The organism is Chryseobacterium metallicongregator (assembly GCF_031324065.1).
In the GTDB taxonomy this organism is placed as follows: domain Bacteria; phylum Bacteroidota; class Bacteroidia; order Flavobacteriales; family Weeksellaceae; genus Chryseobacterium; species Chryseobacterium metallicongregator.
Map to the genome: position 1 here is coordinate 519045 of NZ_JAVIXS010000001.1, position 57671 is coordinate 576715.

The 57671-nt window shown below is 34.5% G+C and carries 58 protein-coding genes and 1 tRNA gene (2 of these 59 cut by a window edge); 22 read left to right on the top strand and 37 right to left on the bottom strand.

The window, feature by feature from the left end; all coding sequences use genetic code 11:
- The 9 genes from REB14_RS02305 to REB14_RS02345 form a co-directional block, all read right to left on the bottom strand.
- Nucleotides 1-449, bottom strand: the beginning of a protein-coding gene (locus REB14_RS02305) for a type IV secretory system conjugative DNA transfer family protein (protein ID WP_425248759.1). The gene continues 1240 nt to the left of window position 1, outside the view; the window shows 449 of its 1689 coding nt (coding positions 1-449); the start codon lies at nt 447-449; its stop codon lies off the left edge, out of view.
- 369 nt (nt 450-818) lie between these two features.
- Nucleotides 819-1505, bottom strand: a complete 687-nt coding sequence (locus REB14_RS02310) for a hypothetical protein (RefSeq protein WP_309521386.1) — start codon at nt 1503-1505, stop codon at nt 819-821.
- A 41-nt stretch (nt 1506-1546) separates the two neighbouring features.
- Nucleotides 1547-1786 (bottom strand): hypothetical protein, encoded by a 240-nt coding sequence (locus REB14_RS02315; RefSeq protein ID WP_309521387.1) that lies wholly within the window; start codon nt 1784-1786, stop codon nt 1547-1549.
- A 223-nt stretch (nt 1787-2009) separates the two neighbouring features.
- Nucleotides 2010-2309: a hypothetical protein gene (locus tag REB14_RS02320; RefSeq protein ID WP_309521388.1), complete on the bottom strand. Its 300-nt coding sequence runs from the start codon at nt 2307-2309 to the stop codon at nt 2010-2012.
- 182 nt (nt 2310-2491) lie between these two features.
- On the bottom strand, nt 2492-2830 hold the full coding sequence (locus tag REB14_RS02325; RefSeq protein ID WP_309521389.1) for a hypothetical protein: 339 nt from the start codon (nt 2828-2830) through the stop codon (nt 2492-2494).
- A 171-nt stretch (nt 2831-3001) separates the two neighbouring features.
- Entirely contained in the window at nt 3002-4003 is a 1002-nt protein-coding gene (locus REB14_RS02330) for a hypothetical protein (RefSeq protein WP_309521390.1), read from the bottom strand.
- Between the two features lie 567 nt (nt 4004-4570).
- Complete coding sequence (locus tag REB14_RS02335; protein WP_309521391.1) at nt 4571-5929, bottom strand: T9SS type A sorting domain-containing protein; 1359 nt, start codon at nt 5927-5929, stop codon at nt 4571-4573.
- Between the two features lie 492 nt (nt 5930-6421).
- Nucleotides 6422-7990 (bottom strand): T9SS type A sorting domain-containing protein, encoded by a 1569-nt coding sequence (locus REB14_RS02340; RefSeq protein WP_309521392.1) that lies wholly within the window; start codon nt 7988-7990, stop codon nt 6422-6424.
- A gap of 282 nt (nt 7991-8272) precedes the next feature.
- Complete coding sequence (locus REB14_RS02345; protein WP_158521366.1) at nt 8273-8539, bottom strand: T9SS type A sorting domain-containing protein; 267 nt, start codon at nt 8537-8539, stop codon at nt 8273-8275.
- Between the two features lies 1 nt (nt 8540).
- On the opposite strand from REB14_RS02345, the gene REB14_RS02350 reads away from it, so the two are divergent.
- Both REB14_RS02350 and REB14_RS02355 read left to right on the top strand, forming a co-directional pair.
- The gene (locus REB14_RS02350) at nt 8541-8729 is read left to right on the top strand and encodes a response regulator (RefSeq protein ID WP_238594260.1); all 189 of its coding nucleotides are present in this window, start codon (nt 8541-8543) and stop codon (nt 8727-8729) included.
- Nucleotides 8730-9072: 343 nt separating this feature from the next.
- Entirely contained in the window at nt 9073-9171 is a 99-nt protein-coding gene (locus REB14_RS02355; protein WP_238594428.1) for a hypothetical protein, read from the top strand.
- 49 nt (nt 9172-9220) lie between these two features.
- On the opposite strand, the gene REB14_RS02360 is transcribed toward REB14_RS02355, so the two are convergent.
- The 13 genes from REB14_RS02360 to REB14_RS02420 all read right to left on the bottom strand — a co-directional run bounded on the left by REB14_RS02360 (nt 9221) and on the right by REB14_RS02420 (nt 22971).
- Nucleotides 9221-9658: an HvfX family Cu-binding RiPP maturation protein gene (locus tag REB14_RS02360; RefSeq protein ID WP_309521393.1), complete on the bottom strand. Its 438-nt coding sequence runs from the start codon at nt 9656-9658 to the stop codon at nt 9221-9223.
- A gap of 60 nt (nt 9659-9718) precedes the next feature.
- The gene (locus tag REB14_RS02365; protein WP_079242102.1) at nt 9719-10462 is read right to left on the bottom strand and encodes an HvfC/BufC N-terminal domain-containing protein; all 744 of its coding nucleotides are present in this window, start codon (nt 10460-10462) and stop codon (nt 9719-9721) included.
- The gene (locus REB14_RS02370) at nt 10452-11288 is read right to left on the bottom strand and encodes an HvfB family MNIO-type RiPP peptide maturase (protein WP_309521394.1); all 837 of its coding nucleotides are present in this window, start codon (nt 11286-11288) and stop codon (nt 10452-10454) included. The genes REB14_RS02365 and REB14_RS02370 overlap by 11 nt, the downstream gene beginning before the upstream one ends.
- A gap of 79 nt (nt 11289-11367) precedes the next feature.
- Complete coding sequence (locus tag REB14_RS02375) at nt 11368-11682, bottom strand: HvfA family oxazolone/thioamide-modified RiPP metallophore (RefSeq protein WP_309521395.1); 315 nt, start codon at nt 11680-11682, stop codon at nt 11368-11370.
- Between the two features lie 975 nt (nt 11683-12657).
- Nucleotides 12658-13377: a carbonic anhydrase family protein gene (locus REB14_RS02380; protein ID WP_309521396.1), complete on the bottom strand. Its 720-nt coding sequence runs from the start codon at nt 13375-13377 to the stop codon at nt 12658-12660.
- Between the two features lie 55 nt (nt 13378-13432).
- On the bottom strand, nt 13433-14068 hold the full coding sequence (locus REB14_RS02385; protein ID WP_309521397.1) for a peroxiredoxin: 636 nt from the start codon (nt 14066-14068) through the stop codon (nt 13433-13435).
- A gap of 48 nt (nt 14069-14116) precedes the next feature.
- A complete protein-coding gene (locus REB14_RS02390; RefSeq protein ID WP_309521398.1) occupies nt 14117-15124 on the bottom strand; it encodes a T9SS type A sorting domain-containing protein in 1008 nt (335 codons plus the stop codon).
- Between the two features lie 216 nt (nt 15125-15340).
- Nucleotides 15341-15580, bottom strand: coding sequence for a hypothetical protein (locus REB14_RS02395; protein ID WP_079242108.1), 240 nt, complete (start codon nt 15578-15580; stop codon nt 15341-15343).
- Between the two features lie 19 nt (nt 15581-15599).
- Nucleotides 15600-16229 carry a hypothetical protein gene (locus REB14_RS02400; protein ID WP_079242109.1) on the bottom strand — a complete coding sequence of 210 codons (630 nt, stop codon included), beginning with the start codon at nt 16227-16229 and terminating at the stop codon, nt 15600-15602.
- A gap of 1339 nt (nt 16230-17568) precedes the next feature.
- Nucleotides 17569-17640, bottom strand: a tRNA-Arg gene (locus REB14_RS02405).
- 73 nt (nt 17641-17713) lie between these two features.
- Nucleotides 17714-19477, bottom strand: a complete 1764-nt coding sequence (locus REB14_RS02410; RefSeq protein WP_309521399.1) for a TonB-dependent receptor — start codon at nt 19475-19477, stop codon at nt 17714-17716.
- A gap of 35 nt (nt 19478-19512) precedes the next feature.
- Nucleotides 19513-20004, bottom strand: a complete 492-nt coding sequence (locus tag REB14_RS02415) for a hypothetical protein (RefSeq protein WP_079242112.1) — start codon at nt 20002-20004, stop codon at nt 19513-19515.
- A 3-nt stretch (nt 20005-20007) separates the two neighbouring features.
- Nucleotides 20008-22971, bottom strand: coding sequence for a tetratricopeptide repeat protein (locus REB14_RS02420; protein ID WP_309521400.1), 2964 nt, complete (start codon nt 22969-22971; stop codon nt 20008-20010).
- 256 nt (nt 22972-23227) lie between these two features.
- Between REB14_RS02420 and REB14_RS02425 the strand changes: the two genes are divergently transcribed.
- The 3 genes from REB14_RS02425 (at nt 23228) to REB14_RS02435 (ending at nt 27748) form a co-directional block, all read left to right on the top strand.
- Nucleotides 23228-25468 carry a CocE/NonD family hydrolase gene (locus REB14_RS02425; RefSeq protein ID WP_309521401.1) on the top strand — a complete coding sequence of 747 codons (2241 nt, stop codon included), beginning with the start codon at nt 23228-23230 and terminating at the stop codon, nt 25466-25468.
- 104 nt (nt 25469-25572) lie between these two features.
- The gene (locus tag REB14_RS02430; RefSeq protein WP_079242115.1) at nt 25573-27255 is read left to right on the top strand and encodes an APC family permease; all 1683 of its coding nucleotides are present in this window, start codon (nt 25573-25575) and stop codon (nt 27253-27255) included.
- 154 nt (nt 27256-27409) lie between these two features.
- Nucleotides 27410-27748 (top strand): Mpo1-like protein, encoded by a 339-nt coding sequence (locus REB14_RS02435; protein ID WP_309521402.1) that lies wholly within the window; start codon nt 27410-27412, stop codon nt 27746-27748.
- Nucleotides 27749-28052: 304 nt separating this feature from the next.
- Here REB14_RS02435 and REB14_RS02440 read toward each other — a convergent pair whose 3' ends face one another.
- From REB14_RS02440 to REB14_RS02450, 3 genes are all read right to left on the bottom strand, one after another.
- On the bottom strand, nt 28053-28517 hold the full coding sequence (locus tag REB14_RS02440) for a hypothetical protein (protein WP_309521403.1): 465 nt from the start codon (nt 28515-28517) through the stop codon (nt 28053-28055).
- A 25-nt stretch (nt 28518-28542) separates the two neighbouring features.
- Nucleotides 28543-29001 carry a lipocalin-like domain-containing protein gene (locus REB14_RS02445; protein WP_079242118.1) on the bottom strand — a complete coding sequence of 153 codons (459 nt, stop codon included), beginning with the start codon at nt 28999-29001 and terminating at the stop codon, nt 28543-28545.
- A 115-nt stretch (nt 29002-29116) separates the two neighbouring features.
- Nucleotides 29117-31138: a hypothetical protein gene (locus REB14_RS02450; protein WP_309521404.1), complete on the bottom strand. Its 2022-nt coding sequence runs from the start codon at nt 31136-31138 to the stop codon at nt 29117-29119.
- Between the two features lie 136 nt (nt 31139-31274).
- Here REB14_RS02450 and REB14_RS02455 point away from each other — a divergent pair, with 136 nt between their 5' ends.
- Nucleotides 31275-31889 (top strand): DUF4377 domain-containing protein, encoded by a 615-nt coding sequence (locus REB14_RS02455; RefSeq protein WP_079243943.1) that lies wholly within the window; start codon nt 31275-31277, stop codon nt 31887-31889.
- 126 nt (nt 31890-32015) lie between these two features.
- Here REB14_RS02455 and REB14_RS02460 read toward each other — a convergent pair whose 3' ends face one another.
- Complete coding sequence (locus tag REB14_RS02460) at nt 32016-32954, bottom strand: SPFH domain-containing protein (RefSeq protein ID WP_079242120.1); 939 nt, start codon at nt 32952-32954, stop codon at nt 32016-32018.
- Between the two features lie 196 nt (nt 32955-33150).
- Here REB14_RS02460 and REB14_RS02465 point away from each other — a divergent pair, with 196 nt between their 5' ends.
- The 6 genes from REB14_RS02465 (at nt 33151) to REB14_RS02490 (ending at nt 36907) form a co-directional block, all read left to right on the top strand.
- Nucleotides 33151-33723 (top strand): Crp/Fnr family transcriptional regulator, encoded by a 573-nt coding sequence (locus REB14_RS02465; RefSeq protein WP_309521405.1) that lies wholly within the window; start codon nt 33151-33153, stop codon nt 33721-33723.
- Nucleotides 33724-33831: 108 nt separating this feature from the next.
- On the top strand, nt 33832-34365 hold the full coding sequence (locus REB14_RS02470) for a YceI family protein (RefSeq protein WP_309521406.1): 534 nt from the start codon (nt 33832-33834) through the stop codon (nt 34363-34365).
- Between the two features lie 27 nt (nt 34366-34392).
- Nucleotides 34393-34611, top strand: a complete 219-nt coding sequence (locus REB14_RS02475; RefSeq protein ID WP_079242123.1) for a tautomerase family protein — start codon at nt 34393-34395, stop codon at nt 34609-34611.
- Nucleotides 34612-34619: 8 nt separating this feature from the next.
- Nucleotides 34620-35354, top strand: a complete 735-nt coding sequence (locus REB14_RS02480; protein ID WP_079242124.1) for an SDR family NAD(P)-dependent oxidoreductase — start codon at nt 34620-34622, stop codon at nt 35352-35354.
- Nucleotides 35351-35803 (top strand): nuclear transport factor 2 family protein, encoded by a 453-nt coding sequence (locus tag REB14_RS02485; RefSeq protein ID WP_079242125.1) that lies wholly within the window; start codon nt 35351-35353, stop codon nt 35801-35803. The genes REB14_RS02480 and REB14_RS02485 overlap by 4 nt, the downstream gene beginning before the upstream one ends.
- A 30-nt stretch (nt 35804-35833) precedes the next feature.
- Entirely contained in the window at nt 35834-36907 is a 1074-nt protein-coding gene (locus REB14_RS02490; RefSeq protein ID WP_309521407.1) for an NAD(P)H-dependent flavin oxidoreductase, read from the top strand.
- A gap of 7 nt (nt 36908-36914) precedes the next feature.
- Here REB14_RS02490 and REB14_RS02495 read toward each other — a convergent pair whose 3' ends face one another.
- Complete coding sequence (locus tag REB14_RS02495) at nt 36915-38270, bottom strand: deoxyguanosinetriphosphate triphosphohydrolase (RefSeq protein ID WP_105682751.1); 1356 nt, start codon at nt 38268-38270, stop codon at nt 36915-36917.
- A 198-nt stretch (nt 38271-38468) separates the two neighbouring features.
- Here REB14_RS02495 and REB14_RS02500 point away from each other — a divergent pair, with 198 nt between their 5' ends.
- Both REB14_RS02500 and REB14_RS02505 read left to right on the top strand, forming a co-directional pair.
- Nucleotides 38469-39098 (top strand): class I SAM-dependent methyltransferase, encoded by a 630-nt coding sequence (locus tag REB14_RS02500; RefSeq protein WP_309521408.1) that lies wholly within the window; start codon nt 38469-38471, stop codon nt 39096-39098.
- Nucleotides 39099-39185: 87 nt separating this feature from the next.
- Nucleotides 39186-39920, top strand: coding sequence for a DNA-formamidopyrimidine glycosylase family protein (locus tag REB14_RS02505; protein WP_309521409.1), 735 nt, complete (start codon nt 39186-39188; stop codon nt 39918-39920).
- Between the two features lie 86 nt (nt 39921-40006).
- Here REB14_RS02505 and REB14_RS02510 read toward each other — a convergent pair whose 3' ends face one another.
- Nucleotides 40007-40729 carry a LytR/AlgR family response regulator transcription factor gene (locus tag REB14_RS02510; RefSeq protein WP_079242128.1) on the bottom strand — a complete coding sequence of 241 codons (723 nt, stop codon included), beginning with the start codon at nt 40727-40729 and terminating at the stop codon, nt 40007-40009.
- The gene (locus tag REB14_RS02515; RefSeq protein WP_079242129.1) at nt 40729-41805 is read right to left on the bottom strand and encodes a sensor histidine kinase; all 1077 of its coding nucleotides are present in this window, start codon (nt 41803-41805) and stop codon (nt 40729-40731) included. The genes REB14_RS02510 and REB14_RS02515 overlap by 1 nt, the downstream gene beginning before the upstream one ends.
- A 191-nt stretch (nt 41806-41996) precedes the next feature.
- Here REB14_RS02515 and REB14_RS02520 point away from each other — a divergent pair, with 191 nt between their 5' ends.
- The 3 genes from REB14_RS02520 to REB14_RS02530 all read left to right on the top strand — a co-directional run bounded on the left by REB14_RS02520 (nt 41997) and on the right by REB14_RS02530 (nt 44315).
- On the top strand, nt 41997-42425 hold the full coding sequence (locus REB14_RS02520; protein ID WP_079242130.1) for a hypothetical protein: 429 nt from the start codon (nt 41997-41999) through the stop codon (nt 42423-42425).
- Nucleotides 42426-42432: 7 nt separating this feature from the next.
- Complete coding sequence (locus tag REB14_RS02525) at nt 42433-43404, top strand: hypothetical protein (protein WP_309521410.1); 972 nt, start codon at nt 42433-42435, stop codon at nt 43402-43404.
- Nucleotides 43405-43658: 254 nt separating this feature from the next.
- Nucleotides 43659-44315, top strand: coding sequence for a glycosyltransferase family 32 protein (locus REB14_RS02530; protein ID WP_309521411.1), 657 nt, complete (start codon nt 43659-43661; stop codon nt 44313-44315).
- On the opposite strand, the gene REB14_RS02535 is transcribed toward REB14_RS02530, so the two are convergent.
- A complete protein-coding gene (locus REB14_RS02535; RefSeq protein ID WP_079242133.1) occupies nt 44312-44647 on the bottom strand; it encodes a DMT family transporter in 336 nt (111 codons plus the stop codon). The genes REB14_RS02530 and REB14_RS02535 overlap by 4 nt on opposite strands.
- 1199 nt (nt 44648-45846) lie before the next feature.
- On the opposite strand from REB14_RS02535, the gene REB14_RS02540 reads away from it, so the two are divergent.
- The 4 genes from REB14_RS02540 to REB14_RS02555 all read left to right on the top strand — a co-directional run bounded on the left by REB14_RS02540 (nt 45847) and on the right by REB14_RS02555 (nt 48807).
- Nucleotides 45847-46563: an AAA family ATPase gene (locus REB14_RS02540; protein WP_079242134.1), complete on the top strand. Its 717-nt coding sequence runs from the start codon at nt 45847-45849 to the stop codon at nt 46561-46563.
- Nucleotides 46560-47297 carry a YggS family pyridoxal phosphate-dependent enzyme gene (locus tag REB14_RS02545; RefSeq protein WP_309521412.1) on the top strand — a complete coding sequence of 246 codons (738 nt, stop codon included), beginning with the start codon at nt 46560-46562 and terminating at the stop codon, nt 47295-47297. Before REB14_RS02540 ends, REB14_RS02545 begins: the two co-directional genes overlap by 4 nt.
- 382 nt (nt 47298-47679) lie before the next feature.
- Complete coding sequence (locus REB14_RS02550) at nt 47680-48510, top strand: hypothetical protein (RefSeq protein WP_309521413.1); 831 nt, start codon at nt 47680-47682, stop codon at nt 48508-48510.
- Between the two features lie 39 nt (nt 48511-48549).
- Nucleotides 48550-48807 carry a hypothetical protein gene (locus REB14_RS02555; RefSeq protein WP_145953252.1) on the top strand — a complete coding sequence of 86 codons (258 nt, stop codon included), beginning with the start codon at nt 48550-48552 and terminating at the stop codon, nt 48805-48807.
- A 91-nt stretch (nt 48808-48898) separates the two neighbouring features.
- On the opposite strand, the gene gcvP is transcribed toward REB14_RS02555, so the two are convergent.
- Nucleotides 48899-51757, bottom strand: coding sequence for an aminomethyl-transferring glycine dehydrogenase (gcvP, locus tag REB14_RS02560; RefSeq protein ID WP_079242137.1), 2859 nt, complete (start codon nt 51755-51757; stop codon nt 48899-48901).
- A gap of 488 nt (nt 51758-52245) precedes the next feature.
- On the opposite strand from gcvP, the gene REB14_RS02565 reads away from it, so the two are divergent.
- Nucleotides 52246-52395 carry a hypothetical protein gene (locus REB14_RS02565; RefSeq protein ID WP_309521414.1) on the top strand — a complete coding sequence of 50 codons (150 nt, stop codon included), beginning with the start codon at nt 52246-52248 and terminating at the stop codon, nt 52393-52395.
- A 1-nt stretch (nt 52396) separates the two neighbouring features.
- Here REB14_RS02565 and REB14_RS02570 read toward each other — a convergent pair whose 3' ends face one another.
- From REB14_RS02570 to REB14_RS02595, 6 genes are all read right to left on the bottom strand, one after another.
- Nucleotides 52397-53044, bottom strand: a complete 648-nt coding sequence (locus tag REB14_RS02570) for a J domain-containing protein (protein ID WP_309521415.1) — start codon at nt 53042-53044, stop codon at nt 52397-52399.
- A 368-nt stretch (nt 53045-53412) separates the two neighbouring features.
- Nucleotides 53413-54057 (bottom strand): alpha/beta hydrolase, encoded by a 645-nt coding sequence (locus REB14_RS02575; RefSeq protein WP_309521416.1) that lies wholly within the window; start codon nt 54055-54057, stop codon nt 53413-53415.
- Between the two features lie 140 nt (nt 54058-54197).
- Nucleotides 54198-54455: a hypothetical protein gene (locus REB14_RS02580; protein WP_079242140.1), complete on the bottom strand. Its 258-nt coding sequence runs from the start codon at nt 54453-54455 to the stop codon at nt 54198-54200.
- 91 nt (nt 54456-54546) lie between these two features.
- Nucleotides 54547-54879 carry a hypothetical protein gene (locus REB14_RS02585; RefSeq protein WP_309521417.1) on the bottom strand — a complete coding sequence of 111 codons (333 nt, stop codon included), beginning with the start codon at nt 54877-54879 and terminating at the stop codon, nt 54547-54549.
- A gap of 11 nt (nt 54880-54890) precedes the next feature.
- Complete coding sequence (locus REB14_RS02590) at nt 54891-55469, bottom strand: RNA polymerase sigma factor (RefSeq protein ID WP_079242142.1); 579 nt, start codon at nt 55467-55469, stop codon at nt 54891-54893.
- A 451-nt stretch (nt 55470-55920) separates the two neighbouring features.
- Nucleotides 55921-57671, bottom strand: partial view of a S9 family peptidase gene (locus tag REB14_RS02595; RefSeq protein ID WP_309521418.1) — the 3' portion only. It continues 253 nt past the right edge of the window; 1751 of the gene's 2004 nt are visible here — the last part of the coding sequence; its start codon lies beyond the right edge, outside the window; the stop codon is at nt 55921-55923.

Below are 57671 nucleotides of genomic sequence, written 5' to 3' on the forward strand. Positions count from 1 at the left end.
TACTTTTCTTTATAATATTCATAAAAAGCAAATGTTTCTTTTGCCAGTGCAGGAAATTTGAAATCATACACCATCATTGAAAACTGCTTTTGAATATGCTGCCGGATATACTCTTCAACCACAGAGTAAGACTTTCCTGATCCCGGAGTTCCCAAAACCATCGTGGCCCTAAAAGGATTTACTACATTAATCACCCCATTTTCTGTTTTAAAATTCACAGAATAAGGATTCTTCTTAACTATTTTCTCTTGTTCAAAAATTAGATTCTTGTCATTAAATTCATCTTTCTTATCATAAAAATTGAAGAATTTTCTGAGTTTTAAAAATCCAACGATATAAATAATATAAGACGTAAAAGATATAATAGTATAAGATATAATCTCGATCTTCAAAACCGATACGCTTAAGAAAATAATAAGAGATATCCCTGCTACTATAATATTCTTCATAAAAGAAGAATTTTCTCCTACCTCTCTCTTAACTTCAAAACCAAAGCAACAAAAAGTAACAATAGTAAGGCTTAAAGCCCTTAATAATAAAGGATTCTTAATGAGGGGGAAAGTTTTAAATAACTTTATGATGAATATATTGATATATTCGTTACCCAAGTTTCTCTGCGCTACATAACTATATTTAGAATAATAAATATCTACTAAAACCAATAGTATACTTACTAAAAAAGAGAATATAATTAAAATATCTAAAGAATATTTATCATTTTTCATTATATACAAATTACTATGGAATCCAATTGTCGGAATTCCAAATTATCTACCAGTACTTATTCATCAAAAAGGATTTCAGCATACTATACTGTATCAGTTATCCTCTGTATTAAGAGGGGTTTCCTCTTGTACATTATTGCCAGCATCATGAGCTGAAGCCTCTTCGAATCCTTTACTTTTGAATAGATAGTTTTCAATAAGTAAACCATGAGGATTATTTTCAGTTCTTGCCACATTATATAAATCAAATGAAGCATAGAACAGATTTTTTGTACTCACATTCTGGTCAACTCTGGAAACACTGAGTTTCCCATAAACAGATGCGTGATAAGGATATTCTTTATCATTAACTTTTATAGAATCTATATCTAGTTTTTGAACTAAATTTTGAGATTGTATCCTCGCAAAATGTCCGTTTGCTTTAAGAGATAAGTACAATTGTTTACCAGAGTTTCCGATCAGATAAAGTGCTTCATTAATATTCTTATCATAGCTAAATTGATCATAGCCAAAAAATAATCGATGAAATACTTTAATATGATTTTTAATCTCAGGTAATCTATAATTTTCATAGTCCTGATCATTATTCATAGAATTTGCAATTGCAGCTTGCCCTTTTTCAGTTAGAACATATATCTTTTTAGTAAAAACTTTACTTACATAAACAGCCCAGATTCCACTAGAAACAATCGCTATTACTGTGATAAAAAAGCTAAGAAATAAAGCCTTTTTAACTAAAGAATAAGTAGAAGGAATTTCACGTAATTTTTTTAAATCCATTGTTTTTTAATATTGATAAATTATGATACAGATAAAGCCCTCTATCTGAATATTTTAACTTTAAAAGAAGCTTTTCTACAATTTTCACATAAGAAATATTGATTTTCATCTCCATTTTCTGATGGTGAAGCAATATTAGCCAGCTTAACGTTTTGTTTACTTTTACACTTTATACACCTATTATCATTGTTGTCTAACGCTTTATTTTCAGCTTCCATTGAAGCAAACTTCACTCTTTCTTCTTCAATATTTGAAGAGGTAAGAAAAGATTTAAATTCCATAGTTAAATTAAAGGTGTTCTTGATGGGCATAGTATGAGAATACATGCCACAAGCAAAATTTTAAGAAAAAGTAATTGACAAGATGATGTTGAATAATTTTACATGGTAAAAAGTATTCAATAAGTCTCACAGAGGCAGGTGTGTTAATTTTAGAAAAAAGCTATACAGACTGCTTAGTACATATAGCTTAAATCTAACAATACTATGTAAAGAACTCTATATTCTAGATGAATACATGGGTAATAACATCAACCAAGCCAAAAATAGCTAACCCTATTACAAAACGGACAAAATTCTTTTGAGCCTGTTCGTTACCCTGCATATACTGAACAAATATCAGAAAAGCACCAACAATTGCAAAAGCTGCAACGCCTGCATTCAATGAAGTTTTAAGAGTCTGCGTCCACCCAGCAATTTTCGTATCAATGCTTCCGGCACCTCCTCCTGTCTGAGAGTATAACAAACTACTCATTGGCAATAATAATGCAATAAAGTTCCTTCTATTAAATTTTAAATTTTTCATTCTATTATATTTTTTTAAACTAAATTTTAATTTTATTTGTTTACGTTGATCTGTACCTGGAATATCTATTGAAAATATAGTATCGTGTTTTTTATTACCAACATCCCGTAGAGTAATAACATTCCATAAACACCTTGGTAAATAAGGTATTGAATCAAAGCTGAGAATTCAATACAGATCAATTAAGAATTTGTAATGTCTCCGTTACTGTTTTGCTTAAATCTCCTGCTGTCTTTTGAGTTTACACTAATCAAATTTTCCAGTTTCTCATCAAATCTGATGCATTGTACTCCCATTTTAAAATCCAAAAAAAACTCTTTAAATTCTCCTTTTCTGGGGTATTTTTTTATTATATATAAATAAAGAACAGGAATTACTAAAAACACTAATGATAATAACACCTTTTTAAATACAATAAAAAGGAACAGCATTAAACATATAACAACTATCATAGCGGTAATTACAGGATAACCAAAGATTAAAGGCGTCCTTTCCAACGTTTTTGGGGTTTTATATTCCATACAAGTTGTGTTTATTTTATTCGAAAAAATTCTTTATCATTACAAAAAATCACTTAGAAGACAACCTATTTTTCTCAGCTCATTATTAACCCTATGAGTAAATAATTAGTGATCATATAGAAGCATCTTATCCGGAGTACATTTTTCTTGTGTTTTTATTATTCAATATTTCTAACGCAGTTTTGGTCCCTTAGGAGGAACCTCAGAATGGACTTTAGGAGCTCTGGCAGGAAGTTTTGGTGCTTTTGGAGGAAGTTTTGGTGCAACTTCAGGTTTATTCTGAGTTTCTGTAAATCTTGAAAAATCAATTTTAGTTTTACCTGATCTAACTTCATGCGCATTTGCATACAAACCTTCACCTGCATTTGAATATATGCCTTCACCTGCATTGGCATATATACCCTGACCCTGATCTGCATTGGCATATAGACCTTCTTCTACAGATGGCGGGTTTTTCTTACCCTTACTTTGCTCAGGTTTCGTTGCTTGCCGGATAAGCGTTTTTTCAACTTCAGTAATAAGCTTTTCCAAATCAATCCCTTTCGTTGCTAAAATCCCGATATTATCCGGATTTCTGCTTTTGTTAAATACTTCTATATTTTCCTTACTATCATCCACAAAAATATTATGAACAGTACTCAATCCTTTACTACGTGATTTTTGCGCTTTTTCATATTTTTTTATTTCTGCATCCTTACTTTTAGCCATTACAATCTTATCCTTACTAATAGGAACAGCAATCATTGGAATATCCTTTAAGTCGGTTAATCCCCTTGTTTCATATACTGCTTTAATCGCACCCGGAAAAAGAGAAGCTGTTAATACGACAACATCAACACCTTGATTTTTACTTTTTCTGACAAATTCATTCAACCCTTTTGCATCAAAAAAATTAAATGTTTTTTCTGATTTTTCAGGCTTTCCGGCTTTTTTAGATTTTTCAGCTTCTTCTTTAGCGTCATTTTTAGCATTAATCAATGCAACCTGTACAGCATACCTGGAACCTGGTGTAAGGGGATCTTTACCCATAAGCTCTTTCATTAACTGGTCTTTTGTTAATCCAGGAAGATCATTGTCTTGATACTTATTTGTATATTTCATGACTGCATTATGCAGATGACCATCAAATTGGGTGTTATCAAAATCTAAAAATACATTTGTTTTCGTTTTCATTTTTTGTACTTATTTCTTAATACTGATATTTACACTATTGTAGTCGATAGAATTTTGAAATCCTGACAAAAAATTTTCATTTTTTTTCAACAACTTAAAAATCAACACATCAAATTTGTTTTTTTAAAAAAGGGAAAGTAAAATACTTATGTAATACAGACCTGGATAAACTACCAACTTAGAGTATTTTTCAAATTTCCTTTTGAAATCCTTGGAATTATTTATATAACCGGTAGAATAGAATACCTCAGTTGGAAAACCCTAGAGATGCCCAAACAGATATCTTCCAGGAAGATCACTGCATTGCACAATATTTAATTACAGCTCCCTTTATTAAACAACATAATAATCTTCAAAAATAAATGATTTAAGAATCCATAAAAAAACAATGGTGTAGAAATAAACAAGCAGCTGTGTAGTTTTTGTTTACACTATAATCCCAAAAAAAATTACATTATCATAGAGGTATAACTACTCTTATCTAAAAGGTCTTTACAAAAAAAATGGATGGCCATAACAGCCATCCACATACAGTTGATAAATATGAAGTTGATTCTAAAATAAGTCCTATTTTTTAAGGAATTTAGCGGATGATTGGCTGCCATCGGTAAATACAACATTTACCATATAGTTTCCGGTCATCAATTTCTGCACATCAATTTTTACACTTTGTCCTTCTAAAGAAATCTGTTCAGTTCTGAATACTTCCCTACCCATTGTATTAACAACGGATACTGCTTTTACTTTTTTATCGGATGATACCTTTACACTCAGGTAATCTACTGCCGGAACAGGATATACTGAGATGGAAGAAGAGGAATCCTGCATTTCTCTGCTTTGTGTCCCGGAAGTTCTTGCTGTTGATGACGGAGCAACATCCGTTAAATACCATTCTTCTAAGTCATTGCCTGACTGAGTCCCCAGGATAATTGGAACACCACCGGAATTTGAGGAATTTTGAAGTGCTAAATTAAGCCCTCCTTGTAGATCCTGAATATAATACGAGTTGTCTCCTTTTCCTGTAGGTAAAATACGAAATCTTTGTACGCCAACCGCATATCTAACATAATCGCTGGTTCTTACAAAATCTCCAACAGATCGACCATTGCAAGTCAATGTAGTCGCTGTCCCTGAAAGACCAATACTATAAAATCCATTGGGTTCAGCTTTTAATATAAACTTATTAGGTAAACCCGGAGTTGTTGTATTTTGTGTATCAGTTACTAATGAAGTTCCACTAATACCCAACGCATATCCTGTCTTTTTGCTCACTATATATTTAGCTCCATTGACAAGTCTTCGCATTTCTGTAAGTTCAATCCCATTAGTATAAGGTAAACTTGTATTCTCAGGATCCAAAGCCACCTGCATGGTTCTGCCTAATTTTGTCCCTCCTGTTTCATTCTCTCCATGTATCCAGGCTCCAGCCAAAGAATATGTCCAAATTTGTGAAGATCCATCAGCATTACTATCTCCTCCTCCTACAGCGAAAACAACAGATTTGGTTCTTTTATTCTGATCAAATATTGGAGATCCAGAAGCTCCACCACTAGCTCCTTGAAATCCACTTGTTGTAGCAATTAAATTTATTCCAAGACCCCCATCATTATAATATTGTACATTAGGATTTACTGTCGTGTTATACGTTCCAATTCTTTTCTTTTCAAGCCCAGGAAAACCAATATAGGTACCGGAAGTAGGTGCTGTTTCTGTCCGGTCATAGCCATTAATATAAATCTGTGATAAATCCAGACCTGGAATAGTCGAAAGATCTGTGACTACCTCTGCAAGAGCATAATCATGAGTGTAACTTCTTGCAACAGGTTTTATTACCACATCAGCAGTAACTGATGTGCCTGCAGTAGTACCATTACAGGTAGTGTATTCTTCTCCAAAAGTCAATGGAACCGTGCTGTTTTGTAACATTGGCTCATTATACATAGCATGACGGGCTGTTAGTAAATAAATTTTTCCGTCTCCGTTATTGACAAGGCTAGCTGTGCCATACCAGCCTAGCTTTACAACAGCTCTTTTTTGTACTTGCCAATTGGCACCCTCAGGACAGTTTATATTTACTTTCTGTGCATTGGTTAATGAAAAACTTAAACTGCATAAAAGCGCACTAATAATTATTTTTTCATGTAATTAAATTTTTAAATTGTTTTTAGTTGTATTAATACTGTTTGGCATGCGGCAAGTAATAATATTTCAAAAATAGGTGATTTAATAATCTGCAAAAAATCAATGGTGTAGAAATAAACAAGCAGCTGTGTAGTTTTTATTTATACTATAATTCCAAAAAAATTACATTATCAGAGGTATAACTACTCTTATCTAAAAGGTCTTTACAAAAAAATGGATGGCCATAACAGCCATCCACATACAGTTGATAAATATGAAGTTGATTCTAAAATAGTCCTATTTTTTAAGGAATTTAGCGGATGATTGGCTGCCATCGGTAAATACAACATTTACCATATAGTTTCCGGTCATCAATTTCTGCACATTAATTTTTACACTTTGTCCTTCTAAAGAAATCTGCTCAGTGTGGAATACTTCCCTACCCATCGTATTAACAACGGATACTGCTTTTACTTTTTTATCAGATGATACTTTTACATTCAGGTAGTCCACAGCAGGAGCAGGATATACTGAGATAGAGCTAATTGATTTTGAGCTATCTGCATTTTGAGAAACAGAATTTCTTGAAGCATATCCAGGTGCATCTCCTAAAAACCACTCTTCGTAAGCTGCTCCAGACTTAGTTCCTAAAACGATTTTGGCGCCATAGTCATTGGATGAGCCTTCTATTGTAAGATTTAAGCCAGATCTTACATCCTGAATATAGTAAGTTCCATCCCATGAACCTGTTGGCAATATTCGAAATCTTTGATTAGTATCATTTGGATAAGCTATATTCTGCCCCGCGGTAATTTTACTCCCGGCATTAGTCCCTATACTTCCAATTACAACATTATTGGACTGGCTTTTAAATTTATAATAGCCGTACATATCTGTGCTTATAGTGAATGTGTTAGATCCACCAGAGGTTGATTTTTGAATCAAATCACCATTGGTGTTAATGGTAAATACATAACCAGATTTTTTATTGATTAAATATTTAGGACCATTAACAATTCTACGCATTTCAGTAAGTTCAATACCATTGGTATATTCTAAGCTGGTATTATTAGGATCCAGTGCGGACTGCAATGTTTTGCCTACTAAATACTCATTAATACTTTCTCCATGTTGCCAAGCTCCTGCTAATGTAATGCTAACAGCCTCTTTTTGTGTATAAGAAGGGTTCAGAATCTGGCCTTGTGAATTATATACTACAGCCTTTGTTCTTTTGTTCTCATCAAATATCGGTGAACCGGAAGTATTACTAGCTCCTTGGTATCCACTAACTGTTGGTATAAGTGTCACAATCAGTTTTTTACTGTTATCATAAATTACTGGAGCTTGTAACTTATTAAATGTTCCTATTTTCTTTGTATCATTATAATTTGGAAAACCTATGTATGCCCCTGATTGAGGAGCTGTATCCTGGCGATCCCATCCATTGAGATAAATTTTTGATAAATCCAAGCCTGGAATAGTGGATAAATCAGTGATAACTTCCGCAACGGCATAATTATAAGGTTCCTGATAACTTCTCGCAACTGGCTTTATGATAACCGAAGCCTTAACAGGAGGATTGATAACACCTCCTGTACATGTTGTATTTTCTGCCCCAAATGTCAAATCTGTCTCAATATTCTGTCCCATAATATAGTCATTCATTGCAGTACGGGAAGTTAATAAGTAAATTTTACCATCTCCATTATTGATCAAACTTCCCACGGAGTTCCATGAGAATTTAACAACAGCATCTTTTTGCTTTTGTAATGCTGCTCCTTCCGGACAATTTACATTTACTTGTTGTGCGCCCACTAACTGAAGGCCCATACCACAAAGCATTACGTTAATAATTATTTTTTTCATGTGATTAAAATTCTAAATTGTTTTTAGTTGTATTAATACTGTTTTGCATGCGGCAAGTAATAATATTTCAAAAATATGGGATTTAATAATCCATCAAAAAACAACGCTGTAAGAATAAACAGTCAAGCATGTAATTTTTATTCATTTTAAGAATATGAATAAAAATTATACTGCTATCAACATGCAGCTGTCATTAATAAATATTTCTCTACAAAAAAATGGATGGCTATAACAGCCATCCACATACAGTTGATAAATATGAAATTAATTCTAAAATAAATCCTATTTTTTAAGGAATTTAGCAGATGATTGGCTGCCATCGGTAAACATGACATTCACAATATAGTTTCCGGTCATAAGCTTTTGCACATCAATTTTTACACTTTGTCCTTCTAAAGAAATCTGCTCAGTGTGGAATACTTCCCTACCCATCGTATTAACAACGGATACTGCTTTTACTTTTTTATCAGATGATACTTTTACATTAAGGTAGTCCACAGCAGGAGCAGGATATACCATATTGAACTCATGATTTTTTGGTATATTCATTTTGAGAGAAAGCCTGGAAATCATAAATTTCTCAGTTACACATTATAATAACAGCCAGCAAGCTTATGATCATTATATTAATAAAAAGCCGGACACTATTGTTTTGGATGTTATGATGCGTAAGAAAGATTGGGTTTCACTGGCATCCGAAATCCGAAAAACAGACCAGCTCACACCTATCATTTTTTAACTGCCAAATCTCAGGTACAAGATATCTTTAATGGCTTTCAGTGTGGAAGAAATGACTATTTGAAAAAACTATTCAGTATGGAAGAGCTTATTGTGCGTATTCATACATTAAACCGTATTGATCAAAAAGTGGATGAAAGTAAATTCAATATTGGAATTTACTGCTTCAACTATACCAAATAAACCTTACAATACGATGATCTTATTTTTAATATTACCTACAGAGAAGCTGAGGTTTTAAAACTACTGTTGGAACATAAGAATGAAATTATTGATAATCATATACATTACAACAAATATGGGGTGAAGATGGCTTTTTTAATGGTCGTAGTTTAGATGTTTTCATTTCCAGAATCAGAAAAAAATTACCTTATGATGCATCTATTCAGATTACCAATGTAAGAAGCAGATATATAAACTTATCAATTAACTCTATTTTTTAGCTCTTAAAATTTCTCAATTGAACTTTTAAGAAATCTAAAGAAAATAAATTTAATTTTTAATCCTATTTAATTTAAAAAGTTGATCCAAACTGTATTTTCCAGCACCAAAAGATAAAAGCGCAAGGAGCATCAGAATATAATATAACGGAATTTCAAATCCATTGTCTCCCGCATCAAAACCATTTTCCCAATGTACGGTAACAATGGCTACAATCATCGTAATAATCAAGGGAATTGAAATCCATCTGGTAAGCAGACCTAAGGTCAACATAATCACTCCTAAAAGTTCTGTTCCAGTTGCTAAATAGGCATTTAATAAAGGTAAGGGAATATTAATACTCTTAAACCAAGCTGCAATACTACCAATATCCTTTACCTTCATCATTGCCGGATTAAAAAAACCGTATGCCAGCACCAGTCGTAAAGCCAATAAAACAAAATCTTGTATTTTATAAGACCTGTTAATTATTTCTTGTATTTTTTTCATTGATTTGATATAATAATGTTTAGAATAGAAGATGACAACACTTCTTTATTAAATTAAATGCTACTTATTCCGATATCCTAAAAAAAGTGTATTCTGTAATGCAAACTGTTCAAAATCATGATATAATTTCATCACTTTTTCTCCGTCATTATCGTACTTGGCAAGCAATTCTATGAAATCTTTTCTGCTAAAACAGCCTTCGTTAGCTTTTAAAATAATTTCCACAAAAGGATAAGAGAGATCGTTGAAATGTATTTGTTTGGTATAAAAGTCCCGATGGACAGATACAAAATACTGACCTCTGTCTTCTTCTGTAATTTCTTTCACATTTTTTAAATGAATAGGATATTCTGTAGATAAAATCTTAATTTCCGGATTGGGAATAATTTCATCTTCCTGCATTCTTTTTTCTATGCTGAATTCATCAATGGGTAAATCCTCCATCATAAAAACTTCAATCTCCAGCCATTCATACTGTAGAAGCGCAGCAAGGAAAGCAAACCTTTTCTTAAAAGGGAAATTGTGCTGCTGATAATAATCTGAAAACTCCTGTGGAAGTTTCCACACCTGAGGAGTTTGACATTTGTGGTGTTCAAAAAAATATGATACCATTTTTTTCCATCTTCTTTTACCTATTAATTTCCTTGTCATAGGAAATGCTCTTTTCAATGTATCTTTTATCACATTATATACCAGCCTTCTGTAATGAAATGTATGCTCCTGAATACTGGTTTGTGGTTCATCTAAGCCGGTTCTGCAATACAAGGCAAGATCCGTTTGAAGGGAAAATGTTTTATTGTGCATTTATAGCAGTATATTGAGGTTTTAGAATGTCATTTTTTATTACTCTCAGCATATCAATTTCATGTTGTAAATTCTCCAGTTCCGGAATATTAAAGTCTCTTTCCAAAAGAACAGGTACATCTTTATTTATTTGCCCTATAGTCCATCCAAATAAGTCATACACAGGATCAATGATATCTCCTCCGTGAGTATCTATAATTAAATATTCATTCACTTGATAGTGACCTGCCATATGGATATATTTCACCTTATCTAAGGGTATTTTTTGGATAAATTTCTTCGCATCATACGTATGATTGAACGCATTAACATACACATTGTTCACATCCAGTAACAATTCGCAGCCAGTTCTGTTTACAATTTCATTGATGAAATCTTCTTCTGACATTTCAGCTTCTAAAACAGTATAATAACTTCCATTTTCCAAAATCAATGGCCTTTTCAAAATATCCTGAACCTGAAGAATGTTTTCAGAAACCCGCTCTATTGCTTCTTGGGTAAAAGGGATAGGCAATAAGTCGTACAAATGGGCATTATCCACTTTAGAGAAAGTAAGATGTTCGGAATAAAGTACAGCTTGAGTGTCTTCCAAAAACTGCTTTACCTTTTTCACAAAATCCTTATCAACTCCTTCCGGACTGCCTATAGAAAGAGATAGTCCATGACAATAAAGCGGGTATTTTTCCAGGACCTGCTTTAATTCCTGTTTCCAATATCCTCCGACTCCTAACCAGTTTTCAGGTGCTACTTCTACAAAATCAGGTCGCAAAACATCCGTATTCAAAAATGCTTTCGAGAATTCTTTTCTATATCCAATTCCTACCATAATTTTATATTTTACTTAAGTCTATCTACTTAAAAAAAATCGACAGACCTATTGTACAGGTCTGCCGATTCCAAAAAAATTATTTAGATGATGTTGTTTTTTTTGTTTTTTTTGTTTCATTCTTAGTTTTTTTACCTCCACATTTCCCTTCACCACACTTTCCTTCACCACATTTCCCTTCTTTAGTTTTGGCTTCTGTTTTTTTACCTCCACATTTTCCTTCAGAAGTTTTTTTACCTCCACATTTAGCTTCAGCACTTTTTTCTGTTTTACCTCCACAAGCCGCTTCTGTAGAATGTATTTCCATTGATTTCACACTAGCAAAAGCTATATTTGTTCCTAATGTAAACGTTCCTAAAGTCAGAGCTCCTAATAAAATTGCTGGTTTTTTCATTATTTAAATTTTTAAAATTATGTAGCATTATTGCTTCTTACATATTAATACCGGAAAACATAAAAAAAACCAAAAAACTGAACAGCACTTGAAAAAACATAACCATCTTCAGCTTGCCTTTATAGGACTTTTCATTTTCAGTACCAAGATTGATTTCTTCTGTATCGTTATTTAACCATTCTATTATTACAAACAAAAATCGGGATGATATCTTAGTATATTTATGAAGCTGGCTATGCTTATTCATTACTGAGTTTACATAGCCAGTTCTCCCTAAAACCAAATACTATTTTATTTTTTTTCATCTCATCCCACTCTCTTATCCCCTTGCCTCAGATATGTTCTTAAAACACGAATAGAGGGAGGTATCTGAGGCCGATAAAGAAAGGGGAAATAAGATTTATGATTTTTCTTCTTCAAAATAGAGAAAAGTGGGTGCTTGCATCCATTGATGCTTTATATTTTTTCATCTCCATTTGTCTGCACATTAATAGAAGTAATTGACTTATTTTTCATCATGTATTTGTATTTATTTGGTTTTATATCTAAAGCTCTATTGCATATATGCTGTGAGTGAGTACTAATAGTGTCTTTTTAGATACAACGTGAGAATTAATCTGTATTTTCAATATACCAACAATTATCTTGTTTTTATCTTGGTATAAAAATTATAAAGATGAATTCTTATTTTGTAAAAGTATGATATTCAACTATATTCAAAAAAAATATTCTGTAGATATAAATCGTTGGCCCAACATAATAATACTACTTAATTGTAGCTAACAAAGGATCACTTTGTAAATATTAAATTGTCATAAGAGTTTAATAAAAAATCCGAAGAAACTAAATGATTCTCCGGATTAAATATTGTCTAATTTTATGTCAAACTATTTTAGGGCGAAACATCTCATTAATGATCTCTTCAAATAGATAAAAAACCGCTTACAATCTAATTTAACAAATTAGCAGACTGAATTATTTTATAAACTCCAATGTTCCATCAGTAATCCTATAAAACGCTCCCATAATTTTTATCTGTCCTTTATCTTCCATTTCCTTAAGGATTGGACTTCTTGTTCTTATATCCCTGAGTGCTATTCTGACATTATTTTCAGAAACGAATTTTACAAAATCATCGTTTTGTGAGCTTTTCTTTCCTGTATAATTTTGACTTATATTTACTGCTGGTTTTATTTTGGAAAGCATCGCTGTTATATTACCCAACTTAACATCGTCAATTGCGCCTTTTATAGCTCCACAATGTTGATGCCCCATTACCAGGACAAGTTTGGCTCCTGCTACTTTACAGGCAAACTCGATACTTCCCAATAAATCTTCATCCACAAAATTTCCAGCTACTCTTCCAACAAAAACATCTCCTAACCCCTGATCAAAAATATCTTCCACAGGTACACGGCTATCTAAGCAACTTATAACTACAGCTTTCGGATACTGACCTGTCACAAGCATTCTTGTTTGCCTCGTATGATCTCTCATCGTTATAGTTCCATCTTGGAATCTTTTATTTCCTTCAATAAAATCTTTCAGAACCTCTTCACCGGTTAACTTATTCTGTTGTTCTTTTGTCATTACATGAGAAGAAATCTTTGATTGAGCCTCTTTATTTTCTGATTTGTTACATGAAACCGTCAATCCACATAGCAGACTTAATAAAAGTATTTTTTTTCTATTCATAATGAGATGTGTTTTTTAATTGATCTTTACATCCAGTTCCCTTAGCAGTAATCTATTATTTATCAGGATGTGGCGTATATCTTAAATAAGGCTTAATTTCTCTAACTCCTTTTGGATATAATTTTCGGGCATCCTCTGTAGAAATAGTGGGAGGAATAATTACATCATCACCATCTTTCCAATTTACAGGAGTTGCGATCGTATATCTATCCACTAACTGTAAAGAATCTAAAACACGAATTATTTCATCAAAATTCCGTCCTGTAGATGCTGGGTAAGTAATAATTAAACGAATAATCTTATTGGGATCAAGTATCAACAAAGAACGAACTGTTGCTGTTGTGGATGCTTTGGGATGAATAAAATCATAAAGCTTTGAAACAGTAAGATTATGGTCAGCAATGATGGGAAACTGAACACAAGTCATTTGCGTTTCATTAATGTCTTTTATCCAATTCTGATGATCCTCTGCTCTATCAACACTTAGTGCAATCATTTTGGTATTTCGTTTAGTAAATTCTGATTGCAACTTTGCTGTCATTCCCAGCTCCGTAGTACATACAGGGGTGTAATCTGCAGGGTGAGAAAACAAAATTCCCCATGAATCCCCAAGGTAATTATAGAAATCTATTTTACCAACAGACGAATCAGCCTGAAAATTTGGGGCAATATCACCTAATTTAATTGACATAATTGCTTTATTTTTAAAACTGTTATTATTTTATACTATTGTAAAGTCTTATTCTTTGATCAACTTTAACTTTTCTGATTTCCCATCTTTATTGGAAACTTCAATAAAATAGCAGGCTCTTGGAAGCGCTGATATATCAATTTTATCAGGAGTATTATTAAACCTTTTCACTAATTTTCCCTCAGCGGTATAAATGTTCACAGAAGATTGTGTTCTTGTTTTTCCAGCCAAATGAATAACATCATGTGCTGGATTAGGATAGATTTTAAAATCTTCCTTTAGCGTAAAATTGGCAGTAGATAAATAAACTTCACCTAGCACCTGCGTATAATCAACTGACTGGCTAATATTAAACAATGGAATATTAACAACTCCACTGGTAGAGCTTAATAAAGGAAACTTATGGCTACCATCATAATAAGAATAGGTAATATTTGTAATGACTCCAAGGGGTACTAAATAAGAAGTATCAAAAGAAGAATATAAATTGAGATTTTGCACTGATCTGACTCTCAAAACATTATTATACACTTGTGATCCTATCATTAATGTTCCGTAAGCATCGCCTGAAGTTGTAATTGTTCCTTTAAAAAGTCCGGATGCTAATGATGATGAGAATTTTCCAGCCGCGGTGTCTGTTATTGTAGATCCATAAGCAGTAGGATATGTTATAAAGGTTCCGTTATCAGAATTAAAATTTAGTGTCGCCTGTGAAGTTACTATTCCAGTTATTTCAAGTTTTGAATCCGTTGATTTATAAAATACAGTATTTCCCAAACTATTCATTTTTATTGTTGATCCAGGATAGGTTATAAGTTCTGTTGGTGTTACTGCAGTATAAGATGTAATACTTAAAGGCCCTTGTGTTAAATTTGTATTATTGAAAGTGGCATTATTTCCAATTGCAGTGTGATCTACTACTCCATTGACACTATAGTTATTCACTACATTTCCTATGGCAGGATCGTTAAATGCTTTAGTAATTGCTGTAGTTGTTTGTGCTGGAAATAGGCTAAAACCACCTAAGAGAATTCCAATAATTTCTTTTGTCTTCATTCTAATTTAAATCGTATTGTTTTCTTTGAATTAGGTGTCAAAACTATTTAAAAATGAATGCATTGAACAATTTAGTTCGTAAACATTACACTATAATAATGTAAATATTAATTGCAGAAATAAACAAATACTATAAGAAAGCTTTAAAATCTTAGATATAAAAAAAGCACTGAAAATTTTCAGCGCCTTCTTTTTTAATATGATAATAGTATTCTTTTATTTTTTAGGAAAAATACTTTTAAATAAATTAGAAAAAAAATACGGAGTTCCAATACCCATTTTCTTAGTTACTGGAAATAAGAATTTAATTAAAGGGACTAAAGCAACGAGCGCAAATACTAATATATAGATATTGTAAGAACTAGTTCCATTAATATTGCTATCCCCTAAAAAATAGAAAACAGATAATCCCAAAATAAAAAATGTAATGAATACTATTAAATTTCCTTTTTTCATAATTTATAGTTTATAATGATTATACTAATGCACAATAAGCTGCAATACCTGCATACCAACCTGCTACTCCCCAAGGACCTGTAAAGCCAGAGACAACTGCTCCACTTACTCCTAGAGCAGAACCTGCGCTAGCTGAGAAACATTGACTCCACTTCTGACGTGCAAGGGCAGCATCCGTTTTTGTATACGACTCTAAAAATACGATATCTACTCCAGTTTTAGTAGCATTCATAGATAATTTAAGTCTGTACATTTTATTTCCATCTCCATCCAGATATAAAACATCTGAGTAATCACCTTCTACTACAGGCTGAACAATAAAATCAGCAACACCGTCATTCTGTGTTGAATAATATATTTTGCCTGCTTCATCTACTCCGGTCAAAACACTTGTTTTCTTTTCATTACCACCAAAATCTAGCTGCTTAGTAAATTCAAAAGCGTAGTTAGGTGATTCACTTTTTATTGGAGCGATATCGGTAATATCTTTCAATTCGATGTCATTTCCAATTTTTGTTCCCGCTGTGAACATATTTGCTTTCGTGCTACTTTCTATATTTTTGTCTGCAGGAGAATTGCTTAAAATGTCATCATTCCCATTACAAGAAAATAAAAAAAGTGCAGAAAGTACAAATAACGTTTTTTTCATGGTTAAATTAAATTTTTATTAGTTAAAATTAATGAACAGAGATAGTCAGATGACTAATTACAATTAATAGTAAAACAAAGAAAATATCTGTATTATGGATAAATTAGTTTTTTAGTTCAATTGATTATTTCTTTTCAATTTTGATCTCATATTTATTTCTATTTATTTATGAGAACGGGTCAAAGGTATAAAAAATTAAATCCCATGCAAAAGCGTTTTCCGGGTCGCAAAAGAACGTATTAGCATTGGGTGGGGATTTTTTTATTTATGATCGTAATGTCATGAAGCCCTATAAACAGGCACACTACGCTACATTTACATTAGTGTTTAATTATAAAAACAAAGAAACTCAAGAGGAAGAACAATCCCCCATTCAAATATAACTCAAACAAATTGAGAGAGTTCTACGCAGCACCACCTAAAAGACCAATAAGAACGTTTGAACAATTAAACAACACCAAAAACAATATGTTTAATTTATTATTTTCACTTATTTGTGATTTATACATCAGAAAAGAAAAATGATAAGAATAAACGAATTAAAAAACAGGGTGTAAAGCAAAAATTATACAGTACAAAACCAAAAATAAAATATAATCTTCATTATAAAGAAGCATACCTGATGCCTTTTTAATCTTATAACTGCTGTTCTTACAATACATTTTCACCTCATTGGAATTGAGTGGTAAAATTGATCTTATTTTAAGCTGAAATAAAGAAATAATATACGCTACAGATACCTTATCAATACGCTGTAGCATACGACACAGATACCATCAAAATGGACATAATAATTTAAAAATATTGATTTTGATATAATTATAGTGATGAAACATATTTCCATTCTGAACCTATGAGACACCCTTAAAGATAATATAAATAACAGAAGTTCTCTTGTTAATTTCTACACTGATCTGACAATACATTACAGAAACGTCTAATTCTATATTGAAAAATATCCATAAAAAAATCCCCAGATCTCTCCGAGGATAAAAAAAACTAATAACCATGAAAACTCAAATAAAAAATGAGTTGTTATATGGTGCAATTTATAATGATACACTAACAATAACAAAACATTTCTGTAGATATAAATTATAGTTGTGTAAATTTTGTTTGTACTATTTCTCTATATTGTTTGATGTTTCTGGGTGCTGTTGAGATGGTAAATCTATGAAAGAGAAAGGAATTACAGATAACGACAGAAGAATGGCAATAAAAATAGTAACAGGCTGGATTAGCAAAAAGCCCCATAATTCGGAGTGTATCTATATTAAAATATTAAGTAGGGGTGTGTTTCGGAGTATAATATAAAAAAGCTCCTAAAAAAGGAGCTTTGTGACCGCAGAAGGATTCGAACCCTCACTGTCGGAGCCGAAATCCGAAGTTCTATCCATTAAACTATGCAGCCTATTCCAGGTAGCAGATAATAGGAATTAGGTAATAGGTGTTGAGCCTTTTAATTCTATCCTATAATCTACCTTTTAGAAAGTAATTTTCACTCCTCCCAAAATCTGTGCACCCAGGACTTTATATCCTTTGTACGTCTGGTATTTTGAGCTCAGAAGATTATTTCCGAGTGCGAAAATACTGAAATTTTTGTGAATTTTATACTCTGCAGAAAGATTTAAATCAGCGTAACCACCCACTTTATCGTTTGTATTCTCCGTAGATTGGAAAATTACATTCGGAGCACCGACTCCTTCAATCGCATAAGAGTTTGTAGTTCTGTCACTTGCAAAGATCCCTTTGAATCCTAACAATAATTTCTTGTCAAGCATTGTATATTTTGCCCCGATACTCGCATTGAATAAAGGAATGTTATAAATATTGTCGTAGTTCTTAAGATCATACTTTGTAAATCTTAATTCTCCATCTAAAATAAGGTTAGCCAATGGGAAATACTGTACGCTACCTTTAATATCGCTTACATTTCCATCATCATACACAGCAGAGAATGTATTAGCAAAATTATATGCAGAACGGTTAACAGATGTGTTATCAAAAAGACCATTGGCTTTAAAGAACATAATATCTCTCATCTTTCCATACCCTGCAGAGAAGTCGTATTTCAACGTTTCATCGATATCTCCTCTCAATCCTACATAAAAATGATATTTCGTCTCTGTTGGCTTTAAAAACTGGTCAGAAAGGATGAATGGATTCGTCTGCAACATATCTCCATAAGTATTCAGCTTCAGACCTCCGTCTACCCCTCCGTAGAATTTAAATTCTTTAGCGGCAGCAAACTGGAACTCCGCTTGCGGGAACCAATAGGTTTTATTGTTTTTCTGCTGAGAAACCAGTTCCGCTGAGTTTTTAGCATTCAGGAAAGAGAATGAAGATCCTAACATCAAATAAGAATCTCCTTTTCTGAACGTCACTTTCGGAGTCAGGCTGGTATTGAAGAAATTGGAAGAATTTTTATCTCTGATCGCAAAATCTGTCTTCACCGCATCTAAACCTACTCCAAGATCTGCATTCAGGTTGATTCCTGATTTTCCTAATTCAACAGCATGTTTAGAGAAATTGGCAAGGATGGAAACCTGGTTTTCCGAAGCATCAAAATGATCTTTCAGGAATGATGATTTTACCCTTACATCATTTAAGATTTCATTGGAATAAAAATCATAGTATCCGTTTACTTTAAACTGATTTACTTTTTGTTTCAGATCAAGCTCACCGGTAGGCTGCATAGCATAGATTCCATAATAGTTATAGCTGTCTAAACCATATTCAGCATTAAGGTTAAACTTCCCTTTTTCACCATAAGAGTTTAAGAAAGCTCCGATATTAGCAGAAGTCTGCCCGGATTTCCAGTCGTAATCTTTTTTAAGACCGTTCGTGGAAAGAACATGAACATCTGCTCCTACTTCAAGCTTATTTTCAAGGGTTTTTGAAACGTTTCCGTCTACCAGAACTTTCCCGTAATTACCCATTCCAAACTGGAAATAGTTATTCTGAGCCGTTCCGTCAAATTTTGGAGCCACATCTTCCCCTTGAATGGTAGAAGTTTTGAAGTCTGAAACGGCAGGAACATCCGTGATGTTATACTTCACAGGAGTCTGCGATTTCTCTTCCGGCGGATAATTTTTGATGGTTTCCACAGAAGTTTTCTTCTTCTCAATCTTCTTCACTTCCGGCTCTCTCTTCTTATTAAGAACCAATTTTTCCTCCTTGATCTGGGAAAACGCCACCGACGAGAACCCTAAAAATAATATGGATAATAATTGAATTTTCTTGTTCATATTTTCTTTATTTGAAAAAAATATATAACGGGTTTTTATTTATTGGAAGCAATGTAGTTGCCTAATAAAGCTTTCCCTGACTGTTTTGTAAAAGTTCTCCCCAGTCTGAATATATTAAACAGCCAAAGGCTTTGATAAACTTGTAATTTGTATTGATAATTTTTCGTTGTACTGTTCTCAGCTACATCATAACTATAAGAAATATCATATGGAAATCCTGAAGGCAATAATCCAACGGTGAGCATACTTCCAATCATTGGGTTTCCGCAAGGAGGAGTATGGGTTAACATCGGATGCAGCGTGATCTTAGCTACATTAGTACTGTCTTCTACAATTTCATAAATATCAGAATGTTTTAAAATTTTAAATTCTTCCTCAAGATCCTTATTCACCACAAAAGCTTTTTGCTTTTTGAAATCAGCTTTTGCTTGGTTATACTCCTTTGGATATGCACTGTATGAAGGAATGCAGCTCCAGAGAGAACCTGAAATTAAAAAAGAATATATGGCAATTTTAAACACCTTCATTTCTTATTTCTTAATCTGCTTTTTAACTTCTTTAGCTTCTGCTACGATCTCAGGGAAATCCTTGTAGTTCGCAATGATCTGATCACAAGTATAACTTGCCTGATAGTTGTCTTTCAGGCCGATATAGTTTTTAGCCATCAATACCAACGCTTTTGCTCCCCAGAACTCTTCCGAAGCATAGTTGTTGGCAAGCTTAAAGATTGTTTCATTAGAAGACTTGAAAGCTTTTCCTTTGTTCTGATAATACGCTTTAGCATATAAAGCTTCCGCAGCTACTGAAGTATTGGATGACTTTTCAAGAGAGACATAGGCAGCTTGCGCATCTTTATCTTTTCCTGAGTTCATCAGACTTCTTGCCTTAATCACTTTCGCTGTTTCAATAACGGCTGCTGAGTTTTTAGAATTAGCAATCACTGCATTGGCTAATTTTTCCGCTTCAGAGAAATTATTTTCTTCCGCATACAGTTTCATCAACTCCACATTTGCATAGTTTTTAATACTGATATTGGAAGAATTTTTAATGCCTTCAAGGTACTTTCTGGCTTCTGCATTATTCCCCTGTGTAATAAAGATTTGAGCTAAACGAGTTTGTGCATCATCCTGGTAATCGTTCTGAATTCCAGCAACTTCCTGAAGCACAAGTAAAGCTTTAGTTGAATTATTAGTCTGGTAGTAACTTTCCCCTAATTCATATTTAGCCTGGTACAATCCTTCACCTGTCGGATTCTGTGTCAGATACTTCTCGTAGTAAGAAATTGCATTTTTATAATCCTTTTTCGCAAACAACTGTTTACCTGTAGATAAGTTGATCTCATCAATTTCAGCAGCATCTACATTGACACCAATATTTCTTGCAAAAGTTTCATATCCTGAAACATCTCCGTTTTTCGTGAAGATAGGTTTAGCAGCCTGAACTACTTTCTGAGCATAAGCTGTATTCTTATACTGTTCACCCAAAGATTTCAGTTCAGAAAGAGCTTTATCATTCTGATTCTGGTCGATATAATTTTGTGCTCTGTAGATAGATGCGTTAGCAATCAGATCCTTGTCAGAAGATCCTTTAATTACTTTTCCGAAATAATCATTGGAGTTCACAAAATCATCCTGAGCTGCGTAAGCCGTTCCTATTTCGTATTGAGCGTCATCATAATATTCGGAATCCGGATATTTTGATAAAAGGTTTTTAAGGTTACTAATCTTCGCCTGTGTGTCTCCTTTGAATCCTAAAGCCATTGCTTTTTGGTACAAAGTATAATCCGTAGCATCTTCATTTTTATCATAAATGGCAATCGCTTCGTTCAGGTCATTGTTTGCATAATGAATATCTGCAAGACGAAGTTCTGCATCATTTTTAAATTCCGGTTTCGGATTGGCAAGATATTGTTTGAAATACGTAGCAGCCTGATCAAATTTCTTGGATTTAAAATAAGCATATCCTAAATCATAGGGAAGCTGCTGTTTTTCAGGGAAATTTTCGTTCAGAAGCTTTTCATAACGTACAATGGCAGAAGGATAATTTCCTTTTTGGTAATACACCTGTGCCAGCCAGTATAAAGCTCGGCTGTTGAATTCCTTATTGATATTGAAACCAAGACTTCTTAAGAAATATTTCTCAGCTTCGTCATAGTTTCCTTTGTTGAACTCTTCGGTTCCCAATAAATAAGAAACTTCCTGATCTACTTTGTTGATCTCAGGAGTTGAACTTTGCAATCTGTCAATCGCATTCAGCGTTTCTTTATAGTTTCCGGAATACAGATAGGATTTCACCAATAATGACCTCATTTCTGTGGCATTGGCACCATTCTGATTTTCGTTGATATAACTTTGGATTACCGCTGAAGGGCTTTCAAACGGGTTACCGATATCGTAACTCAATTTAGCGTACTGCTCATGAGCCAGCTTTTTCACTTTCGCATCATAATCCATCTGATAAGAAGAACGGAATGCAGAAAGTGCTTCCTGTTTTTTATCTACTGCCAGATAAGCATTTCCTAACTGGTAGTATGCATTTTGAGCTAAAGCAGAATTACTGTTAAGAAGCTGGTTGTAATAGGAAACCGTTTCATCATATTTTTTCAGCTGTGCTGCCACAAATCCCATCTCATACAAATCATTTTCTGATGGATTTTGCTGTACGCTCAGATAATCTTTTAAATGTGGGTAGGCAGAAGTATAATCATTCTTCATGAAATAACTCTCCCCAATGATCTTATGAACTTCAGCTTTATAAGAATCTGAAATATTTTCGTTTAACAAAGCATTTCCTTCCGTAATCGCCTGATCGTAATTCTTATCATTATAATACATCTGCACATAATAAGGACGTACCAGTTTGGAGAACTTATCCTGATCCTTTATCGAATCAAAATACTGGAAAGCTTTATCACTCTGTCTGTTGCTGTAATACAAATGTCCCAGCATATAAGCAATATCTCCTTTTTGAGACTGATCTGCTGTTTTATAAGCTTCTTCAAGGGCATCAGTAGCTCCTTTAGAATCGCCTGTCATGAATTTTGCATATCCAAGCTTCAGAATATACTGGGTATTTTCCTCCTTCGAAAGCTGATACTGATTCACTTTTTTCAAAGTTTCCAGTGCTTTGTCGAAATCTTTTTTTGCTAAATAGTAATCTGCCAAAGGAAGATTAGCCTGTGCAAAATAAGCAGAATTAGGATATTCTTTCATAAAAGCCGTTAACCCATCTTCAGCATGATTTTTCTGAAGAATCACACCGATCACATTATCAAAAAACTGCGCAGCTTCTTTTTTCGAACGGGACAAATTCTGATTGTAGAAATATTGTCTTGCATATTCGTACTGAGAAGCATTGTATATTTTGGTCTGATAAAGATTTTCGGCTAGATTGAACCTGTAATTTTCTTTCTGGGTAAAATATTGAGACTGTTGAGCATCGGAGATTCCGAAATAAATTACAGCAGCCGCTAAAAGTATTTTTTTTGATTTCATTCTTCTTGATATAAGAAAATTAGTCTAAATAAGTTAACGAAAATATTAAAAACTTATTGTTTAAGCAAGTTTTAACAGTGTTAATGGCTGTTAATTCTTATTTCATAACAATGTAATTTTTCTCACCATACAATGATAAAATTTACTATTTTCGTTTGATAAAATGTAAACATTTTAATAAACAGTTATCAAAAACACATTTTAATTTGATACTTTTTCAACAGCAGCTAAAAACATACCATAAACACACCATCTCATGAAATTTAAGATACTTTTAGCATTAATTTTTGTAAACCTCCTGCAGGCACAAAAGTTTTATTTTCCAAAGACAGCTGTAAATGACTCTGTTATATTGGAAAAACAGATACCGGGACTTGCGCAACAAGTGATTTCTCATCTTCAATCGGCAAAATACAAGCCGGAAAACACCGTTGATCTTATGGACAACCTTTTCCGTTTGCAGATAGTGGCTCAGGATTATAAAAATTCGCTTACTTCTCTTACCGAAAACCGTAAGCTCTTTGCAGATAACAATATGGGAGACTACAGATATATCGGATTTGAACTGTATACACTTGCGAAAATGGAGCAAAAAGAAAACAATATCTCATTTTCCAATGCCCTTCAAAAAGTATTTAATAAAAAATATGAAAGTCTTTTAGAAAAAACGATTCCCAGACTAGGAATTGCTCTTGACGGGGATGTAAAACAGTCAAAAAAACAACTGAATAAAATACTGGATAAACAAAAAGACAAAGACAGTATTGATTACAGGACAGCCCTTGCTCTATGCAAAACCTATTTAAGTTATAAAACCTATTCCGGTATAAAACCTCAGGTGATGCAGCTCCTGGCTTCAAAAGACAGAGAAAAATTCATTATTGAAACCAGAGATCTTAAATTAAAAAACGGAAATACTCTAACAATTACCATTGTCAGAAAAAAAGGAGATACTACTCCGCTTCCCGTTATTCTTACCAATAATATCTATGCAGGTTCATTTGATGAGTTCTTTGGAAAACGAGCTGCTGTTTATAATTATGTAGGAGCTGTTGTCAATACAAGAGGTAAGAGAAACAGTAATAATGTTAATAATCCTTTTGAACATGAATCTGAAGATCTTTATGAAGTGATCGACTGGGTAAGCAAACAACCCTGGTGCAATGGAAAAGTGGGAATGATTGGCGGCAGTTACTTAGGTTTCAGCCAATGGGGAGCTGTAAAAAAACTACATCCGGCATTAAAAACAATTGTTCCTCAGGTTGCCGTTGGAATCGGGATCGATTATCCGGCTCAGAATAATATCTTCATGAGCTACATGCTTCAGTGGATACAGTATGTGACCAATAACAAACTTACGGACGAGGCTGATTTCGCCAATGCTGTAAAATGGGATTCTATTTATACAAAATGGTACAAAAGCGGAAAAGCATTCAGGTCTTTAGATACAATAAGTGGTAAACCAAGCAAAATATTCCAACGATGGCTGGATCATCCGGGATATGATCAGTACTGGCAGAAAATGGTACCTTACAAAGAGGATTTTTCTAAAATCAATATTCCTATCCTGACGACAACGGGATATTATGATGATGATCAGATTGGCGCGCTGTATTATTTTAAACAGCATCATCTATACAATAAAAATGCAAATCATTATCTGGTCATAGGCCCTTATAATCATGGAGGAGCACAAAGTTTCGGGTTTACTTACGTGAATGGCAATCCTATTGACCCAGTGGCCAGAATCAGTATTGATGATCTTGCTTTCTCATGGTTCGATTATATTCTTAAAGGAGGTCAAAAACCGGAAATTTTAAAAGACAGAATCAATTTTCAGGTGATGAATACGAATACATGGAAGCATGTAGCTGATCTTGATAAAATGCATAATTCTTCTTTGAAATTTTACCTTCAGGACAAAAAAAACACATCTTCTGTATTTAATAAATCTGAAAACAAGACCTTCACAACACAAATTGTTGATTTAAAAAACAGAGATCAGAAAGACACTTATTACAAAGTCAGTAAAAAAGACAGCATAAAAATGACAAATTCTGTCGCTTTTGAAAGTGAAGTTCTTGACAAGGATATCATCATGAGTGGAAATCTTTCCGGAATCTTCAATGTTTCCATCAATAAGAAAGATTTTGACACGGATACTTCCTTGTATCAGATTCAACCGGATGGGAAATCCTCTCTTCTATCCACTCATATTGTGAGAGCCAGCTATGCGAAGAACAATGAAAAACGACAGCTTCTTGAACCCAATAAAACGGAACAGATTCCGATTAACAATTCTTATTTCATGAGTAAAAAGATAGAAAAAGGAAGCAAACTCCTTTTATTGGTCGGAGTGAATAAAAGTCCCAACTGGCAGATCAATTATGGTTCCGGGAAAGATGTAAGTGATGAAACGGTCAAGGATTCCGGGGAACCTTTAGAGATAAAATGGTATAATGACAGTTATGTGGAAATCCCTGTTTATAAAGACTAAAGCCTTTTGTTTGAGTATTTTTACCCAAATGTTCTTAACAACTGTTAACATCAAAATAAAAAATCATTACATTTGCTTTTTTTCAAATCAAATATAGTTATTGAATGAGTCAACTTTTTAGAAGAAAAATCTATTCAGATACAGATACTTCAACGGGACTTTTAAGGGTCTTAGGTGTATGGGACATTGTATTTTTTGGTATTGCGGCCATTATAGGAGCTGGAAGTTTCAGCAGTTTAGGAGAAGCCGTTTTCAGAGGAGGCCCCGGTGTTATTCTACTATATTTGATTTGCGGTTTTGCCTGTGGGTTTACCGCTTTATGCTACGCTGAATTTGCCAGCAGAATTCCTACCGCAGGTTCTGCTTACACGTATGCCTATGCCAGTTTTGGAGAATTGATTGCATGGATAATCGGATGGGCTCTGATCATGGAATATTCTTTCGGGAATATTTACGTAGCCTTTTCCTGGTCGGATTACTTCACCAGTTTCTTAGGGCGTCTCGGAATGCATATTCCTGATTATCTGACCTGTAGTTATACTGAAGCCAGAAAAGCTGTTCAATATGGTTCTGAAAACAAGGAATTATTAAATGCCTGGAAAACAGCTCCATTAATCGGAAGTTTGAAATTCATCGTAGATATTCCGGCATTGGTTATTAACGGTTTGATTACATGGCTTTGTTATGTAGGAGTAAAAGAAAGTAAAAACTTCAACAACTCTTTGGTTATCTTAAAGCTTGGGGTTATTTTACTGGTTATTCTGGTGGGTTTCTCTTATATCAATACTGAAAACTGGACTCCAGTAAGTCCTACAACAGGAACACCATCCTTCATGCCGAATGGTTTTGCAGGAGTAATGAGTGCCGTATCAGGAGTATTCTTTGCTTATATCGGATTTGATGCTTTAAGTGTTCTTTCTGAAGAGACTAAAGACCCACAAAAGACTTTACCAAAGGGAATGATTATTTCTCTTGTGCTGTGTACTGTGATCTACATTGCATTAACACTTGTATTGACAGGAATGGTAGATTATAAGAAATTTGACGGTGTTGGAGATCCTCTTTCTTTCATATTTGAAAAAACAAATGCTAATGTAGCCTGGATGGAGCTTGTGGTTTCTTTCGTTGCGATAGTTGCCATTACTACCGTATTATTGGTTTTCCAGATGGGACAGCCGAGAATCTGGTATGCCATGAGCCGTGACGGACTGATGCCTCAGAGATTCCAGAAAGTACATCCTAAGTATAAAACACCATCGTATGCAACTATTGTTACAGGGATTGTAGTAGGTATTCCTATTTTATTTACAGATAAAACTTTCATTCTTGATTTTACAAGTATCGGAACTATTTTCGCATTTGTACTGGTGTGCGCAGGAGTGCTTATGCTTCCAGCTAAAGAAAAAATAAAAGGAAGATTTCACCTTCCTTACGTGAACGGAAAAATCATTTTCCCTGTTATTTTCATTGGTGGTTTGCTGGCTTTCTACAAATGGCAGCCGGAGTTTTTTGACAACCTGATGAACTGGTCAGATCCTAATGAAGGAGAATTCAGAGCTTCTATTTTCTTCTTTATCATCATCAACCTGATCTTATGTGTTGTGGCTTTTGTAAAGAATTTATCATTAATTCCATTGATTGGATTAAGTTCATGTCTGTACCTTCTTACAGGAATGAGCCATGAGAACTGGTTCTGGTTCGGGATGTGGTTCCTGATTGGTATGGTGATTTACTTCTGCTACGGATACAAAAACAGTAAACTGGGAAAAGAATTAAAGAATAGCTAAATAAACAAGCATAATTGCGAAAAGGCAAAATGGCAAAGAGGTTAAACCTGATGGAGAAACTGATTTGCGATTTTGCCTTTTTCTTTTTTTATTCTCTTTCAAAATCGGCAGAATTATTGCTTTAACTTCAATAGAATCAATAAACTAGACCGCCATGACTGAAAGAATTAAAACATACAAAGCATTTTATCAGTTTTATCTTACGGAACACAGTAAAACAGGAACCCGTATTTTTCACTTTATCGGAACATTTCTCGTATTTTTCGTTATATGGTATGTCATAAGTTCCGGAAAAGAAAGGTTTCTTTGGTATATCCCTATTGTAGGCTATGGATTTGCATGGTTTAGTCATGCTGTGATTGAGAAAAATAAACCAGCTACTTTTAAATATCCTTTATGGTCTCTCATTTCAGATTTCAGACTGTTTTTTGAACTGCTTATTGGTAAACAGAAATTCATAATGCCCGATAATAAACCTCAGAATCAGGAGTAACATTAAACTCCTTTTTAATCCAAAAGTATGAGTTTGGGAGATGCAAAGGCGCAAGAGTTATAGGTTGCGTAAGAAAACATTTATTTTAAGGCACATCGACTTTGTTCAGTTGTACGTTATTATTTTTCTTGTAGTTTAGACTTTAGATTCCTTGCTTTGCTCGGAATGACAAAACAGAGTTTTGAAATTTTATCGGAGATAAAATCTTTGCGTCTTAAAAGCACTCCTCTAATAATACTTGCGCCCTTGCGTTTTCCAACCTTTACTATTCGATTGAGATTGCTTCACCTTCGGCTCGCAATGACTATGCGTCGGTAGAGTTCTGCTTATTCGGATGAAGTTTTTTTCCGATCAGATATCCCAATGAAGGCAGAATGAAAGATAATACAACCGGAACTATCAATGCCAGTCCTGAACCCTCAAGAATAACCGCTAGAGAGAAAAGATACCCGTTATACACAAGCAGTGCCAGCGTAAAGAAAAAACTGTCACTATTACTATTGGAAAGGATATTAAAATGGCTTCCAAACTGGTCAAACAAACCGGAACAAGCAAATAAAAATACATTCACAAAAAATATCCACAGAACCGTTCTGTAGATCATTCCTTTTTTTGCATTCAGATATCCTGCAAACATAAGAAAGAGGGATAGGATTCCTGAAACCATATAATCTAAGCTGGACATTGCCACCTCACTTCCGGTTCTTCCAAAGAAATACATGGCATAGAGTACAATATTCAGGAGATAGATTATTGTTACATAATTCATACGTCAAAAAGTTTAAGGTTTACCATTAATATTTTTTTTCAAGTATGTCGTAGTGAACCGTATTTACTATTTTCTCAGCAAGAGCATCTCCATTCACACTTGTCCGTTTAGGAATATAACTTGAAAATGTTATCGTATGATCTTTATTCATTGTTACTTCCACTTCTTCCAGAATGTTTTGGTCATCTACATAAAACTGGATTCTGTTTTCTACAATCCTCCAAAAAGAAAGTCTTGGTTCGGAAGGACTGCAATCTCCCGTTTTACCTTCTACATAATTGTAAATGGCAAATCCATCTTCCCTGATGGCGTAATTCCTCATCAAACGGCAGTTATCAAATTCTTTTACTACTTTCTTTTTCCCTTCATAAAACCCTGCTTCCTTCAGTTTCCAGAATCCTGTAATATTTTCTTTGGTTACATTCTGTGCTTTAACAAATGAGGAAACCACAACACAAAATCCCAGAAGCATTATCCTGTTCATATATAAAATTGTACTTTAAAATTGATTATCAATGAATATTATTAGAATAAAATATTTCGACGGGCGGCTTCGCCGCCCGTCGAAACATTAAACATTAAACTTTGAATATAAAGCTCTATTTAAATTTCTTCTTAAAGCTGAATTTAAGCATATTCATCAGTCCTGGTTCAATAATGTCTATTCCCAGTCCGAAATTACTGTCAGCAACGGTATGATGATCTGTTCTGAACTGTTCAAACTCACTTTGCGGAATTTCAAGATTGATCAGAGGATTATATTCAATATTCACACTTGCCCCGTTCTTGTTCACTTTTTTACGGCTTTTATAGTCAAAATATGGATTCGCTATTGTACTTTCCTGAATGGTATATTTTTCTTCAGTATCAATTTTCTGATCTGTATGGAGATTGATTTCATATTTCTCACTATCGAAATTATGCCAGAATGGTAAATCTTTGTGCATAAAGTCTCTTGCGCCTGCCTTCACTACATTTCGGTCAAAGTACATCAGAAAACGGTTTTTCTGTGGATCTACAAAATAAGGATTCTCAATAGCAGCAGTATATTGAATCTTTACTTCATTCAGTCTCTTATCATCGCTTACTATATCAATAGCAGCATCTTTGAAGACGTTTCGGACATCTGTACCATTACGGTCACCTGAATAATTAAGCGCATAGAAAAGGAAGCTGTTCCAGCTGTCTATGATTTCTCTTTTATTGGTACTTTTAAAATACCTTCTCATAGCATTAGCTCTGTTTCCTTTATAAGTGGTTGACAGAGTAAGTTTTCCGGTATTGCCCTGAGCAGCTAAATCAACTCTTTCATTAATGCAGAAATAAGGGAATTTATACGATTTTCTCACCTGAAGTTCCTGATCTCTTTTCACTTCCAGATAATGCATAAAATAGATGAATCCTCTGTTTTCAATCAATCCGAATTCATCACGGATGGTGGCATCAATGAAATATTCCCCTCCTTTATAATTTACTTTTACCACCACATGATTAAAGCTTAATAATGAAGGAAGATAGTATTTAATATAATAATCTGTATTAAAATTCACCAGCACTACAGATGCATCCACTCCAATATAATCAAGGATTACTTTTAACAAAACGGATTTTGCCTTACAATCTCCCTGTTTATTTTCATAGGTTACTGACGGCTCCTGCGGCTTATGCCCATTCATTTCATCAGCATTGAAGATGTAATAAATATGGTTCTGAACATATTCTATGGCAAACTGCAGTTTTTCGTCCTGATCAGTTATAGCATCCAGTTTTTCAACCAGATTCGGAGCAAAATCCTGTAAAGAAGATTTATTGAAAATCTCCTCATAGATTGGTACAATATAGTTGGAAAGGTCTTTCCAGTTACTTTCGGTAGCAAAATCTATATAAGGGAAAATTTCACGTCCTGAGTCTACAGGATTGATGTAATTTTCTTCTTCAATCACAAACCGTTCTCCTTTTTTCAGATAATTGATTTCCGATTCAAGAACATTGCCCTGTTCATCTCTGAAAAATGTTTTTTTGTAAGCAATAGTTTGTTCACGTTCATTGATAAAAGTGAATGTAAAGCTACCATAAGCCCAATAGTTATCCGGACTTACCCAGACATATTTTGAGAATTTCTTTCTTAGAAAATCGCGGTCTGTAAATTCTTTGATTCTTGAATCTTCTAAAATCAGCACATCATACAGTCTTAAATCTTTAATAGTAATATTGATTTTTTTATTACTACTCAAGACTCCACCACTACTTTGATTTTCACTGTCAAGAACCTTAATTTTCGTATCCGGAATTTTATCAATCAGTACTCCGTCTCTCAACACACTGATTCTGTGAATCTGGTAAACTTCATTCTCCTCTACAATCACATCAGAAACAGAAGCTCTTTCAAGATTTCCGGGTTCGTTCAGAGTATAGGCCATACAGACATACTCACTGTTTTCGGTGTTGCTTGTGTAGTATTTTTTGTCTAAAAAGTAGCAGTAATCACGACCTTCATCAATTTGTCTTTTGGCAAATTCGGAGTCTTTGATTCGGCTTTTTATTTCTTCATCTCCGATATTTCCTGCCCACATTTCAGGTTTTTGAATCCTGTAATTTTCAACTTGCATTTGATTTTCCATATTTATTATAAGAATTATGTTTTGTGGTTAGTGTTTAAGAAATTCAAATTAAACGATTAAAAAAATAAAAAGCAATAGCAGAAGTACTACAATTTCGGCATGGTAATTGCGAGGTATGGGGAAAAAAATCAAGTTTATGAAAAGTATAGCAACAATTCTAAAAGGAGCAGCACCCGTATTAGCATTATTCGCGATGACGCAATGTACAACCACAGCCAATGCATCCGCAGGTGATGAAAAAACATTCATCGTAGGACCACAGACAGCAGACTGTACAGGCGTAGCTCCTATGAAATGTCTGCAGGTAAAAGAAAACACTTCCGCAAACTGGACCAATTTCTACAGCAATATCGAAGGATTTACTTATGAACCGGGATATGAATATGTTTTAAAAGTAAAAACAGAAAAAATTGCCAATCCGCCAGCTGATGGATCTTCCATAAAATACACATTGATAAAACAGGTTTCTAAAACAAAAAAGAAAGAACTGGCTGCTAATGAAAAAACAATTATCGTAGGGCCACAAACTGTAGACTGTTCTGCAGGAGCAGGCCGTATGAAATGCATGCAGGTAAAAGAAAATGCTTCTGAAAACTGGACTAATTTCTACAGCAGCATTGAAGGATTTACTTATGAACCGGGTTACGAATATGTTTTAAAAGTAAAAACAGAAAAAATCGAAAACCCTCCGGCAGACGCCTCTTCAATCAAATACACATTGGTAGAACAAGTTTCTAAAACGAAGAAATAATTAATAAAAAAGTTCCTGAAAATTTCAGGAACTTTTTTTATGTTGGAGGCTGGAAGAATGAAGTCAGAAGTTACTTTTGGTCAATCCGGAAAAGTTAACAATTATATATTCATTTTCCTTTCTATCTTAAAATCCGGTTTCTTTTTGAGGTGGATCAGGATATTTTCCTTTGGTAGTCTCTCCTACTGTATTTGCGGTTGTCATGGCTACAACCAGATCATTCAGCATTCCGCTGGCTGCAGTAGGCGAATTGGGAAGAAGGACAAGACTACTTCTGTTGCTTGCTCCCACCGAGTGCAGTGTATCATAATGCTGTGTTACCACGATAAGCGCTGATGCTTCATGAGAATTGATGTCTACATTATTCAGCATTCTTACAGACTCTTCAAGTCCTTTTGCAATTTCTCTTCTTTGGTCTGCAATCCCTTGTCCCTGAAGTTTTTTAGATTCTGCTTCTGCTTTTGCAACGGCTACAATTCGGATTCTCTGTGCTTCTGATTCATATTCTGCAGCTGTTTTTTCTCTTTCTGCCGCATTAATTCTGTTCATGGCATGTTTTACCTGCTCATCAGGATCAATATCTGTTACCAACGCTTTGATAATATCATATCCGTAGCTGTTCATCGCTTCCTGAAGTTCACTTTTCACCGCAATTGCTACATCGTCTTTTCTTACAAAAACATCATCCAGTTTCAGTTTCGGAACCTCAGCACGCACGACATCGAATACAAATGAAGTAATTTGATTTTCCGGATTTTCCAAACGATAATAAGCATCTCCTACCTGACTTCGGATCACCTGGTACTGAACAGAAATTTTCATTTTGATGAAAACGTTATCCAATGTTTTCGTATCAATCATTACGTCCAGCTGCTGAATTCTCAAATTCAGTCTTTTCGCAATCTGATCTATGATGGGCAGTTTAAGATGAAGCCCTGAATGTTTTACAGCCCGAAATTTTCCGAAACGTTCGATAATAGCCGCAGTTTCCTGTTTAACAACAAAAAACGAAGCAAATAAAATGATAAGCCCGAAGAAAATAACGGGCGCTAAATATATACCCATAGTTTTAAGTTTTTCTAATGTGTCGCAATAAATCCTGTTTTGTTAAAAACATTTTTACTGGTGCTTGCTTAAATATATGAAAAATAAATTTAAGACTTAGAGGATCATCTTCAAGAAATCAAACATCAGAAGTATAGCATTATTTAAATTAAAATTATTCTGAAAAAGGCTTACTTTTGAATATTCATTCCCCATCATGGTTAATTCTAAAGAAATATTAAAAGATCACATTTCAAAATTTACGACGCTCACAGACGAGCAGCTGGATTATGTTTTTGGACATTTTAATCTGATTACTTTAAAGAAAGGACAAAGCCTGATTTTGGAGGGTGACTTTGTAAACCATGAATATTTTGTGCTTGAAGGCTGTTTAAAAGCTTTTTATCTTAATGACAGCATGAAAATGTTTATCCTTCAGTTTGCTATGCCGACCTGGTGGGTTACCGATTTTGATGCGCTTTACAGCAAAACAAGAGCTACCATTAATGTTGACTGTATTACAAACGCCACAATCTTATCTATTTCCAATGAAGACAGAGAGAAAATCTGCAATGAAATTCATGAGGTTGAGTATTTTTTCCGATGGAGAACCAATAAAGGATATGTCGCTGCACAGAAACGTCTGCTTTCTTTTATGAATAACGATGCCAAATTCAGGTATCAGGAGCTTTTATCCATGTATCCTCAATTATATAATCTGGTTCCAAAGCATCTGATTGCTTCTTATCTTGGGGTAACCAGAGAAACGTTGAGCAGACTTCATCAATAATCGACCTCTTTGAAAACGATTGATCTCCTCCTCTATTTTGTGAGGTACATCACGTAACTTTTTCTTTTGATCGGCTGAACTTTGTGTCAACATTTAAACCCAATAAAAATGGACACAAAAAATTTTAAAGTCAATGCCGGAAACAGTACCATCAACTGGATCGGAAGAAAAGTAACCGGAGCTCACAACGGAACTATTGGTGTAAAAGAAGGAAACTTCACATTAGGAGAGGAAAAATCTTTATCAGGAAAATTCACAATAGATACCCGAAGCATCAAAATCCTTGATATCGAGAATGCTGAAACCAATACGCAGTTTGCTAATCATCTGGCTTCTGATGATTTCTTTAATTCTGAACAGTTTCCTGAAGCTTATTTCGAAATCACTCATGCAGAACCGGGTGCTGAAAATCTTTATTATGTAGAAGGAGATCTTACGATAAAAGGGATTACTCATTCTATCGATACCAGCCTGGAGATTGCAAAAACAGATAATACAGCTGTTCTTAAAAGCAAGATTGTAATTGACAGGACGAAGTTCAATATCAAATTCAGATCCTCCAATTTCTTCACCAATCTTGGAGACACTTTGATCTACAACAATTTTGATTTACATATTCATCTTGTTGCAGAAGCTTATTAATTCTATTCAACTTAAAAAATTACCATTATGCCATTCATAAAAGTAGATGTGCTTCGCGAAGATCTTACCCGCGAAACCAAACAACAATTAATCAGAAAAATCAGTGAAGCAGTCACTTCGGTTTTGAATAAGGATCCTCATTTAACCCATATCGTGATTAACGAAATTGAAGATGATAACTGGGGATATGCCGGAGAACAGGTTTCAGTGTTAAAAGAACAGGGATTTTCAACAGTAAAAAAATAAGCGTAAAAATGAAAAAGCAAACCATAATTGTAACAGGAGCTTCTTCAGGAATAGGATTGGAAACAGCCCGTTATTTCTTAGACAGAGGTGATAATGTCATCATTAATTCGCAAACAGCATCCAAATTAGAGGAAGTTTATCATGAACTGGGAGCCGGAGATCATCTGGCCATGGTTGCCGGAAATGTTTCAGACAAAACAACTGGAGAAACACTGGTTCAAACAGCTTTAGAAAGATTCGGATCTGTTGATGTTCTTATCAATAATGCCGGAATTTATGAGAACAAACCCTTTCTGGAAGTCACTGAAGATTATCTGGACCGTTTTTTAACCACCAATTTAAAAGGAACATTCTTTACTACACAGGCCGTTATTCCTCAGATGATCAGACAAAAAGACGGAGTGGTTATCAATGTAGGAACACCATTGGTATCTCATGCGATTGCAGAATCTCCTTCTACAGCACCTATTTCAAGCAAAGGAGCAATTCATGCTCTGACTTTACAGCTGGCGGCAGAGTTTGGAAAAGATAATATCAGAGTTAATACGATTGCTCCGGGATTGATAAGAACTCCGATGCATGGTGCGGACCTTGACAATAATGCAGGAATACACCTGATTAACCGCATTGGTGAGCCTGAAGAAGTTGCTCAGATGATTCATGCAATTGCCAAGAACAAATTAATTTCCGGAGCCATCATCAATGTTGATGGAGGAATGGGAGCCGGACACCATTTATCATGAAACTATCATTAATTATAGCATGGCTGCTCAGCTTTCCGTTGAGCGGCCATGCACAAAATGTAAAGGATATGAAAACCTACCAAAACCCGGAAACCGAAATAAGAAATATCATAGAAAATTATTATTTCAAAGGAATTTATGAAGGGAATAGTGAACTTCTAAAAAAAGCATTCTACAAAGGCGCTTTACTTTTCGGAGATGTTAACGGAGTTCCGTATTTCAAAACAGCAGAACAATATATTGAAGGAGTCGGAAACCGTGTAAGCCCACAGAAATCCGGAAAAGATTTTAAAGCAATAATTCTTTCTATTGATGTCATTAATTCGATTGCTGTCGCAAAATTACACGTCAGAATGTATGATTTTAATTATTATAATTTCATAACTTTCAATCATATAGACGGAAAATGGTTCATCGTTAACAAGACATTAACCAACGTATACCTTTAATTCAAATTTTTAATTAAAAAGAATAAAGTCATGTGGAATAAAAATAGAATTACAGAATTATTGGGTATTGAATATCCTATTCTGCAAGGCCCTTTTGGCGGAGGTCTTTCTACCGTTGCATTGACAACAACGGTGAGTAATCTTGGCGGATTGGGAGGTTTTGGAGCTTACACATTGTCACCACAGGAAATCTATGACATTCACAAAGCCATACAATCCAAAACAGATCAACCTTACAATCTTAATCTCTGGGTAAATGATCACGATATTATTGATAAAGAACATACAAAAGAGCAATATCAAAAAGCCGTTGAAACCTTCAAACCGTATTTTGATCTTTTAAATATGGATATTCCTGAAGTACCACCCTCTTTTGAATCAAGGTTTCAGAATCAGTTGGAGGTTGTTCTTGATATTAAGCCCAAGGTGTTCAGCTTTATGTTTGGTTTGCTGGATGAAAATATCATTGAGGAACTTCATCGTCAGGGAACAGTTGTATTGGGAAATGCAACAACGCTGGATGAAGCGATTGCCCTGGAAAAAACGGGTGTGGATGCTATCGTGGCTTCCGGTTTCGAAAGTGGCGGCCACAGACCTTCGTTTCTGGATCAGGCTGAACTTTCTACAACGGGAACTTTCGCTTTGATTCAATTAATAAAGGATAGGGTAAAAATTCCTGTAGTGGCTGCCGGAGGAATTGCCAACGGCCGTAGCATTGCGGGGGCTTTCAAACTGGGAGCTGATGCTGTACAGATTGGCACCGCTTTTCTGGCAACTGAAGAATCCGGAGCTCTGCCAATTCATAAGGAATTTCTATTTTCAGACGCTGCTAAATCCACTACGCTTTCCAAAGCTTATACCGGAAGATTGGGACGTGGAATTACTACAAAAATCACAAGAGATGTGTTAACTGCAACGGATAAAACCCTGCCCTTTCCTTTACAAACTCATTTTATGGGAGCATTGAGGAAAGCGGCTTTGGAACAGCAAAAGAATGATCTCGTATTTTTCTGGTCGGGTCAGATTGCTCCGCTTTTAAAACATAAAAAAGCCTCCACTTTAATGCAGTCATTAATCGAAGAGGCTTCTGAATTATTACAATAAATAGAATTTACACCGTCATTCCGATGTCTATTCCTTTAATTTTTCGATACAAATCGGTCGCATAGTTATCCGTCATCCCTGAAACGAAATCAATCACGCCCAGCACTTTCTGGTAATCGGTTCCGTCATTGTAAATAAATTGCTTTGGAATGAGTTTCAAAGCTTTTTCATCATAGGATTTTCTGTGGTCTTCAGGTTTCAGAATGGAAGGAATAAAATGATCCAGCAATTCATACATTACATTATAACCGGCATTTTCAATTTCAACAACCGCTTTATGATTGTAGATTTTTTCTACAGAGAAGCTGGCAATATCCTGTAATGCTTTATTTTCTTTTTTGTAGATATCAAGTAAACCATTGCCTAAATTTCCTTCAAGAATCGTCTCAAAGTTATGCTTATACATCTCAATCGACTTATTGATCAAAGCATTGATTACTTTTGCCCTCAAATAGGAAATCTGTTCGTTCTCGTTAGAGATAGAGCTTAACTTGGTCTCAATTCTCTGAACATCATCTGTTTCAGATTTTACCAGTTCGAAAAATAAGTTTTTACAGTCTGCTGTGGAAACAATTCCCAGCCTGTGAGCATCTTCCATATCAATGATGTTATAGCAGATATCATCAGCCGCTTCTACCAGCCAGACAAAAGGATGTCTCTTGAAAATATGTGGTTCTTCGCTTTCAGAAATAAGCTGAGTTCCTTTTGCAATTTCGAGGAATATATCTTTTTCATTCTGGAAAAAACCGAATTTCTTCCTGTGAATGATTCCTTTTTTCTTTGCTACGGCTTCGCACGGATATTTCGCGATACTTGCCAGCGTTGAGAAAGTAAGCTGAATACCTCCGGCATCTTTTCCTTGCTGTTGCTGCGCCAACACTCTGATTGCATTAGCATTTCCTTCAAAATTAACCAGATCCGCCCACTCCTTTTCATTGAACTTTGACTTCAGGTCTTTTTCGTTCCTTTCAAAATAGCTTGCAATGGCATCTTCTCCGGAATGTCCGAATGCAGGATTTCCCACATCATGACATAAACATGCAGCTGCAATTACATTTCCTAAGTTATAGAGATAAAAATTCTTTGAATCCTCAGTCAGTTCATTTTTAAAATCATCCGCAATAAATTCACCGATAATACTTCCTAAACTTCTTCCTACGGATGATACCTCCAAAGAATGGGTAAGTCTGTTGTGTACAAAAACACTTCCGGGAAGAGGAAAAACCTGCGTTTTATTCTGCAGTCTTCTGAAGGCAGAAGAGAAGATAATTCTGTCAAAATCCCTTTGAAAATCAGTTCGTGAAGCTTTGGTCTGTGGATTGTTTCCTGTACGTTGATTGGTGAAAATCTGGTTTAAATTCATCATTTTTCAAAATTACTCCAAATTTTAATTGTACGGAATAGTAATTAGATTTTTATTAGCAGGATCTTCCATTCAAAAAATCTATTATAGTAAACGTTTTTTAGGGATCGGAAAGCTTGAATAAATATTTTACATTTGATCCAGCTAATACAGTTGAAGAATCCCTAAAATTCTTCTTTCAAATTTTAAATTATAACTATGACAGACAACACATGGCTCAACAGATGGGACGAAAGGTACAGCAGCGAAGAGTTTGCGTATGGAACAGAACCCAATAATTACCTGAGAGAACAGCTAACCAGATTAACTCCCGGCAAAATACTCTTCCCTGCAGAAGGCGAAGGTCGGAATGCCGTTTTTGCAGCTACAAAAGGATGGCAGGCTTCTGCTTTCGATATCAGTGCAAACGGAAGAGATAAAGCGTTACAATTGGCCGGACAACAGCAGATTACTATTGATTATCAGGTGGGAGAACTTTCTACTTTAAATTATCAGAAAGAGCAGTTTGATGCTATTGCGCTTATCTATGCTCACTTTCCGGGAAATATAAAATCTTCTATCCATCAAAAGCTGAATCAATATCTGCGAAAAGGCGGTTTTATTATTTTTGAAGCTTTCAGTAAAAGCCATCTTGAATATATTGCAAAGAACGAAAAGGTAGGCGGGCCAAAGGATATTGAATCGTTATTTTCTATTGAAGAGATCAAAGCTGATTTTCCGGATTATGATATTATTGAATTAGCAGAAACAGAAATAGAACTTAATGAAGGATTATTCCATAATGGAACGGGTTCTGTTATCCGTTTTGTGGGACAAAAACTAATCTAAGGATTTTAAACAGGTTTGTTTTGGGATAAAGCTCAGATTTTATTGGGTTATGGAATATTATTTGAATCTTTATCTCAAAACAAACGTATGCCTGAAGGTCCATCCATTATATTAATGAAAGAAAACCTGCAGCCATTTGCAGGTCAGCAAGTGACAGAAGTTTCAGGAAATGCCAAATTCGAGAAAGAAATTTTCATTGGCCAATCTCTTCTGGAAATCCGAACTTTTGGAAAACAAACTTATCTCGTTTTTGAAAAAGCAGCGATCCGGATTCATTTATTAATGTTTGGTTCTTACAGCATTGATGAACAAACCAAACCGGATAAAAGCTTGCGGTTAGCATTGTTTTTCTCTACGGGAAGCATCTATTTTTACACCTGTTCTGTAAAGTCTGTAGACCTTGAATTTCTCTCCACAATTGATTGGGAAGCCGATGTAATGAGCGATCAGTGGAATCCTAAGAAAGCTGAAGAGAAATTAAAATCAAATCCGAAAATGATGGTTTGTGATGCACTGATGAGTCAGGATATTTTCTCTGGTGTCGGCAACATCATTAAAAACGAAGTGCTTTTCAGAATTGGTGTTCAGCCGGAAAGTATGTTGGGAAATCTACCTGCCAAAAAAAGGAAAGAACTTATAGCTGAAGCCAGGAATTACAGTTTTGATTTTCTGAAATGGAAAAGAGAATTTGTTTTGAAAAAGCACTGGCTGGTTCATACAAAATCTGTGTGTCCTATATGTGGACAAAAGCTTACTAAGAAACAGACGGGTGTAGGAAAAAGGAGAAGTTTCTTTTGTGAAAGAGACCAGAAACTTTATTAAATATTTTCCCACTGATTACACAGATTTTTTTGATCTTGTGGATGATATTTATTATTACTTATTGCTCATTTCCCATTACTCATAAATCAGTCTGAATTCAGAAGTCCTCCGGCAAATTTTGTAAAGAACTCGGCTCTGTATACTTCACCAAGAGGAATCTCAGAGTCTTCAATGTATATATTATGATTGTCGAATGAATCTATAAAATTCATATTCACCACGTATGATTTGCTGACTCTGATGAAAGTTTCTCCTGATATTTTCTGATGAATAGTTTTTAAATTCATTGCCGTGATAAGCTTTTGCTGCTTAGTATGAATAACCACATAATCTTTGAGTCCTTCAATAAACTTAATATCAGAAAAACTAATTTTATAAAACCTTCGCTCAGCTTTAATAAACAAAAAATCTGCTGTATTGGATTCTACCGTATTTTTAACGGTATCTTTAGACAAAAGTTCGGTGTAAAGTATTGCTTTTTCAATTGCTTTTTCCAACCTTTGAGGATCAATAGGTTTCAAAAGATAATCAACGGCTTCCAGTTCATAGCTTTTCAATGCATATTGAGAATAGGCAGTGGTAAAGATTATGAGGGATTTTTTCGGAAGCATTTCTGCAAACTCAAGACCTGTTACCATCGGCATTTCTATATCGAGGAAAATAAGATCTACATCATTATCCTTAAGAAATTCCAGAGCAGACGGCGCATTGGAAAATTCACCCAGAACATCCATATTGGAAATTTCAGCAATCAGCGATCTCATTTCGGATCTTGCCAGCGGTTCATCATCAACAATAATACAATTCATCACACGGGAATTTTTAAATTTACACTATATTCTTTATCATCAGATTCTATCTTCAAATCAAAAGTATCATTATAAAGAAGCTCCAGTCTTCTGGTGATGTTGGCAAGCCCCAATCCGCTGTTTTTCTTGTCAGAAACAATGTAGTCAGCACTTCTGGAATTTACACATCTGAAATAAAGCTGTTTGTTCTCAATATTGATTTCTATTTTTACATAAGATTCTTCCCCACTGAGATCTACGCTATGCTTGACCGCATTTTCCACGAAAGTGGTAAACAGATTGGGAGGGATAAAAGCACTGTTAACAACTCTTCTGTCAAGATTCACATGAATATCAAAAGTGAAATTATCACGTCTAATTTTTTCAAGGTTTAAAAAATTGGATAGAAAATCAATCTCTGAAGTCAATAACGTTTTCTCTTCACTGTTTTCATACAGCTGATATCTGAGAAATTCGGACAGCTTTACAATTACCACTGAGGCTTTTGCAGGGTCTGTTCTGATGAGTGCTTTCACATTATTCAGCATATTGAACAGAAAGTGAGGATTAATCTGATTTCTCAGTTCATTCAGTTCCATATTCAGGGTTAGATTGCTCAATTCATTGATCCTTTTATTATCACTGATCCATTTCTGCAAAAGCTTGATCGTTGTTGTTGTCATAATAATCGGTATACACATGAGAACCCCTTCATAGATTCCTCCCTTTTCATTTTCTCTGAGAATATTTTTTACCCTGTATTCTTCAAAGAACGTTTTAAAGCCATATCCGATAAAATTGAGCCCTACAACTCCCATCAGAACAAGCAACGCCAGATAGGTGACATATTTTGTTTTAAAGAAAAATCTGGGAACCAATACATATATATTAATGTATACCATGGTAATCAGAATTGTATACACAAAGAATAAAACATAATACTGATACATCCCTGAATACCAATGCCAGAACCGTGCACTGTAGATCAAAATGAAAAAGAAGATCAGAAACAGCAGATGTCTTAGGAACCCATATTTCGCTTCCACCAGAAAATCCATTACAAAGGTTTCTTCAAATTTCCACGGACTGTATTTCATACGATAGGCTCATTTTATGATTAACAAAAATAGTCAATAACGTAAATTACAACTATTTTATTATACAAAACCTGTATTTTATTATACCAATTATCATGCTCGGGGGTTTTGTATAAAATACCAGCCATTTTGTATAAAAACAAATTTACACACTTCTTTTCTCTATTCCTTTGTACCGTAAAATGACACATATGGAATTAACAGTTTTTCACGAACTCACTCAGGAAATATCACTGGAATGCTTTTTTATGACAGAATCTCAACAGGAAGAAAAAGTAATACAGCTTATTGATCTGCATCATTTTGTAGAATGTTTCGATTCGGAAATGAAGATTCTCAGCTACCTCCACCATTCTATTAATATTGTAGAACATGAAGGAGAGAAAAAAGGAATTTTGTTTTGTGACCTTAAACATTCTGCCGTTCCTGACAGCAATGCCTCTGAAGAGTTTAGAAGAAGATACGGACTCTCAGAACTTTGGTTTGTTTTTGTAGAGGAAACATTTGTTCAGGATACTGCCTGCTATACGGATGCCATTATTGAAAACAGTCTGGATATCTTCTATGAGAGAATTTTTACCTTCAGTTTTTTCCAGTCTATTATTCAGCCATTAAAATAAACTACCCATGAAAACATTGAGAAGAGTACTTGTCCCCTTGGCAATACTTCCTTTTAAAAACATTATTTATGCCCAGAAAAAGGATAGTATTCCTTTGAAGGTCCGTGCTTTCTTTGCGGATAAAATCCCACAGTCACGAAACTTCAATATTGAATATACTCTGGTAACCCCATCCTCTTTTTCTTCACAGTTACAGGGCCAGGATTTACCAGATAATAAGGTCAAAAGTTTTCAGCAAATGATGGCGGATGCCAATATTTATTTTATCAAAAACAGAAGCTGGCTTTTGAGTACTGCCCTTGGCTACCGCTATACTTCTATCAAAAACGAAAACCCTGTCATACCCGGAACTCAGACTGAGGAAAACTTTCATTATCATTCGGAAGCAATTAACCTAAGCTACTTTTCAAGATTATTTAAAAAGACAGCAATATATTCCGCCAGCATTTCTACAGATGGAAGTGACCAGCATTTTGAAAGGATCAAAGGATTGGTAACTGCTTCATTGATTTTAAAGGCAACTCCAAAAACAAAAATGAGTCTCGGATTGGCTGGTATTATTGACCCGAGTTCCCAAATTCCCGTGCTTCCTATCTTCACGTATGAAAACAGATTCAATAATGGATGGGTACTGGACATCCTTCTTCCGAAAAAAGTATTGGTAAGAAAAGATATTTTTTCCAGTGGCAGAATTTCTCTGGGAACAGAAATGGATAACACCTCATTTTATACTTACCATAATGATAACACTTATGAATTCAGACAGGTTGTGATCAATTCAGGAGCTATTTATGAGCATAATCTTGGCGGAAATTTCATAGGCACTTTCAAAACGGGAGTCAGAGCCAATATCAATTCGAGAGCATTTAATAAGCAGGATTCTTTTAATGATTATATATGGAAAGCGACTTATAAACCTTCATTATATTTCAATATTGGAATTTCTTATAACCCTTTTGAAAGACAGAAAACAAAATAAATTCAAGAGACAATCAATTTCTTTTATATCGAACCTTATTCGTAAAGCTCCTCACCCTAAAGATTAAAAAAAAATTAAAATTTTTATCCACACTATTTAACCATTCGTCTAAAATAGAATCAAAACTCCAGCTAAGCATAAGCTATTTCAAAGATAGATATCTCTCTATTTCAGGAAAAATCTTATTACTGCTACACATCGCTGATGAAAAATGATTTTGGTTTTATATAAGAAGATGCTTTAAAAAATAGAAAATGGCAGTACCTAAACAAATATTTCAGACTTTCATAACTAAAAAACTTCCTTTGATTACAAGATATCACATCTGGAATATGAAAAGGAAAAATCCAGAATACCGCTATTTTTTCTATGATGACCAGGATATAGAGAAGTTTATCACCGAAGAATTCCCTCCTGAATATATTAAAAGTTATCGTAAACTTACCATTGGAGCGGCAAAAGCAGATTTCTTCAGGTATGCTATTTTATATAAAAAAGGTGGGATATACCTTGATATAGACAGCAGTACTATAAAACCGTTTGAAAAACTTATTCAGGAAGATGATGAAGCTGTGATCAGTGTAGAAAGACACGAAAACCTATATGTTCAATGGGCACTTATTTTCAACAAAAACCATCCTTTTCTAAAGAAAACATTAGAATTGATGATTGATAATATAGATACTCACCGCTATCCACATAATATACATGCTACTACGGGTCCTACCGTATTCAGTAAAGGAATAAGAGAATCATTAAAGGAAAATCCAGCAATTCCTTTTACATTATTTAACGGTATTGAGTTCCGGGGATATTTAAAGTTCAAATATAAACTGGGAAAGTTCTTTTTATACAAAACAAGATCCCAGCACTGGAAACAAATGGAAAAGCAGCAGGAGATTATTTTTTAATGAGTCCCCATTTTTGAGAACACATTAATAATAATCACCCCAATTACAATCAGGGCAATTCCAATAATGGCAGGCAGATCAGGAACCTGCTTGAAAGCTATAACTCCTATCATCGTTATAAAGACTATACCTACTCCGGACCAGATGGCGTAGGTAATTCCCACAGGAATATGTCGCAGAGTAAGACTCAGAAAATAAAACGCACAGGCATATCCGATAACTGTCACTACCGATGGCCATAGTTTAGAAAATTCTTCAGACTTTTTCAGGAAGGTTGTGGCAATAATCTCAAATACAATTGCCAGGGCAAGAAAAATATAACTGCGTCCCATAAATTCATTCTTTCTACAAAAGTAGTAAAAGCCCCCGGGGAATTCAAAAGAGAATTCTCTCACCCTCTCTATTCCCGGGACAAGAAATGTTTATATTATCCATGAAAGGTCAGCTCTTTCTAAGCTTCAATAATTTTCACAGGAGTCCAAATACCATTAAGCCTTTCATTTTCAAAAACAATCATTCTCATTGTGTGGGTTTTACTGACCTGAAATAAATCGGTCAGCAGACAACTTTATTTTCATTTTTGGCATGAAATAATATTTCTCTATGACATGAAATGTGACAACTGACAAAAATTCCAGCATAAAAATCAGCGTCAAGAATAGATTTTATTAACATAAAAGTCTATTTGAAGTGAAAAATCAAAATTCAAAAATTACACTTTACGACAATATTATGCTGCACATTATTTATTATTTGTTTTATCAACTCCAATATAGAAGTCAAAAAACGATTAACACATTCACATAATTTTACAGATAGAATAATAAAAGTATTAATAAATTCCAAATAATACATTAATTTAATGTAAACAAAAATTCACCAATACATGAACACAAAACACCGTAATACACTGATATACATCATAGTGTTTTACTTTGGCACATGATTTGAAAGTAGTAATATTGCAATTGAAAAATTGATAAAAAAAAGTCAAATAATTAAAAATAATACAAAATGGTAACTTATATCGGTATCGTAACAGGTTTAGTAGTAATCACTTCATATTTCATGACAGTAAGAAGAGAAAGAAACTAATCTTAAAATAAAACAAGCCTATAGAATATCTATACTAATTATATTGTTTTATGTTTTTAGTCTGAGAAATCGGATTGCTCTTTTACCATTGGGTAAAAGGGCCCAAAAACATAAGCAGAAAGATCTTAGTTTCATAACAAATTTTAATATCCAAATGAGAAAAGCCGGCCCTAGGTCTGGCTTTTCTTTTTTTTTATTGGGAGAGTTTTATAAAAGCATAATTGTTTATTTCCCACAGATTTCACAGATTTTCACAGATGCTAGGGAATATTTTTTGTTTTACAGATGTACACCCATAATTCATCACTCATAATTTATCATTTATAACCTATCATTCACTTTACGTTGGACCAGATGTTTATTATGATTCAGGATTCTTTTTAACATTCAATAAAGCTTTATCTTTGTTTATTCAATAATCCTTTTAATCGTCATCATGAATCTGTACAACCTCATTATTCAAGATAAAGAACAGGTAAGCCTTAACGAAGTATTTCTCAGTGCCAACAACAGAGAACAGCTTGTACAGCTTATTAAAGAGCACACTTACGTTAAAGAACTCCAGGAGTATGGCTTGCCGGTTAACCATAAAATTTTACTTGAAGGAAGCTCCGGATGTGGAAAAACAATGACGGCAAAAGCAATTGCTAATGCTCTTGGAAAAAATATTATTATTTTAAATCTTAGTAATATTGTTTCATCCCGTATCGGAGAAACATCACAGAACATTAAAATGATTTTTGATAAAGCCGCCAGGGAAAGATCGGTATTATTCCTTGATGAACTGGATCAGATCGGGAAAGCGAGAGGCAGTGATGACAAAGATGTAGGTGAAATGAGAAGATTGGTTAATACTTTGATTCAGCTGATTGACTATTACCCTGAGAATGCTCTTTTAATCTGTGCTACCAATCATCCTGAGATTATTGATACTGCCCTTTTAAGACGTTTCCAATTAAAAATTAATTACGAAATGCCTTCTGCTGAGATCCTGGATACATTCTACGACCAGTTATTAGCTAAGTTTCCGGAAGAAATTAGAACTATTGAAAGAAAATATTCCATTTCCTTTGCTGAAGCTAAAGATTATGCCTTAACAGCCGTTAAAGCTGCTTTAATTAAAAAGCTGGAAGCCAAAACCATCTCATCATGAAAGAAGATATCCTCTACAATCTCACTTTGATCAATGATCGGATAAAAAAGGCCTGTGAGCAATCCGGAAGAAATAGTAATGAAGTCAGGTTATTACTGGCGACGAAAACTGTTTCTGCAGAGCGCATTAAAATTGCTTTGGAAAATGGACAAACCTTAATTGCTGAAAATAAAGTCCAGGAACTGAAGGAGAAATATGAGGAGCTAAAGGATATTCCCCATGAAAATCATTTTATAGGCCATCTTCAGACCAATAAAATCAAAGATATTCTGAAGTATGGTGTTACCTGTATTCAGTCTCTGGATCGTCTGGAACTTGCCGAGAAACTTCATCAAAAGCTTTTAGCTAAAAACAGTACGATGGATGTTTTAATTCAGGTGAATACGTCCAATGAAGAGAGTAAATTTGGTGTTGATCCCAATAATACCATTAAACTTACCCGAAAGATTTCACGCTACTCTACTTTAAAAATAAAGGGACTGATGACCATTGGATTATTCAGTGCTGAAACCGAGAAAGTAAGAGCATGCTTTAAAATCCTGAAAAGACTTCAACAAGATATCATCACCGAAAATATTCCCAATGTAGAAATGAAAGAACTTTCTATGGGAATGAGCGGAGATCTGGAAACTGCCATTGAAGAAGGTGCAACCATTGTACGAGTAGGCACTGCTGTTTTTGGAACAAGAATCTATCCGGACAGCTATTATTGGGATGAAGAAAAGCCTTTGTAGAACAGGTTTTTTAAGTCTACAAATCCGGTATACTTTTTGCTATAAATATTTCATAACCAAACAAATACATTTATGGATAAAAAATTACTATCGGTATGTCTATTCATGACATTATTATTCTTTTTTTCATGTGAAAAAGAAAACACACAGATGAAAAGTGGAATTTCCATTGAAACCATTTCAATTATAACCTGCGTTACTATGGGCGTAGCTATTTTGCTTGCTTATAGCTTTAAAAGAAGATAACAAATTGGAATTTAAATACTAAGACACCTCTCAATTTTTGGGAGGTGATTTTTGTTTCAAAATAGTAATTAAATGATTGACATTTCATTAAAATATAATAAATTTCAAAAAATTTCCTTTCGCTACTAATAAATCCATGAAAAAAATATCCCTGGCAGTACTTTTACCTTTACTCATTTTGAATTGTACTCACAAAAAAGAAAGTGTTCAGACAGGCAAAGAGAATCCCAATCTTAAAATGTCCATACCACTTGAATATCTTGCAGATTATCCTGCAATCAAAGATTCTTCTAAATTCATCACAAATCTTCGACAAGCCTTTGATCTGAACATTCATGAAAGCCAGGTCCAGCAGGAAGGTGAAAAAATCACGGTATTCAAAAAAGTAAAAATTAATGGTTCAGATCAGGATTATTATTTTATTGAATATGACTGGAAAGTTGGTTCTACAGCGGAATATCCCTGGAAAACTCAGTTAATATTAACACAGGATGGCAAACTGATGAAAACGCTTTCTGCCCATCGGTTTGAATTGGTTTCCATTTTCCCAAAAGAGAACCCGTTCTTACTGGTTACATCTGTAACAGGGCAAGGAAATGGCGGGCATGAACTTTACAAAATAGCAGCAGATTCTTTAGTAAATATCTATGAGGGAGAGGTCAGAACATATGATGCCCATGAAGACAATAAAGTATATGAGCCTAATGAGTTAAAATTAAAAATAAAAGACTACAATAATGATGGCTTCAATGATATAGCTTTTACTGGAAACCTTCTTTTGATACAAGGACAGACTCCACAAGGAGATTGGTATGATTTTGAAACTATTAATGGCAAGCAGGTTAGTTATTCTGTTAATAATCCTTTCAAAAAAGTTCCTGTAGAATATATTTTTCTTTATGATCAAAAAACAGGGCATTTTAAGGAAAAAGAAAATTATGTTGAGAAATATAAGATATTTGAATAATCGAAAAACCTATCTTTGAATCAACTCATAACCACTTTCATGAAATACTTTTTTCTCATCCTCACCATTGTAATACAACTCTTATCAATCATATCATTACAATTATTAGACAGCTTCGAAACCATCATTGGAATTTTCATTGTCTGCCTTGCCATGGGAGCTTTGATTTATTTTTCAAAATCGGTAAAAGTTGTATCTCTAAAAAATCTTGGTTTTGGTCTTTTTTATGGATCATTAATTTCATTGGTGAGTGTAGTGGCTTTTATAACGTGGCTTTCTTATAATTTCCCGAAATAGGTCTTGAGATTGCTTCGCTTCGCTCGCCATGACCGAAAACAAAAATCCCTCTCATTGCTGAAAGGGATTTTTTATAGTTAAAAAACTGAGATTACATATAAGCTTCAATGGGCTCACAAGTACATACTAAGTTTCTGTCTCCATATGCTTCATCTACTCTTGATACAGAAGCAAAGAATTTGTGGTCTCTTACCCACTCTAATGGATAAGCTGCCTTTTCTCTGCTGTATGGTTTATCCCAAGAATCAGAGATTACCAATTGTTCTGTGTGAGGAGCATTTTTCAATACGTTGTTGGCAGCATCTGCTTCACCGTTTGCAATTTCATCGATTTCTTTTTTGATAGAGATCAACGCTTCTGCAAAACGATCAATTTCAGACTTGCTTTCAGATTCTGTAGGCTCAATCATCAAAGTACCTGCAACCGGGAAAGAAACGGTAGGAGCATGGAAACCATAATCCATTAATCTCTTCGCCACATCAGCCACTTCAATTCCTAAAGATTTGAACTGACGGAAATCCACGATACATTCGTGAGCTACTCTTCCGTTTTCGTTTGAATATAAAATCGGGAAATGCTCTGCTAAAATTTCTTTCAGGTAGTTCGCATTCATGATTGCATGTCCCGTAGCCTTTTTAAGGCCTTCAGTTCCTAACATTTTAATATAAGAATAAGAAATGTTAAGGATCAATCCTGAACCGTACGGTGCAGCAGAAATACCTTCGATAGCTTCTTTAGCTCCGATTCTGATGTTCGCGTTAGAAGGAAGGAAAGGTACTAGGTGTTTAGCAACACAAATTGGACCTACTCCAGGACCTCCACCTCCGTGAGGAATTGCGAAAGTTTTGTGAAGGTTAAGGTGGCAAACGTCAGCCCCGATGTTTCCAGGACTTGTAAATCCTACCTGAGCGTTCATGTTGGCACCATCCATATATACTTGTCCTCCGTGCTCATGGATCAGGTTGGTAATTTCTTTAATGTTAGCATCAAAGAATCCGTAAGTAGAAGGATAAGTAATCATTACAGCAGATAAGTTTGCTGAATGAAGTTCTGTTTTAGCTTTAAGATCTTCGAAGTCGATTTCACCGTTTTCAAGGTTTTTCACAACAACGATTTTCATTCCTGCCATAGCAGCGGAAGCCGGATTTGTTCCGTGTGCAGACTGAGGAATCAATACTACATTTCTGTGGTGGTCTCCTCTTGAAATATGATATTCTCTGATCACCATTAATCCTGCATATTCTCCTTGTGCTCCGGAGTTGGGTTGAAGAGAAGTTCCTGCAAAACCTGTAATTTCTGCTAAGTCTTTCTCCAGTTCACGGATCATTTCCTGATATCCTTCAGCCTGGTTTACAGGCACAAACGGATGCACTGCGCCCCAGTTTTCCCATGAAAGTGGTAACATTTGAGTCGCTGCGTTCAGCTTCATAGTACAAGATCCTAAAGAAATCATTGAATGAGTCAATGATAAATCTTTTCTCTCAAGACGCTTGATGTAACGCATCAATTCTGTTTCCGTGTGGTATTTGTTGAATACTGATTCCGTAAGAATTTCGTCTTTTCTTAAGTTTTCTTCAGGAATGCTGTATCCTTCTTTTATTTCTAATTTGAAAGTCTGCTTGTCTTTAAACTGAGCGAAAGAAGCCATTAGATAATTTAATTTCTCTAATGTTGTACTTTCGTTGATCGCAATACTTACTACTCCTTCTGTGAAATAGTTAAGGTTTAATCTATGATCAAGCATCAGTCTTACTAATCTTGCTTTCTCATCTTCAGCCATTGTCATTTTCACTGTATCGAAGATTGGCTCTTCTACTACCTGATATCCTAATGCCTTAAGACCGTTTTTCAACGCATTTGCTTTAAAGTGGATCTGATCAGCGATATAACCTAACCCTTTAGGACCGTGGTAAACAGCATACATACCGGCCATTACTGCCAAAAGAACCTGAGCTGTACAGATGTTTGAAGTAGCTTTCTCTCTTTTGATGTGCTGCTCTCTTGTCTGTAATGCCATTCTTAAAGCACGTCTTCCGTACATATCCTGAGAAACCCCGATGATTCTTCCAGGAATATCTCTTTTATAATCTTCTCTACAAGCAAAAAAAGCTGCGTGAGGCCCTCCGTACCCTAATGGAATACCGAATCTCTGTGTAGTTCCTACCGCACAGTCAGCACCCATTTCTGCAGGAGACTTTAACTTAACCAAAGCCATCGGATCACAAGCAACCGCTACCTGAAGATCAAGTTTTTTATATTCTACAATATCTTCTGTATAATCTAAAACGATTCCGTTTTTACCAGGATACTGTAATAAAATACCATAATAAGAAGCATCAAACTGGTGTGTTTTATGATCTCCAACTACGATTTCGATTTCTAATCCTTCAGCTTTTGTTTTTAATACAGAAACTGTTTGAGGAAGCACAAGGTCAGAAATGAAAAACTTATTAGCTCCTGCTTTTTTCTGGTCTTTAGATCTGTTGTTGAAGAACATATGCATTGCTTCAGCAGCAGCAGTAGATTCATCCAATAAAGATGCGTTGGCTAATGCAAAACCAGTAAGATCACATACTACAGTCTGGAAATTAAGAAGAGCTTCAAGTCTTCCCTGTGCAATTTCTGCCTGATATGGAGTATATGCCGTATACCAGCTAGGGTTTTCAAAAATATTTCTCTGGATTGCTGAAGGTAAAAGTGTATTGTGGTATCCAAATCCGATATAACTTGTATAATCAGTATTTTTAGATGCCAATTCTTTTGAGTGGTTCAACATTTCGTATTCAGAAAGTGGTTCCGAGATCTCAAGATCTTTCTCTAAACGGATAGAAGAAGGGATGGTTTGAGAAATTAACTCTTCAATACTAGAAACGCCAAGTTTTTCCAACATCGCCTGTTTATCGGCTTCATTAAGGGAAATGTGACGGCTCACAAACTGTTCTGTATTCATTTTTATTTATTAGATTTTGTTTGTAAAAAGATGGGTAAAATTACAATTTTTTGGACGATTGTACAAGAGGGTATCCAAGGCGATAATTCACAAAAATATTTGTGACTTTTCTCACAATTTGTTTTTCACAAACATCACACAGAGTTCAGATGAGTTTCAATAACAATATTCATTATTCTATACATAATACACAAAAAAAACATTAATTCTCATATAATTAAACACGTTCAACTTTATTAAAGTAAAATAAATTATTCAACTGCATCTACTCTAATTGATTAAACTTATCTTGTAAAAAGGCTGTAAATTTTAATTTTATTCAAAAACCAATCTTTAGCTTCATTTATGGTGAATATAAGAAGTGATGAGAGCGTCAATCCAGCCTTTTTATTTCTTTATATAAAAGACTTTTTCCGTTATACATCAGGTTTTAAGAATTTTATGAAATTTTATTAATTATATTTATTCTAAATTAATATATTTGCAGCATGAATATGATTGTCCCATTTAAAGTTCCGCCATTGGCTCCTTACTCATTCAATAAAGAAGAGATGTTCTGTGAAAAGAAATCTTGTTGTAAAAAATTCAAAAAAGGGAAAAGATGTAAAAAATGCCCGGGAAGAAAGAAAATGGCATAAACTAGCTGAAATTTTTGATCAGCATATAAATAGCAATCGCTAGAATAATAATTCCCCAGACCAACATCATAAATTTAGGCTGACCAGATTTGTTAATTCTTGTTCTGGGCTGTGGCTTAAACATTTCTTCCACCGAGTTTTTGAACTTTTCAGAATCGTTCTCAAAAACTTCTGTAATGGTAATTCCCTGAACAACCGTTTTGTGCAAAAGAGAATTCGTTGCATGAAGCAAAATCTGGAATTTCCCGTCTTTAAATTCTGTGATCTTGAAGACCCTCTCTCCATACGGCTTTTCCAATCCGAAAGGCAATACCTTTACTACATCAGCATTGCTCGTCTGCCAGTTGATGATAATCTCCTCTCCTTTTTTCGCATGAACTTTATTCGCTGTAAAAGTTTTGATAGCTGGCGGAATATTATATCTGAAACTTCTCTGATGATTTTCCAGGTTCTGATCATAAGTACGCCTAAGCGCACGATCACTCAAAGTCTCATAGGCTTCCTGGATCTCACGGAAACGGTCAGCAAAAAAATCGTCATTATCATTTTTATCAGGATGATATTTTAAAGACAGTTTTCGATAGGCTTTTTTGACGTCTTCTTCCGAAGCATCCTGTGATATACCGAGAAAATAGTAGTAATCTTTCATTGAGCAATACAAAAATAAGGATTTATTTTTCTTTGTGTTTGATGTTTACAGTAATTTTTTGTTGAAAATATGGATCAAAAAGTCATTGCGAACCGAAGGTGAAGCAATCTCAATATAGCTTATAATCCGTTGGTTGGAAAACGCAAAGACGCTAAGTCTTTTTACAACAAACTGTATATTTTTAAGGATTTTATCTCCGATAAAATTGCACTTCTCAACAAATGCTGCGAATTAAATGAGTTCAACAATTCCTTTGTCATTTCGAGCATAGCAAGGAATCTCAACTTTAATTTCTGCCCACAGATTTCACAGATTACGCAGATAATTGGAGTATAATTTCAATAAAATCATATTCCAAAAAACATTATTTATTTCTGTGAAACCCATTTCTTAGTGGGAACAATCCAATCATTGAGCGCTTTAAAAAGAAAACCGTGATGTAAACCTGTATTAAGTTCAATTTCCTTAAAATCTTTAATATCAGATCTGATAAATCTTTGTTCCTGTGATAACAGTACATGCCCGTCATCCGATTTCTCCGTAATGGAAAGAATTCTTCCATATAACCTGAAGTTTTTGTCTTTTTCCAAAGAATCATCTTTGAAGGTAGCTCCAATGAAGACAAACTTCAATTGCGGATTCTTCTCGTAAAAAGAGACATACTGTGCAATATAACCTCCCTGAGAAGTTCCTACAACCGCAATCTTTCCGGCCGGAATTCCTTTTTTCATCAGGCTATCAATCTGCTTCTTTACCTTCTCAGCATAAACCGATGGATCTGTACCTGATTTTCTTTTCTCAGAAATAACAATTGTATTTTGATCCCTTAGTTTGTTGAGTATTGTTTCATATTCTGCAACACCATATTTGGGATGTTTTTCCTCAAAAGAATGATCTTCCAGAAATTTATTATGTAAAAAGAAAATGTATTGTTTTTGTTGTGACTTTTGGCCAAACAATATAATCGAAAAAAACGAAAGTATGACAATAAAAACATTTCTAAACCTCATCATAACCTGATTTTTTATAATTGCAAAGACACAAATGTAGTATTAAAAACTTTCCCAGGAGTTGTTTAAACAAAAAAATTCCGGCGCGGGAAGCTTTGCTTCCCGCGCCGGAATTAAACAATTTCAATTTAGTTCTTAGGATATTATGCTTCGCAGGTATTATCCTTTTTGCAGCATCTTGAATGGAATTCTTTTTTGAATTTTCCTTTCAGTTCCTGATAGTCTTCCTCATTCATTTCTCTGATCTTATCTGCCAGTCCGAAAGGGGATTTTTCTTTAATTCCGTACTCATCAAAAATACCTTTGATAAATCTTTTTCTTTGTATTGCTTTTTTAGCAATTAAGGCTACACCTACAACGGCTAATGCTCCAAGAGCTCCTTTTAATGCTGAATTTTTCATTTTTTCAAAATTTTAAATTTTACTACTTCTTGTTTTTTATAGAGACGAATGAATTCTGATTTTACTTTACTACTTCTTTAAAAATTTCAAATTATTCGTTGTTTCTGTTGAAGAATCCTCCCGAGCATTTATTTCTCCAAACCTCTTTGAATTTCTCTCTTTCCTCCGGGGATAAACCTTCCATTTTCTCCCTCATTTTTCTTTCCTTGAAATCTCTCATTCCCTTACCGAAATGGAAACCGCCAAAAAGAATTTTGCTTAGGATCAGTATTCCCATGGCCTGCCAGAAAGTAATGATTTTAGCGCCTAAAATCTCCGGAAGAAGGCAGTTCCAAAGCATCATGACAATCCATGTAACGGCAACTAAAATTAATGGTGGGCATAGCAATAAAAAAAACCAACCCTTTTTGTGTTTATGATTCATAATTTCTTTTTCTAACTTTTTAAATCTTCGTATAATTTTCTCAATCTGTTTCTCAAGTGCTTCACAGCATAGTTTTTTCTACTGATGATGGTTTTGATGTTTTCTCCCTGTTCATCGGCGATCTCCTGGAGGGTTTTGTCATTCAGTTCGTTTTCTACGTAGACCAGCCTTTGTTTTTCGGGAAGTTCATCAAGTGCTTCAAACAGTTTTTTCCAGATCTCATCCTGAAACATCTTCACTTCAGGACCCGCACTTTCATCCATCAAAAGGATATCCTTGATAGAAAAACTGCCGTCTTCATCTTCATATACGAAATCTTCAAGATTTTCTGTTTTCTTTTTTCGGTAACGGTCTGTAATTTTATTTGCCGTCACCCTGTACAGCCAGCCCCCAACATTTACGATCTCCGAGAGATTCGTAAGGCTACTGAACTGATACCACACTTCCTGCAGAATATCTTCCGCATCCTCCGTGTTTTTCACTTTCGGACGAATATAGGACATCAGCTTCCCTCCGTAGTTGGAAACGGTCTGTGAGATGATGTTTTCTTTCTCCTTCTGTGGCATTGTTATTTTTTCGACAACCTCCATATTGTTATGACGGCTGAACTTTTGGTTTTACTTTAATAAATTTAAAATATTTTTCTTAAAATTCAATTTTTCTTTTATTCATCAATGTTTTTTATCTCATAAATTTTCAACAACTTACGCATAAATTATTTTTCAGAAGCTTTTTCCCGCTATCCGCTCATACTCCTCACGCCCAACGATCCCACACTCTTCCCCTCCGAATCTCCCATTCATGTTCCGGGGTAACCGCTGTTATCGGGGCTAGAAGTATCAATGATGAATGATAAAGACCTTCTTATCCATTCTCAATTTCTAACTTCATTTGAGATTCCTACGGAATGACACAATTGTAATGATAGTCTATCCATACAGCTTGTCATTCCATAGGAATCTAAACCCCCACTTAGTTATAATAACAAAAAAAGAAACGGAAGACCTAAGCCCTCCGTTCAAATGCTATTCAATTAATAGTTTATTTATTAAAATTTTCTGCAAAGAATCCTAACATCGATTTATAAAGCTCAATTCTGTTCGGTTCTTTTCCAAATCCGTGACCTTCATCATATTTTACCAGATAAGGAACTTCAAATCCTTTGGCACGCATTGCTTTTACAATCTGATCAGATTCATTGATATTTACTCTTGGATCATTAGCTCCTTGTACCACAAATAAAGGTTTCTTAATCTTATCAATCTGGAATACCGGAGAAACTTCTTTAGCAATTTTAGCTTCTTCAGGGTTATCAAGATCATACCAGATCTGTTTTACCATTTCTTTGTATGGTTTCCAGTATTCTGGGAAAGAATCAAAGAAAGTAAAGATGTTGGATACGCCTACATAATCTACCCCACAAGCATATAAATCAGGAGTTTTAATCAATCCCATCAATGTTGCATATCCACCATGGCTTCCTCCATAAATCGCAACTTTATCCTTGTCTACCCATCCTTGCTCAATAGCATATTTTACACCATCTTCCACATCATCCATTGCTTTTCTTCCGATCTGCTTGTAACCCGCTTTCTGGAATGATTTTCCATATCCTCCTGAAATTCTGAAGTTCACCTGAAGCGTAGCGTATCCTCTGCTTGCAAATAATTGTGTTTCCGGATTGAATCCCCAACTGTCTCTGATTCCCTGTGGCCCACCGTGAGGGTTGACAATCAAAGGAACTTTTTTACCTTCCAGTGCCGCTTTAGGCAGGGTAATATATCCATGAATAGTCAATCCGTCTCTGCTTTTAAATTCGATAGGTCGCATTTCAGCCATATCTTCTTCCTTCAACTGAGGCATCAGGTTGTAAAGAAGTTTGGTCTGCTTGGTTTTGGTATTGTATTCATAATAGGTACCATACAGCTTATCACTTCCTACAACAACCAGAAGTTTATCATTATTATCATCAGAAGAAGCAATTCCAAATTCCTTATCTCCAAACTGAGATTTTAATTGATCATGTATTTCTTTATAAAATTTACTTACCGGAACTGTTTCCCCCTTAGTCCCTTCATAACTTATAAAATCAAGTTCATAATTTCTGTTTTTACCGGCAGTGCTTATTGAACTTACATCATATACCGGATTAGAATAAATTTCTTTAATCACAGCATTTTTTTTCAGATCATACAGCACGATTCTCGCTTTATCGCTATCCAGATTCGTTACCACATACGCTTCATCTTTATTTTTAGAATTTTCATTAAATTCTATAATACTGAAGGTATCAGACCAGTCTGCAGATTTAATCAGATTGAATTTTCCGGTCTGCAGATCTTTATAATAGGTTTTTGTGGTTAATCCGTTTTCAAGAACGCTATAACCTCTCAGATTTCCATCCTTATCAAAAAGATAGTCGTCAATAGGACTGTTGACATCTTTATTTTCATACAGCTGGGTCATTTCCCCAGTAACGAAATTGATTTTAAAAGGTTCAAAGATCTGCTTGTTGTTTTTGTTCATGGTAACCACAACGAAATCAGTATCTTTTATAGGAATAATTGCCTGTACCTTTACTCCATCAAATGGTGTTAAATCCTTTTGATTGCTTCCATCGATATCGGTGGCATAAAGGTGGATATTTTCATTTCCACCTCTATCCTGAGTATAGAAAAGACGTTTTTTGTTCAGCCATCCGTACCCTCTTACCAGATCATCTTTTTCTACAATGGCTTTCGTAATTTTTCCTGTACTCAGATCTTTTACATAGACATGATTTTTTTTCTCCT

What these genes read in the sequence shown, in the direction of transcription:
- REB14_RS02360 (WP_309521393.1), bottom strand. Translation starts at nt 9,658, where the DNA reads ATGAAAAAAATACAAGAAATAATTAACAGGTCTTATAAAATACAAGAT.
- REB14_RS02535 (WP_079242133.1), bottom strand. Translation starts at nt 44,647, where the DNA reads ATGGGACGCAGTTATATTTTTCTTGCCCTGGCAATTGTATTTGAGATT.
- REB14_RS02445 (WP_079242118.1), bottom strand. Translation starts at nt 29,001, where the DNA reads ATGAACAGGATAATGCTTCTGGGATTTTGTGTTGTGGTTTCCTCATTT.
- REB14_RS02525 (WP_309521410.1), top strand. Translation starts at nt 42,433, where the DNA reads ATGAAAACATTGAGAAGAGTACTTGTCCCCTTGGCAATACTTCCTTTT.
- REB14_RS02470 (WP_309521406.1), top strand. Translation starts at nt 33,832, where the DNA reads ATGGACACAAAAAATTTTAAAGTCAATGCCGGAAACAGTACCATCAAC.
- REB14_RS02320 (WP_309521388.1), bottom strand. Translation starts at nt 2,309, where the DNA reads ATGAAAAATTTAAAATTTAATAGAAGGAACTTTATTGCATTATTATTG.
- REB14_RS02520 (WP_079242130.1), top strand. Translation starts at nt 41,997, where the DNA reads ATGGAATTAACAGTTTTTCACGAACTCACTCAGGAAATATCACTGGAA.
- REB14_RS02465 (WP_309521405.1), top strand. Translation starts at nt 33,151, where the DNA reads ATGGTTAATTCTAAAGAAATATTAAAAGATCACATTTCAAAATTTACG.
- REB14_RS02385 (WP_309521397.1), bottom strand. Translation starts at nt 14,068, where the DNA reads ATGTCAATTAAATTAGGTGATATTGCCCCAAATTTTCAGGCTGATTCG.
- REB14_RS02345 (WP_158521366.1), bottom strand. Translation starts at nt 8,539, where the DNA reads ATGAATATACCAAAAAATCATGAGTTCAATATGGTATATCCTGCTCCT.
- REB14_RS02435 (WP_309521402.1), top strand. Translation starts at nt 27,410, where the DNA reads ATGACTGAAAGAATTAAAACATACAAAGCATTTTATCAGTTTTATCTT.
- REB14_RS02310 (WP_309521386.1), bottom strand. Translation starts at nt 1,505, where the DNA reads ATGGATTTAAAAAAATTACGTGAAATTCCTTCTACTTATTCTTTAGTT.
- REB14_RS02315 (WP_309521387.1), bottom strand. Translation starts at nt 1,786, where the DNA reads ATGGAATTTAAATCTTTTCTTACCTCTTCAAATATTGAAGAAGAAAGA.
- REB14_RS02480 (WP_079242124.1), top strand. Translation starts at nt 34,620, where the DNA reads ATGAAAAAGCAAACCATAATTGTAACAGGAGCTTCTTCAGGAATAGGA.
- gcvP (WP_079242137.1), bottom strand. Translation starts at nt 51,757, where the DNA reads ATGAATACAGAACAGTTTGTGAGCCGTCACATTTCCCTTAATGAAGCC.
- REB14_RS02580 (WP_079242140.1), bottom strand. Translation starts at nt 54,455, where the DNA reads ATGAAAAATTCAGCATTAAAAGGAGCTCTTGGAGCATTAGCCGTTGTA.
- REB14_RS02585 (WP_309521417.1), bottom strand. Translation starts at nt 54,879, where the DNA reads ATGAATCATAAACACAAAAAGGGTTGGTTTTTTTTATTGCTATGCCCA.
- REB14_RS02530 (WP_309521411.1), top strand. Translation starts at nt 43,659, where the DNA reads ATGGCAGTACCTAAACAAATATTTCAGACTTTCATAACTAAAAAACTT.
- REB14_RS02340 (WP_309521392.1), bottom strand. Translation starts at nt 7,990, where the DNA reads ATGAAAAAAATAATTATTAACGTAATGCTTTGTGGTATGGGCCTTCAG.
- REB14_RS02550 (WP_309521413.1), top strand. Translation starts at nt 47,680, where the DNA reads ATGAAAAAAATATCCCTGGCAGTACTTTTACCTTTACTCATTTTGAAT.
- REB14_RS02500 (WP_309521408.1), top strand. Translation starts at nt 38,469, where the DNA reads ATGACAGACAACACATGGCTCAACAGATGGGACGAAAGGTACAGCAGC.
- REB14_RS02460 (WP_079242120.1), bottom strand. Translation starts at nt 32,954, where the DNA reads ATGGGTATATATTTAGCGCCCGTTATTTTCTTCGGGCTTATCATTTTA.
- REB14_RS02590 (WP_079242142.1), bottom strand. Translation starts at nt 55,469, where the DNA reads ATGGAGGTTGTCGAAAAAATAACAATGCCACAGAAGGAGAAAGAAAAC.
- REB14_RS02505 (WP_309521409.1), top strand. Translation starts at nt 39,186, where the DNA reads ATGCCTGAAGGTCCATCCATTATATTAATGAAAGAAAACCTGCAGCCA.
- REB14_RS02325 (WP_309521389.1), bottom strand. Translation starts at nt 2,830, where the DNA reads ATGGAATATAAAACCCCAAAAACGTTGGAAAGGACGCCTTTAATCTTT.
- REB14_RS02565 (WP_309521414.1), top strand. Translation starts at nt 52,246, where the DNA reads ATGAATATGATTGTCCCATTTAAAGTTCCGCCATTGGCTCCTTACTCA.
- REB14_RS02495 (WP_105682751.1), bottom strand. Translation starts at nt 38,270, where the DNA reads ATGAATTTAAACCAGATTTTCACCAATCAACGTACAGGAAACAATCCA.
- REB14_RS02555 (WP_145953252.1), top strand. Translation starts at nt 48,550, where the DNA reads ATGAAATACTTTTTTCTCATCCTCACCATTGTAATACAACTCTTATCA.
- REB14_RS02370 (WP_309521394.1), bottom strand. Translation starts at nt 11,288, where the DNA reads ATGGTAGGAATTGGATATAGAAAAGAATTCTCGAAAGCATTTTTGAAT.
- REB14_RS02400 (WP_079242109.1), bottom strand. Translation starts at nt 16,229, where the DNA reads ATGAAAAAAACGTTATTTGTACTTTCTGCACTTTTTTTATTTTCTTGT.
- REB14_RS02510 (WP_079242128.1), bottom strand. Translation starts at nt 40,729, where the DNA reads ATGAATTGTATTATTGTTGATGATGAACCGCTGGCAAGATCCGAAATG.
- REB14_RS02450 (WP_309521404.1), bottom strand. Translation starts at nt 31,138, where the DNA reads ATGGAAAATCAAATGCAAGTTGAAAATTACAGGATTCAAAAACCTGAA.
- REB14_RS02380 (WP_309521396.1), bottom strand. Translation starts at nt 13,377, where the DNA reads ATGAATAGAAAAAAAATACTTTTATTAAGTCTGCTATGTGGATTGACG.
- REB14_RS02455 (WP_079243943.1), top strand. Translation starts at nt 31,275, where the DNA reads ATGAAAAGTATAGCAACAATTCTAAAAGGAGCAGCACCCGTATTAGCA.
- REB14_RS02485 (WP_079242125.1), top strand. Translation starts at nt 35,351, where the DNA reads ATGAAACTATCATTAATTATAGCATGGCTGCTCAGCTTTCCGTTGAGC.
- REB14_RS02415 (WP_079242112.1), bottom strand. Translation starts at nt 20,004, where the DNA reads ATGAAGGTGTTTAAAATTGCCATATATTCTTTTTTAATTTCAGGTTCT.
- REB14_RS02395 (WP_079242108.1), bottom strand. Translation starts at nt 15,580, where the DNA reads ATGAAAAAAGGAAATTTAATAGTATTCATTACATTTTTTATTTTGGGA.
- REB14_RS02545 (WP_309521412.1), top strand. Translation starts at nt 46,560, where the DNA reads ATGAAAGAAGATATCCTCTACAATCTCACTTTGATCAATGATCGGATA.
- REB14_RS02440 (WP_309521403.1), bottom strand. Translation starts at nt 28,517, where the DNA reads ATGAATTATGTAACAATAATCTATCTCCTGAATATTGTACTCTATGCC.
- REB14_RS02365 (WP_079242102.1), bottom strand. Translation starts at nt 10,462, where the DNA reads ATGCACAATAAAACATTTTCCCTTCAAACGGATCTTGCCTTGTATTGC.
- REB14_RS02375 (WP_309521395.1), bottom strand. Translation starts at nt 11,682, where the DNA reads ATGAAAAAACCAGCAATTTTATTAGGAGCTCTGACTTTAGGAACGTTT.
- REB14_RS02540 (WP_079242134.1), top strand. Translation starts at nt 45,847, where the DNA reads ATGAATCTGTACAACCTCATTATTCAAGATAAAGAACAGGTAAGCCTT.
- REB14_RS02475 (WP_079242123.1), top strand. Translation starts at nt 34,393, where the DNA reads ATGCCATTCATAAAAGTAGATGTGCTTCGCGAAGATCTTACCCGCGAA.
- REB14_RS02390 (WP_309521398.1), bottom strand. Translation starts at nt 15,124, where the DNA reads ATGAAGACAAAAGAAATTATTGGAATTCTCTTAGGTGGTTTTAGCCTA.
- REB14_RS02335 (WP_309521391.1), bottom strand. Translation starts at nt 5,929, where the DNA reads ATGTTACAAAACAGCACGGTTCCATTGACTTTTGGAGAAGAATACACT.
- REB14_RS02425 (WP_309521401.1), top strand. Translation starts at nt 23,228, where the DNA reads ATGAAATTTAAGATACTTTTAGCATTAATTTTTGTAAACCTCCTGCAG.
- REB14_RS02490 (WP_309521407.1), top strand. Translation starts at nt 35,834, where the DNA reads ATGTGGAATAAAAATAGAATTACAGAATTATTGGGTATTGAATATCCT.
- REB14_RS02575 (WP_309521416.1), bottom strand. Translation starts at nt 54,057, where the DNA reads ATGATGAGGTTTAGAAATGTTTTTATTGTCATACTTTCGTTTTTTTCG.
- REB14_RS02330 (WP_309521390.1), bottom strand. Translation starts at nt 4,003, where the DNA reads ATGAAAACGAAAACAAATGTATTTTTAGATTTTGATAACACCCAATTT.
- REB14_RS02570 (WP_309521415.1), bottom strand. Translation starts at nt 53,044, where the DNA reads ATGAAAGATTACTACTATTTTCTCGGTATATCACAGGATGCTTCGGAA.
- REB14_RS02420 (WP_309521400.1), bottom strand. Translation starts at nt 22,971, where the DNA reads ATGAAATCAAAAAAAATACTTTTAGCGGCTGCTGTAATTTATTTCGGA.
- REB14_RS02430 (WP_079242115.1), top strand. Translation starts at nt 25,573, where the DNA reads ATGAGTCAACTTTTTAGAAGAAAAATCTATTCAGATACAGATACTTCA.
- REB14_RS02410 (WP_309521399.1), bottom strand. Translation starts at nt 19,477, where the DNA reads ATGAACAAGAAAATTCAATTATTATCCATATTATTTTTAGGGTTCTCG.
- REB14_RS02515 (WP_079242129.1), bottom strand. Translation starts at nt 41,805, where the DNA reads ATGAAATACAGTCCGTGGAAATTTGAAGAAACCTTTGTAATGGATTTT.